The 57,423-nt window shown below is 65.7% G+C and carries 52 protein-coding genes and 1 tRNA gene (2 of these 53 running past the window's edge); 39 read left to right on the top strand and 14 right to left on the bottom strand.

Annotated elements, in window-relative coordinates:
* A protein-coding gene (gene der, locus J7I84_RS11470) for a ribosome biogenesis GTPase Der (protein ID WP_214944587.1) crosses the window boundary here: on the top strand, positions 1–1,354 show its 3' portion. 194 nt of this gene lie to the left of the window's left edge; 1,354 of the gene's 1,548 nt are visible here — the last part of the coding sequence; its start codon lies off the left edge, out of view; the stop codon is at positions 1,352–1,354.
* 137 nt (positions 1,355–1,491) lie between these two features.
* A tRNA-Pro gene (locus J7I84_RS11465) sits at positions 1,492–1,568 on the top strand.
* Positions 1,569–1,717: 149 nt separating this feature from the next.
* On the opposite strand, the gene J7I84_RS11460 is transcribed toward J7I84_RS11465, so the two are convergent.
* Positions 1,718–2,587, bottom strand: coding sequence for an Fpg/Nei family DNA glycosylase (locus tag J7I84_RS11460; RefSeq protein WP_214944585.1), 870 nt, complete (start codon positions 2,585–2,587; stop codon positions 1,718–1,720).
* Between the two features lie 167 nt (positions 2,588–2,754).
* On the opposite strand from J7I84_RS11460, the gene gcvH reads away from it, so the two are divergent.
* The 5 genes from gcvH to J7I84_RS11435 all read left to right on the top strand — a co-directional run bounded on the left by gcvH (position 2,755) and on the right by J7I84_RS11435 (position 5,843).
* Positions 2,755–3,141 (top strand): glycine cleavage system protein GcvH, encoded by a 387-nt coding sequence (gene gcvH / locus J7I84_RS11455; protein WP_214944583.1) that lies wholly within the window; start codon positions 2,755–2,757, stop codon positions 3,139–3,141.
* A 157-nt stretch (positions 3,142–3,298) separates the two neighbouring features.
* Complete coding sequence (locus J7I84_RS11450) at positions 3,299–3,775, top strand: FHA domain-containing protein (RefSeq protein ID WP_214944581.1); 477 nt, start codon at positions 3,299–3,301, stop codon at positions 3,773–3,775.
* Between the two features lie 23 nt (positions 3,776–3,798).
* A complete protein-coding gene (locus tag J7I84_RS11445) occupies positions 3,799–4,515 on the top strand; it encodes a MerR family transcriptional regulator (protein ID WP_214944579.1) in 717 nt (238 codons plus the stop codon).
* Positions 4,515–5,018, top strand: coding sequence for a bifunctional nuclease family protein (locus J7I84_RS11440; protein ID WP_056331728.1), 504 nt, complete (start codon positions 4,515–4,517; stop codon positions 5,016–5,018). The genes J7I84_RS11445 and J7I84_RS11440 overlap by 1 nt, the downstream gene beginning before the upstream one ends.
* 231 nt (positions 5,019–5,249) lie before the next feature.
* The gene (locus J7I84_RS11435) at positions 5,250–5,843 is read left to right on the top strand and encodes a MerR family transcriptional regulator (RefSeq protein ID WP_018763528.1); all 594 of its coding nucleotides are present in this window, start codon (positions 5,250–5,252) and stop codon (positions 5,841–5,843) included.
* 103 nt (positions 5,844–5,946) lie between these two features.
* Here the strand turns inward: J7I84_RS11435 and J7I84_RS11430 are convergent, their stop codons facing one another.
* Entirely contained in the window at positions 5,947–6,765 is an 819-nt protein-coding gene (locus J7I84_RS11430) for a ParA family protein (RefSeq protein WP_214944577.1), read from the bottom strand.
* A 301-nt stretch (positions 6,766–7,066) separates the two neighbouring features.
* On the opposite strand from J7I84_RS11430, the gene J7I84_RS11425 reads away from it, so the two are divergent.
* Positions 7,067–10,465 (top strand): pyruvate carboxylase, encoded by a 3,399-nt coding sequence (locus J7I84_RS11425; RefSeq protein WP_214944575.1) that lies wholly within the window; start codon positions 7,067–7,069, stop codon positions 10,463–10,465.
* Positions 10,466–10,528: 63 nt separating this feature from the next.
* On the opposite strand, the gene J7I84_RS11420 is transcribed toward J7I84_RS11425, so the two are convergent.
* Entirely contained in the window at positions 10,529–12,337 is a 1,809-nt protein-coding gene (locus tag J7I84_RS11420; protein ID WP_214944573.1) for a long-chain fatty acid--CoA ligase, read from the bottom strand.
* Between the two features lie 170 nt (positions 12,338–12,507).
* Here J7I84_RS11420 and J7I84_RS11415 point away from each other — a divergent pair, with 170 nt between their 5' ends.
* Positions 12,508–13,596, top strand: coding sequence for an ROK family glucokinase (locus J7I84_RS11415; RefSeq protein WP_251046482.1), 1,089 nt, complete (start codon positions 12,508–12,510; stop codon positions 13,594–13,596).
* Between the two features lie 31 nt (positions 13,597–13,627).
* Here J7I84_RS11415 and J7I84_RS11410 read toward each other — a convergent pair whose 3' ends face one another.
* The 3 genes from J7I84_RS11410 to J7I84_RS11400 are packed head-to-tail and all read right to left on the bottom strand — an operon-like array spanning position 13,628 to position 15,787.
* Positions 13,628–14,191, bottom strand: coding sequence for a hypothetical protein (locus J7I84_RS11410; protein ID WP_214944571.1), 564 nt, complete (start codon positions 14,189–14,191; stop codon positions 13,628–13,630).
* The gene (locus J7I84_RS11405; protein WP_214944569.1) at positions 14,178–15,002 is read right to left on the bottom strand and encodes a carboxylesterase; all 825 of its coding nucleotides are present in this window, start codon (positions 15,000–15,002) and stop codon (positions 14,178–14,180) included. The genes J7I84_RS11410 and J7I84_RS11405 overlap by 14 nt, the downstream gene beginning before the upstream one ends.
* Positions 14,999–15,787, bottom strand: a complete 789-nt coding sequence (locus J7I84_RS11400; protein ID WP_214944566.1) for a carboxylesterase — start codon at positions 15,785–15,787, stop codon at positions 14,999–15,001. Before J7I84_RS11400 ends, J7I84_RS11405 begins: the two co-directional genes overlap by 4 nt.
* A 110-nt stretch (positions 15,788–15,897) precedes the next feature.
* Here J7I84_RS11400 and J7I84_RS11395 point away from each other — a divergent pair, with 110 nt between their 5' ends.
* Both J7I84_RS11395 and J7I84_RS11390 read left to right on the top strand, forming a co-directional pair.
* A complete protein-coding gene (locus J7I84_RS11395; protein ID WP_311381134.1) occupies positions 15,898–16,719 on the top strand; it encodes a lysophospholipid acyltransferase family protein in 822 nt (273 codons plus the stop codon).
* Positions 16,720–16,817: 98 nt separating this feature from the next.
* Complete coding sequence (locus J7I84_RS11390) at positions 16,818–18,209, top strand: class II 3-deoxy-7-phosphoheptulonate synthase (protein WP_214944562.1); 1,392 nt, start codon at positions 16,818–16,820, stop codon at positions 18,207–18,209.
* Between the two features lie 64 nt (positions 18,210–18,273).
* On the opposite strand, the gene J7I84_RS11385 is transcribed toward J7I84_RS11390, so the two are convergent.
* Positions 18,274–20,409, bottom strand: a complete 2,136-nt coding sequence (locus J7I84_RS11385) for a Stk1 family PASTA domain-containing Ser/Thr kinase (RefSeq protein ID WP_214944560.1) — start codon at positions 20,407–20,409, stop codon at positions 18,274–18,276.
* A gap of 101 nt (positions 20,410–20,510) precedes the next feature.
* Positions 20,511–21,902, bottom strand: a complete 1,392-nt coding sequence (locus J7I84_RS11380) for a LysM peptidoglycan-binding domain-containing protein (protein WP_214944557.1) — start codon at positions 21,900–21,902, stop codon at positions 20,511–20,513.
* Positions 21,903–22,151: 249 nt separating this feature from the next.
* Between J7I84_RS11380 and J7I84_RS11375 the strand changes: the two genes are divergently transcribed.
* The gene (locus tag J7I84_RS11375; protein ID WP_214944555.1) at positions 22,152–22,505 is read left to right on the top strand and encodes an Rv2175c family DNA-binding protein; all 354 of its coding nucleotides are present in this window, start codon (positions 22,152–22,154) and stop codon (positions 22,503–22,505) included.
* A gap of 9 nt (positions 22,506–22,514) precedes the next feature.
* Here the strand turns inward: J7I84_RS11375 and J7I84_RS11370 are convergent, their stop codons facing one another.
* Together J7I84_RS11370 and J7I84_RS11365 are read right to left on the bottom strand one after the other, a co-directional pair.
* Complete coding sequence (locus J7I84_RS11370; protein ID WP_214944553.1) at positions 22,515–23,609, bottom strand: polyprenyl synthetase family protein; 1,095 nt, start codon at positions 23,607–23,609, stop codon at positions 22,515–22,517.
* Positions 23,606–24,130, bottom strand: a complete 525-nt coding sequence (locus tag J7I84_RS11365; RefSeq protein WP_214944551.1) for a hypothetical protein — start codon at positions 24,128–24,130, stop codon at positions 23,606–23,608. Before J7I84_RS11365 ends, J7I84_RS11370 begins: the two co-directional genes overlap by 4 nt.
* Before the next feature lie 175 nt (positions 24,131–24,305).
* On the opposite strand from J7I84_RS11365, the gene dinB reads away from it, so the two are divergent.
* The 23 genes from dinB to dnaE all read left to right on the top strand — a co-directional run bounded on the left by dinB (position 24,306) and on the right by dnaE (position 51,177).
* On the top strand, positions 24,306–25,487 hold the full coding sequence (gene dinB, locus J7I84_RS11360) for a DNA polymerase IV (protein ID WP_214944630.1): 1,182 nt from the start codon (positions 24,306–24,308) through the stop codon (positions 25,485–25,487).
* A gap of 251 nt (positions 25,488–25,738) precedes the next feature.
* Complete coding sequence (locus tag J7I84_RS11355) at positions 25,739–26,110, top strand: DUF3040 domain-containing protein (RefSeq protein WP_214944549.1); 372 nt, start codon at positions 25,739–25,741, stop codon at positions 26,108–26,110.
* A 364-nt stretch (positions 26,111–26,474) separates the two neighbouring features.
* Positions 26,475–26,903, top strand: coding sequence for a division/cell wall cluster transcriptional repressor MraZ (gene mraZ / locus J7I84_RS11350; RefSeq protein WP_018763545.1), 429 nt, complete (start codon positions 26,475–26,477; stop codon positions 26,901–26,903).
* Between the two features lie 167 nt (positions 26,904–27,070).
* Positions 27,071–28,063 (top strand): 16S rRNA (cytosine(1402)-N(4))-methyltransferase RsmH, encoded by a 993-nt coding sequence (gene rsmH, locus J7I84_RS11345; protein ID WP_214944547.1) that lies wholly within the window; start codon positions 27,071–27,073, stop codon positions 28,061–28,063.
* The gene (locus J7I84_RS11340) at positions 28,060–28,782 is read left to right on the top strand and encodes a hypothetical protein (protein WP_214944545.1); all 723 of its coding nucleotides are present in this window, start codon (positions 28,060–28,062) and stop codon (positions 28,780–28,782) included. Before rsmH ends, J7I84_RS11340 begins: the two co-directional genes overlap by 4 nt.
* A gap of 48 nt (positions 28,783–28,830) precedes the next feature.
* A complete protein-coding gene (locus J7I84_RS11335) occupies positions 28,831–30,633 on the top strand; it encodes a penicillin-binding protein 2 (protein ID WP_214944543.1) in 1,803 nt (600 codons plus the stop codon).
* 97 nt (positions 30,634–30,730) lie between these two features.
* The gene (locus J7I84_RS11330) at positions 30,731–32,362 is read left to right on the top strand and encodes a UDP-N-acetylmuramoyl-L-alanyl-D-glutamate--2,6-diaminopimelate ligase (protein ID WP_214944541.1); all 1,632 of its coding nucleotides are present in this window, start codon (positions 30,731–30,733) and stop codon (positions 32,360–32,362) included.
* A gap of 6 nt (positions 32,363–32,368) precedes the next feature.
* The gene (gene murF / locus J7I84_RS11325) at positions 32,369–33,832 is read left to right on the top strand and encodes a UDP-N-acetylmuramoyl-tripeptide--D-alanyl-D-alanine ligase (RefSeq protein WP_214944539.1); all 1,464 of its coding nucleotides are present in this window, start codon (positions 32,369–32,371) and stop codon (positions 33,830–33,832) included.
* Positions 33,829–34,938 (top strand): phospho-N-acetylmuramoyl-pentapeptide-transferase, encoded by a 1,110-nt coding sequence (gene mraY / locus J7I84_RS11320; RefSeq protein ID WP_214944537.1) that lies wholly within the window; start codon positions 33,829–33,831, stop codon positions 34,936–34,938. The genes murF and mraY overlap by 4 nt, the downstream gene beginning before the upstream one ends.
* Positions 34,920–36,497 (top strand): UDP-N-acetylmuramoyl-L-alanine--D-glutamate ligase, encoded by a 1,578-nt coding sequence (gene murD, locus J7I84_RS11315; RefSeq protein WP_214944535.1) that lies wholly within the window; start codon positions 34,920–34,922, stop codon positions 36,495–36,497. The genes mraY and murD overlap by 19 nt, the downstream gene beginning before the upstream one ends.
* Before the next feature lie 2 nt (positions 36,498–36,499).
* On the top strand, positions 36,500–37,834 hold the full coding sequence (ftsW, locus tag J7I84_RS11310; protein ID WP_214944533.1) for a putative lipid II flippase FtsW: 1,335 nt from the start codon (positions 36,500–36,502) through the stop codon (positions 37,832–37,834).
* Between the two features lie 6 nt (positions 37,835–37,840).
* Positions 37,841–38,941 (top strand): undecaprenyldiphospho-muramoylpentapeptide beta-N-acetylglucosaminyltransferase, encoded by a 1,101-nt coding sequence (gene murG, locus J7I84_RS11305; RefSeq protein WP_214944532.1) that lies wholly within the window; start codon positions 37,841–37,843, stop codon positions 38,939–38,941.
* Positions 38,938–40,314, top strand: coding sequence for a UDP-N-acetylmuramate--L-alanine ligase (murC, locus tag J7I84_RS11300; RefSeq protein WP_214944530.1), 1,377 nt, complete (start codon positions 38,938–38,940; stop codon positions 40,312–40,314). The genes murG and murC overlap by 4 nt, the downstream gene beginning before the upstream one ends.
* Positions 40,307–41,230 carry an FtsQ-type POTRA domain-containing protein gene (locus tag J7I84_RS11295; RefSeq protein ID WP_311381129.1) on the top strand — a complete coding sequence of 308 codons (924 nt, stop codon included), beginning with the start codon at positions 40,307–40,309 and terminating at the stop codon, positions 41,228–41,230. Before murC ends, J7I84_RS11295 begins: the two co-directional genes overlap by 8 nt.
* 184 nt (positions 41,231–41,414) lie before the next feature.
* Positions 41,415–42,650, top strand: coding sequence for a cell division protein FtsZ (gene ftsZ / locus J7I84_RS11290; protein ID WP_214944528.1), 1,236 nt, complete (start codon positions 41,415–41,417; stop codon positions 42,648–42,650).
* An 8-nt stretch (positions 42,651–42,658) separates the two neighbouring features.
* Positions 42,659–43,348, top strand: a complete 690-nt coding sequence (locus J7I84_RS11285; protein ID WP_214944526.1) for a polyphenol oxidase family protein — start codon at positions 42,659–42,661, stop codon at positions 43,346–43,348.
* Complete coding sequence (locus J7I84_RS11280) at positions 43,341–44,093, top strand: YggS family pyridoxal phosphate-dependent enzyme (RefSeq protein ID WP_214944524.1); 753 nt, start codon at positions 43,341–43,343, stop codon at positions 44,091–44,093. The genes J7I84_RS11285 and J7I84_RS11280 overlap by 8 nt, the downstream gene beginning before the upstream one ends.
* A gap of 89 nt (positions 44,094–44,182) precedes the next feature.
* Positions 44,183–44,713, top strand: a complete 531-nt coding sequence (locus J7I84_RS11275; RefSeq protein ID WP_142121297.1) for a cell division protein SepF — start codon at positions 44,183–44,185, stop codon at positions 44,711–44,713.
* A gap of 135 nt (positions 44,714–44,848) precedes the next feature.
* Complete coding sequence (locus J7I84_RS11270; protein ID WP_043453045.1) at positions 44,849–45,136, top strand: YggT family protein; 288 nt, start codon at positions 44,849–44,851, stop codon at positions 45,134–45,136.
* Between the two features lie 175 nt (positions 45,137–45,311).
* Positions 45,312–45,986, top strand: a complete 675-nt coding sequence (locus tag J7I84_RS11265; RefSeq protein ID WP_214944522.1) for a DivIVA domain-containing protein — start codon at positions 45,312–45,314, stop codon at positions 45,984–45,986.
* Positions 45,987–46,078: 92 nt separating this feature from the next.
* On the top strand, positions 46,079–46,651 hold the full coding sequence (lspA, locus tag J7I84_RS11260) for a signal peptidase II (protein ID WP_214944520.1): 573 nt from the start codon (positions 46,079–46,081) through the stop codon (positions 46,649–46,651).
* Positions 46,644–47,570: an RluA family pseudouridine synthase gene (locus J7I84_RS11255; protein WP_214944518.1), complete on the top strand. Its 927-nt coding sequence runs from the start codon at positions 46,644–46,646 to the stop codon at positions 47,568–47,570. Before lspA ends, J7I84_RS11255 begins: the two co-directional genes overlap by 8 nt.
* A 49-nt stretch (positions 47,571–47,619) precedes the next feature.
* Entirely contained in the window at positions 47,620–51,177 is a 3,558-nt protein-coding gene (gene dnaE, locus J7I84_RS11250) for a DNA polymerase III subunit alpha (protein ID WP_214944516.1), read from the top strand.
* 89 nt (positions 51,178–51,266) lie between these two features.
* Here dnaE and J7I84_RS11245 read toward each other — a convergent pair whose 3' ends face one another.
* Positions 51,267–51,767, bottom strand: coding sequence for a flavin reductase family protein (locus J7I84_RS11245; protein ID WP_311381128.1), 501 nt, complete (start codon positions 51,765–51,767; stop codon positions 51,267–51,269).
* 127 nt (positions 51,768–51,894) lie between these two features.
* Here J7I84_RS11245 and J7I84_RS11240 point away from each other — a divergent pair, with 127 nt between their 5' ends.
* The 3 genes from J7I84_RS11240 to nrdR all read left to right on the top strand — a co-directional run bounded on the left by J7I84_RS11240 (position 51,895) and on the right by nrdR (position 54,445).
* Entirely contained in the window at positions 51,895–52,410 is a 516-nt protein-coding gene (locus tag J7I84_RS11240; RefSeq protein WP_214944514.1) for a hypothetical protein, read from the top strand.
* 21 nt (positions 52,411–52,431) lie between these two features.
* Complete coding sequence (gene hisD / locus J7I84_RS11235; RefSeq protein ID WP_214944512.1) at positions 52,432–53,805, top strand: histidinol dehydrogenase; 1,374 nt, start codon at positions 52,432–52,434, stop codon at positions 53,803–53,805.
* Between the two features lie 136 nt (positions 53,806–53,941).
* Positions 53,942–54,445 (top strand): transcriptional regulator NrdR, encoded by a 504-nt coding sequence (nrdR, locus tag J7I84_RS11230; RefSeq protein ID WP_214944510.1) that lies wholly within the window; start codon positions 53,942–53,944, stop codon positions 54,443–54,445.
* Between the two features lie 52 nt (positions 54,446–54,497).
* Here the strand turns inward: nrdR and ppgK are convergent, their stop codons facing one another.
* Both ppgK and map read right to left on the bottom strand, forming a co-directional pair.
* Complete coding sequence (gene ppgK, locus J7I84_RS11225) at positions 54,498–55,301, bottom strand: polyphosphate--glucose phosphotransferase (protein ID WP_214944508.1); 804 nt, start codon at positions 55,299–55,301, stop codon at positions 54,498–54,500.
* 108 nt (positions 55,302–55,409) lie between these two features.
* A complete protein-coding gene (map, locus tag J7I84_RS11220; RefSeq protein WP_214944506.1) occupies positions 55,410–56,288 on the bottom strand; it encodes a type I methionyl aminopeptidase in 879 nt (292 codons plus the stop codon).
* A 121-nt stretch (positions 56,289–56,409) separates the two neighbouring features.
* Between map and J7I84_RS11215 the strand changes: the two genes are divergently transcribed.
* Positions 56,410–56,574, top strand: coding sequence for an SPOR domain-containing protein (locus tag J7I84_RS11215; protein ID WP_214944504.1), 165 nt, complete (start codon positions 56,410–56,412; stop codon positions 56,572–56,574).
* Positions 56,575–56,614: 40 nt separating this feature from the next.
* Here J7I84_RS11215 and panB read toward each other — a convergent pair whose 3' ends face one another.
* Positions 56,615–57,423 carry the 3' portion of a 3-methyl-2-oxobutanoate hydroxymethyltransferase gene (gene panB / locus J7I84_RS11210; protein ID WP_214944502.1) on the bottom strand. The gene runs 82 nt beyond the window's last position, so 809 of the gene's 891 nt are visible here — the last part of the coding sequence; the start codon falls outside the window, past its right edge; its stop codon occupies positions 56,615–56,617.

The following is a 57,423-nucleotide window of genomic DNA, read 5'->3' as shown; positions in this document are numbered from 1 at the left end:
CGGCGACGAAGACCTTGAAGGACCCCTCAAGCTGGACCCGGTCCTGGCCATCATCGGGCGCCCGAACGTGGGCAAGTCAACCCTGGTGAACCGCATCCTGGGCCGCCGCGAAGCGGTGGTGGAGGACACCCCCGGCGTCACCCGCGACCGCGTCATGTATTCGGCGAACTGGAACGGCCGGAACTTCACCCTGGTGGACACCGGAGGATGGGAACACGACGCCCGCGGCATCCACGCCAGGGTTGCCGAGCAGGCGGAGATGGCAGTGGAACTTGCTGACGCCGTCCTCTTCGTGGTGGACTCCGCCGTCGGCGCAACCGCCACGGATGAGGGCGTCATGAGGATGCTGCGCCGCAGCAAGAAGCCGGTCATCATGGTCGCCAACAAAGTGGACGACTTTGCCCAGGAAGCCGACAGTGCAGCTTTGTGGGGCCTTGGTTTCGGCGAGCCCTACCCGGTGTCCGCCCTGCATGGCCGCGGCGTGGCCGACCTCCTGGACCACGTCATGGACATCCTGCCCGAGTTCTCCACCGTCGAAGGAGTGGAACGCTCCGGCGGTCCGCGCCGCATAGCCCTGATCGGCCGGCCGAACGTGGGCAAGTCCTCGCTGCTTAACAAGCTCGCGGGATCCGAACGGGTGGTGGTGGACAACACCGCCGGCACCACCCGTGATCCCGTGGACGAATTCATCGAACTCGGCGGCCGCACCTGGCGTTTCGTTGACACGGCCGGCATCCGCCGCCGGCAGCACATGGCGCAGGGCGCGGACTACTACGCCTCACTCCGGACGCAGGCCGCGCTCGAAAAGGCGGAGGTCGCCGTCGTGCTCCTCGCCGTGGACGAGGTCCTCAGCGAACAGGATGTCCGCATCCTGCAGTTGGCCATCGAATCCGGCCGCGCCCTGGTCCTGGCCTTCAACAAATGGGACCTGCTCGATGACGAACGCCGCCGTTACCTCGAACGCGAGATCGAACAGGACCTGGCCCACGTCGAATGGGCGCCCAGGGTCAACATCTCGGCAAAGACCGGCTGGCACAAGGACCGGCTGGTCCCGGCCCTGGACCTGGCCCTGGAGAACTGGGACCGGCGGATCCCCACCGGGCGCCTGAACGCCTTCCTGGGCGAGCTCGTAGCCGCCCACCCGCACCCGGTCCGCGGCGGCAAGCAGCCCCGCATCCTCTTCGGAACCCAGGCTTCCAGCCGCCCGCCGAAGTTTGTCCTGTTCACCACAGGGTTCCTGGACCCGGGGTACCGCCGGTTCATTACGCGGCGCCTGCGCGAAACCTTCGGATTTGAAGGCACGCCAATCGAGGTCAGCATGCGCGTCCGTGAGAAGCGTGGCCGGAAGCGTTAATTGCGACACACGGCAGGGCTGAACACCGGAAAGTGTCACTGGCACCCCTCCGGATCGTGTAAGCTCTTCTAGGTGGTTCGGCCGGACTGCTGATGAAAACCTTCGGGTTTGAGTTCAGCGGAGAACGGCGGAACCAGCGGGCTGTAGCGCAGCTTGGTAGCGCACTTGACTGGGGGTCAAGGGGTCGCAGGTTCAAATCCTGTCAGCCCGACCAAAAGCGGAAAGCGCCGGAGAAATTCTCCGGCGCTTTCCGCTTTTTCGGGCTTGTGTTCATTCCTGGCCGCGCACCCTCTTTCCGACATAACACCCTGGGGTTCGCGGGTGAATCGTCCCGGCGCCGGTGTCCTTTGTGGGACGCGGCATTTACTTAAGGAATTTCGACGTCCTCCGGTCAGCCAGGATCTTGCCTTTGGTCTGGCACGTTGGGCAGTACTGCAGCGCCGTGTCCGCAAACGACACCTCGCGGACAGTGTCACCGCAGACCGGGCACGGCTGGCCAGTCCGGGCGTGAACCCGCATGTGGCTGCGTTTGACGTCCTTGAGGTCTTTGGGCGGCTTGCCGGCTGCCTCCGCCAGCGCTTCGCCCAGAACGCTGTGGATGGCGTCGAACAGCACCTGCACGGTCTCCCGGTCCAGGCTCTTCGCGATGGCGAACGGCGAGATCCGGGCGGCATGCAGGATCTCGTCGCTGTAGGCATTGCCGATGCCCGCAATGACGCTCTGGCTGCGCAGGAGGCCCTTGATCTGCTGCGGACTGCCAGCCAGGATCTCAGCCAGCATGGCGGCGTCGAACGTCTCCGTGAAGGGATCCGGGCCCAGCGTGGCTATGCCCGGCACCTCCTTCGGATCGTCCACCACATAGACAGCCAGGCTCTTCTTGGTGCCGGCTTCCGTCAGGTCCAGCCCGCGCGGCCCGTTGGGGCCGGAGAAGGCGCACCGGACCGCAATGAGGCCCTTGCCCATGCGGAGCTGGCTGTCGGCGGGGGAGTCCGTGAAGCGCACCCAGCCAGCACGTGCCAGGTGGAACACCAGGGAGATGCCGTCAGTATCGATGCTGATGAACTTCCCGAACCGCCGGACGCCGGACACCGTGCGGCCCTCCAGGGCGCTATAGGGAGGGTCGGCGGTCTTGAGCACGGCGAAGGAGACAACCTGCAGTTTGCTGACCACGCAGCCCCGCAGCTGTTCGTCAAGGAACGCGGCGAGGCCGGCGACTTCCGGCAGTTCCGGCATGGCCTACCTGCCCTCTCCCGAGGATGCTGCACCGGTGCTTGCATTCATGGGTTCCATCTTGTCAGAAAGGCCGGTGCCGGCTCCGGCACTTGTGCCTATACTTTCAGCGGCGGCCCTCTTTCCGGGCCCCTTTTGACATTGGCGCGTACCCCGATGAAAGGCCCCCCATGAGCAACATTCCCGAAGACCTGTCCTACACCGCCGAACACGAATGGGTCACCGCCCCGAATGCCGACGGCGTGGTCCGCGTGGGAATCACGGATTTTGCCCAGGACGCCCTTGGAGATGTCGTTTACGCCCAGATGCCCGAGATCGGCACGAAGATTACGGCAAACGAAGTCGTGGGCGAGGTTGAGTCCACCAAAAGCGTGAGCGACATCTACGCGCCGGTTTCCGGTGAAGTCGTGGCCAAAAATGACTCCTTGGACAGCGATTCCGCCCTGATCAACACCGATCCGTACGGTGACGGCTGGCTCATCGAGATCAAACTGGCCGAACCCGACGCCGTTGAGTCCTTGCTCAGTGCATCCGAGTACGAACAACAGGTAGGCTAAAGCTAACCGGTCTTTCCGGTCCGGCTCCGCGTCGCGGGCATGGCGTCTCCGCACGTCAGAGCCCGGATCGGGAGCCGGCGCCGGACCTGCCGGGCAGGGCCGGAGAGTAAACGTTGGTTGCGGGTTCCATGCCTGCAACGTCTAAGAGGAGGAATCCATGGCTGGCCACAGACACAACCCTGCCGATGGGGATTACGGCACGGGTGCGGCTAGGGCGTCGGAGACCACCTCGATCCATCTCACGCCCGTCACCGACGAACCCATCATCGCCCCCAAGCTGTCCTCCGAAGAGCGCAATTGGGTGGAGGCCCTGCCCGCAGGCTCGGCGCTGCTCGTTGCCCACAGCGGCCCCAATGCCGGTGCCCGGTTCCTGTTGGATTCGGATGTAACCACCGCGGGCCGCCACCCGGACGCGGACATCTTCCTGGACGACGTTACGGTGTCGCGGCGCCACGTCGAGTTCCGGCGCACCGCCCGCAGCTTCGAGGTGGTGGACAAGAACAGCCTCAACGGCACCTACGTCAACCATGACAGGGTGGACAGCGTTGAACTCAAGTCCGGCAGCGAAGTCCAAATCGGCAAGTTCCGCCTCACTTTCTACCTGAGCCCTGCCACGGCGGCAGGCCGCAGCTGAACCGGGGACCGCTGCCTGTGGCAATGGCACAACCGGAACGCCGGGGCCCCCAGGTCCTGAACATTGGGGAAGTCCTCGCTCAGCTGAGCGCGGACTTCCCGGGCATGACGGCATCGAAAATCCGGTTCCTTGAGGAAAAGGGACTGATCAATCCGCGGCGCACCCCTGCCGGCTACCGGCAGTATTCCGACGGTGACGTTGAGCGGCTGCGCTTCGTGCTGGCCCTGCAGCGGGACCAGTACCTGCCCCTGAAAGTCATCAAGGACTACCTTGACGCCATCGACAGGGGAGAGCGTCCCGAGAACCTGCCGCCCGGCGTCGTGGTTTCCCCCCGCATCGTCTCCGATGAGCTGGCCGCCGAGCTGCAGAACCGTGGCCGCAAACTAAGCGAGGAGCAGCTCCGCACCGAGTCCGGCGCCAGCGTACCCCTGCTGCAGTCGCTCCTGAGCTTCGGCCTCATCAGCCACGCCAACGGCCAGTTCGACGAGCACGCGCTCACGGTTGCCCGTGCCTGCGTCCAGCTGGAAAGCCACGGCCTGGAACCGCGGCACCTGAGGCCCTTCCAGGCAGCGGCCGAGCGGGAATTCGGCCTGGTGGAACGTGCTGTCGCGCCCCTTGCCTCCCGCAGGGACTCGGCATCACAGGCACGCGCGGCGGAGGCGGCGCGCGAGATCAGCGATCTTTGCCTCACCCTGCACCGTGCCCTGGTGCAGGACCACATCTCACGCATGGACATCTGATGATCGAAGTCGAGATTGTTGGCGTTCGCATCGAACTGCCTTCCAACCAGCCGCTGGTCCTGCTCAAGGAGATGCACGGCGAACGCCACGTTCCCATTTGGATCGGCACCCCGGAAGCCAGCGCCATCGCCCTGGCCCAGCAGGGCGTGGTCCCGCCGCGGCCCATGACCCACGATCTCCTTGTGGACGTGGTGGAGTCGCTGGGCCACTCCGTGGTCAGCGTCAACATTGTTGCCGTGGAGGACAACATCTTCTACGGGCAGCTGCAGTTCGAAAACGGAACCACGGTGAGCTCCCGGGCCTCGGACGCGCTAGCTGTCGCGCTGCGCGCCAAGTGCCGGATCTGGTGCGCCGATTCCGTGATGGACGAGGCCGGAGTGCGCATCACTGAACACGATGAGGGGGAGGACGCCGAGCCGGGCCCCACCGTCGACGAGGAGCGCGAACTGCGGCGCTTCCGGGAATTCCTCGATGACGTGGAACCAGAGGATTTCGACGGCTAAGGTCACGTTAAGGTTATAGTTAAGGCTTAAAGTTTCGACACGCCCCTTCCAAGCCCCAAGGTCTTTGACCTCGGGACCCGCCGGGCCTAACGTCGAAGTATCAAGTTCCCTTGCTTACGGCAGCCGCGCAAGTCACACTGGAAAGTGCGCCCCGCGGAGAAATTACACCCATGGCCTTCATGCCACGGCTGCTGATCAAATCTGGGGGAGCGTACGACAAGGAGGATCCAGGTGAGTCCCAAAGGCGAAGCAGGCGGGCTAAAACAGCCCACGGCTGGTGTTGCTGTGCCCGTGAGCGGTGCCCAGGGCCTCCTGTTCACCGAAGACCTGCCGGTACTTGACGAGGACGCCGGCTACCGGGGCCCCACTGCCTGCAAGGCCGCAGGCATCACCTACCGCCAGCTCGATTACTGGGCCCGCACAGGCCTGGTGGAGCCGGCCGTCCGCGGCGCTGCCGGATCAGGCTCGCAGCGGCTCTACGGATTCCGCGACATCCTGGTGCTCAAGGTGGTCAAGCGCCTTCTGGACACCGGGGTTTCCCTCCAGCAGATCCGCACCGCCGTGGAACACCTGCGGGAACGCGGCGTGGAGGACCTGGCCCAAATCACGCTCATGAGCGACGGCGCCAGTGTCTACGAGTGCACGTCCGCGGATGAGGTCATTGACCTGGTGCAGGGCGGCCAGGGCGTATTTGGCATTGCGGTGGGCCGCGTATGGCGGGAAGTCGAAGGCAGCCTCGCATCGCTGCCCAGCGAGCACGCCGCGGAGCAGTCCTTTCCGGACGACGAACTGAGCAAGCGGCGGGCAGCGCGAAAGATCAGCTGACACGCACAGACCATTACGAAAACAGGGGCCGCCCTCCAGCTGGAGGGCGGCCCCTGTTTTCGTCTATGCGCGCTGTTTCCCGTGGCCGGGTGGAACGTACTGTTCAGCGGGCGCGGCTGCGCAGGCCGCTGCCGGCAGCCATCAGGTTGGACAGCAGGTCGTCAAACAAGCCGGCCGCGGACTTGGCCGAATCCCCGGGCCAATGATGGACGGGGTGGGCTGCGCCCTGGATCTGCTGCCAGTTGGCTTGTTCGGGAATGCGCGGACTCAGGAGGAGCCCGCCGAACATGGACTCCATTTCCGCTAGCCGGTAGGTGTGTTCGGAGGAGCCGCTCCGCACCCGGTTGGCCACGATTCCCGCCGGTGAAAGATTCGGCGCGAACTCCTGCTTGAACAGCTGGATGGCCCGCATGGTGCGCTCGGTACCGGCAACCGAGAACAGGCCGGGTTCGGCAACCAGGGCAACTTTGTCACTCGCTGCCCAGGCCATGCGCGTCAGGCCGTTGAGTGAAGGAGGGCAGTCGACCAGGACCAGCTGGTAACCGCCGGCGCCGGCGAGTACGGCGGAAAGCCGGCGGAGATCGCGGCGGCCAAGGTCCGGACGATCGTAGATTCCGGTGTAGGCAGAGCCGACGGTGACATCAAGGACGGCGGGCCCGGAGCCGTTGGTTGGGGCGCGGTCGGCCCAGCTGCTCCGCACCACGTTCTCGGCAAGTTTCGCCTTGCGGGGGCTCTTCAGCATCCTGCCGATGTCCAGCTGGTCACCCGGCTGCACGCCCAGGGCGGTAGTGGCGTCGGCATGGGGATCCAGGTCCACCACCAGCGTGCGGACTCCTGCGGCCAGCGCCGCAGACGCCAATCCTGTGGTGACGGAAGTCTTGCCGACTCCACCCTTGAGGCTGCTGATGCTGAGTACTTGCACTTGAGAGACCAAAACCTAACGCCGGACGCCGTGTTGGGGGTAGTGTTTGCCTCGGCAGAGCCGAAGCCGGACGGTCCTGCCGCCCCACTCATCATATGTTGATGCGTCGGCGAATCCTGCCTTATCGGACGTCGGCATGGCACCGACTGTGCTGCCGGGGCGGTTTCCGCCAGCCAGGCTGAAAGCGTTCGGGAGATGACGGGAAAATCTGTGACCGTGGCCACAAAGATTTGTGTTTGGCCTTGCAGGTCCTAGACACTGTGACCACTCATCGATCCACCCGCAATGATGCAGGAGAAGTATGTTTTCCAAAGTTCTGGTGGCCAACCGCGGTGAAATCGCGATCAGGGCCTTCCGCGCCGGCTACGAGCTGGGCGCCAAGACCGTTGCCGTTTTTCCCCAAGAGGACCGTAACTCGATCCACCGCCAGAAAGCGGACGAGGCTTACCTGATTGGCGAGGAGGGTCATCCCGTCCGGGCATACCTGGATGTGGCGGAGGTGGTGCGTGTCGCCAAGGAATCCGGCGCAGACGCCATCTACCCCGGTTACGGCTTCCTCTCGGAAAACCCGGAACTGGCGCGTGCGGCAAAGGAAGCAGGCATCACCTTTGTGGGTCCGCCCGCCGAAGTGCTGGAGCTTGCCGGCAACAAGGTGGCGGCACTGAAGGCCGCCCGCGCGGCCGGCGTACCGGTCCTGAAGTCCAGCGAGCCGTCCAAGGATTTGGACGAGCTCCTGGCTGCGGCCGATGAGATTGGATTTCCCATCTTCGCCAAGGCTGTGGCCGGCGGCGGTGGCCGCGGCATGCGGCGGGTGGACACCCGCGAGGCACTGCCGGAAGCCTTGAAGGCCGCCATGCGCGAGGCCGATGCGGCGTTCGGTGACCCCACCATGTTCCTTGAGCAGGCGGTCCTCCGGCCACGGCACATCGAAGTGCAGATCCTCGCCGACGCCGAGGGCAACGTCATGCACCTTTTCGAGCGTGACTGTTCCATCCAGCGGCGGCACCAGAAGGTAATCGAGATCGCTCCTGCCCCCAACCTGGACGAAAACATCCGCCAGGCGCTGTACCGGGACGCCGTTAAGTTCGCGCAGGCGCTGAATTACGTCAACGCCGGTACGGTCGAGTTCCTCGTTGACACCGAGGGCGAGCGGGCAGGCCAGCACGTCTTCATCGAAATGAACCCGCGCATCCAGGTGGAGCACACGGTCACCGAGGAAGTCACGGACGTGGACCTGGTCCAGGCACAGATGCGGATCGCCGCCGGCGAGACCCTCGCAGACCTTGGCCTCTCCCAGGACACGGTCAAGCTGCGCGGCGCCGCACTCCAAAGCCGCATCACCACCGAGGATCCCGCCAACGGGTTCCGTCCCGACGTCGGAAAGATCACCGGGTACCGTTCGGCCGGCGGCGCCGGTGTCCGCCTGGACGGCGGCACGGTGTACTCCGGAGCCGAGATCAGCCCCCACTTCGACTCCATGCTGGTCAAGCTCACCTGCCGTGGCAGGGATTACCCCACAGCGGTTGCCCGAGCCCGCCGCGCATTGGCGGAGTTCCGCATCCGCGGTGTTTCCACGAACATTCCCTTCCTCCAGGCTGTGCTTGATGACCCCGACTTCATCGCCGGGGACGTGGCCACGAACTTCATTGACCAGCGCCCGGAGCTGCTCAAGGCCCGGGTCTCGGCCGACCGCGGCACCAAGCTTCTGACCTGGCTGGCCGACGTCACCGTCAACAAGCCCAACGGCGAGCTGACCGTGCACTCGGACCCCGCCCACAAGCTGCCCGACGTCAAGGACAAGCAGGGAGTACCGGGTTCACGCCAGAAGCTCCTTGAGCTGGGCCCGGAAGGCTTCGCGAAGGCACTGCGTGAGCAGAATGCCGTCGCCGTCACCGACACCACCTTCCGCGATGCGCACCAGTCCCTGCTGGCCACGCGTGTCCGCACCCGCGACCTTGTAGCAGCCGGCCCCGCCGTCACGGCCCTCATGCCGCAGCTGCTGTCCGTCGAAGCCTGGGGCGGCGCCACCTACGATGTGGCACTGCGCTTCCTGGGCGAGGACCCCTGGGACCGGCTCGCCGCCCTGCGCAAGGCGATGCCCAACGTCTGCATCCAGATGCTGCTGCGCGGCCGCAACACCGTGGGCTACACGCCCTACCCGGAAGAAGTCACCGAAGCCTTCGTCAACGAGGCTGCCGCTACGGGCATCGACATCTTCCGCATCTTCGACGCCCTGAACGACGTCAACCAGATGGCTCCCGCCATCCGCGCCGTCCGGGCCACAGGCACCGCCGTTGCGGAAGTGGCTCTCTGCTACACCGGGGACATGCTGGACCCGGCAGAGAAGCTCTACACCCTGGACTACTACCTGGGCCTGGCGCAGAAGATCGTCGACGCCGGAGCCCACATCCTGGCCATCAAGGACATGGCCGGGCTGCTGCGGCCGGCTGCCGCCGCCAAGCTTGTGGCCGCGCTGCGGGAGCGTTTCGACCTGCCCGTCCACCTGCACACCCACGACACCGCGGGTGGCCAGCTGGCCACCCTGCTGGCAGCTGTCGATGCCGGCGTGGACGCCGTGGATGTTGCCTCCGCATCGCTGGCCGGCACCACCAGCCAGCCCTCGGCGTCGGCCCTTGTTGCTGCCCTGGCCCACACGCCGCGGGATACGGGGATCAGCCTGGAAGCTGTCAGCTCCCTTGAGCCGTACTGGGAAGCCGTCCGCCGCGTTTACGCGCCGTTTGAGTCGGGCCTGCCAGGGCCCACGGGCCGGGTGTACAAGCACGAGATCCCCGGTGGCCAGCTGTCCAACCTCCGCCAGCAGGCCATGGCCCTGGGCCTGGGGGAGCGGTTCGAGGCGATCGAGGACATGTACACCGCAGCGGACCGTATCCTTGGCCACCTCGTGAAGGTGACGCCATCCTCCAAGGTGGTGGGCGACCTTGCACTGCACCTGGTGGGGCTCAATGCGGATCCCGCCGACTTCGAAGCCAACCCGCAGAACTACGACATCCCCGACTCCGTCATCGGCTTCCTGTCCGGCGAGCTCGGCGATCCTCCCGGGGGCTGGCCGGAGCCGTTCCGCACCAAGGCCCTGCAGGGCAGGAGCGTAAAGGTCCGCGACGTGGAGCTCAGCGCCGAGGACAGCGCCGCCCTCAAATCCGATTCGAAGACGCGCCAGCACACGCTGAACCGGTTGCTCTTCGACGGTCCCACCAAGGACTACCTGAAGAGCGTGGAGACGTACGGCAACATCTCTGTCCTGGATACCCGCGACTACCTTTATGGTCTCCAGCGCGGCACTGAGCACGAAATCCAGCTGGAGCGTGGCGTGCGGTTGATCGCCTCCCTGGAGGCGGTGTCGGAGCCGGACGAGAAGGGCATGCGTACCGTCATGTGCACCCTCAACGGCCAGTCCCGGCCCGTGGTGGTACGCGACCGTTCCGTGGTGAGCAACGTCAAGGCCGCAGAGAAAGCCGATCCGGCCCAGCCCGGCCAGGTGGCCGCTCCCTTTGCCGGGGCCGTCACCGTCACGGTCAAGCCGGGGGAGACGGTCAAGGCAGGAGACACCGTGGCAACGATTGAGGCCATGAAGATGGAAGCATCAATCACGACGCCGGTGGCCGGCAAGGTGTCCCGCCTCGCCATCTCCGCCGTGGAGCAGGTCCAGGGCGGAGACCTGCTGCTGGTGATCGAGCAGTAAGCAGCGCCGAAGACGGCGAAAGGGTCCTCCCGTGGCGGGAGGACCCTTTCGTTGTTATCGGCTTCAGGAACGCGGGGCCGAGTACATTTCTTCGATGACGGTTTCGAAGTCCTTCATGACTTGTGCCCGCTTGACCTTCATGGACGGGGTCAGGTGGCCGGAGGCTTCCGTGAAGTCGTCCGGGACGATGCGGAAGGACTTGATGGCCTCGGCCTGGGAGACCGACGTATTGGCTGCCGTAATCAGGTCCTGGACTGCGGCCTTGACCACTGGGTTGGACGCTGCCTGCTCCAGGGTGGTGTCGGCCGGGAGGCCGTGGCGCTGGAGCCAGCCCGGCAGGGCTTCCTGGTCGAGGGTTACCAGGGCCCCGATGAAGGGCCTGTTGTCACCAACCACCAGCACCTGCGAGACGAGCGCGTCGGCGCGGATCTGGTCTTCGAGCAGGGCAGGGATGACGTTCTTTCCGCCGGCGGTGACAATGATTTCCTTCTTGCGGCCAGTGATCCAGACGAAACCCTCTTCATCCAGCCGTCCGATGTCCCCGGTGTGGAACCAGCCATCCGTGAAGGCCTCGGTGGTGAGGTCTTCCCGCCTGTAGTAGCCGCGCATGACGCAGACCCCCTTGGCCAGGATCTCGCCGTCGTCGGCAATCTTCACGGCGTTGCCCGGCAGCGGCTTCCCCACAGAGCCAATCTTGATCCTGGACGGCGTGTTGACCGTGATGGGCGCGGTGGTTTCGGTGAGGCCGTATCCCTCGAGCACCTGCAGGCCGATTCCCTGGAAGAAATGCCCCAGCCGCTCGCCCAGGGGCCCACCGCCTGACACGGCGTGTGCCACGTGTCCACCCATGGCGGCGCGCAGCTTGCCGTAGACCAGCTTGTCGAACAACGCGTGCCGCAGCTTCAGGCCAAGCCCCACCCGTCCGTCCTGCCGGGCCTTGGAGAAGGCGACGGCAGTCTCGGCGGCCCGGTGGAAGATGGCGCCCTTGCCGCTGTCCTCGGCCTTGGTCAGGGCGGAGTTATAGACCTTTTCGAAGACCCTGGGCACCGCCAGGATGAACGTCGGCTCGTAGCTCTGCAGGTCCGCAAGGAGGTTTTTGATGTCAGGGGTGTGGGCCACCGTGGTTCCGGCAGCCATGGCCAGCACCGAAATGAACCGGGCGAACACATGGGCCAGCGGCAGGAACATGATGGTCTTTGCGTTCTGGTGGACGATGTCGCCGATGATCGCGAGGGCGTTGTCCGAGAGTTCCACGAAGTTGCCGTGCGTGAGTTCGCAGCCTTTGGGCCGTCCCGTGGTTCCGGAGGTGTAGATGATGGTGGCCACGTCCTGCAGCCCGGCCGCGCTGCGTCGGGACTCCAGTTCCTCATCGCTGACGCTGCGGCCGGCCTCGCGGAGGCTGTCCAGGCCCTGGCCCTCAAGCTGCCACACGTGCCGTACTTCCGTCAGGCCTTCGGCAGTGACGGCCTGGCGGATGACGTTCTCATGGTGGGCGGACTCGCCGAAGGCGGCAACCGCCCCGGAGTCGCCCAGGTTCCAGGCCACCTGGGACGGGGAAGAGGTTTCATAGATGGGAACCGACACCGCGCCTGCGAACCAGATGGAGAAATCCACCAGTGCCCACTCATAGCGGGTGCGGGACATGATGCCCACGCGGTCACCCGCGCCGACCCCGCTGGCAATGAGTCCCTTGGCCAGGGCCTGAACGTCGGCCAGGAACTCGGTGGCGGGCACGTCGCGCCATGAGCCTGCAGCATCCAGGCGCGAAAACAGGGCCGGGTTGCTGGCCTTGCCCGCCTGCCGCAACACCAGGTCGGTGATGTTGGTTTCGGGTGGGACAACAACCAGGGGCGGAACACTGAATTCGCGCACTATAGCTCCTTTGATATCTGAAGTCCCGCGCAGGGGGTTTGCCTAAAGACTAGTACCCAGGGCAGAACAGTGCAGTACACAAACCTACTGGCGAGTAACTTAGCCGTCAATCGCCTAAGGGTAGGACTGTATGTAAAGACAATCCCGCAGCCCGCCTAGAATGGTGGACTATGTACGGACCGTTGCCCGGCGATCAGGCCGGCCCCCTTGGAAGACCGGCTCCCTGGCGCCGCCGCCCCGCCAACCACCGTGCCGGGCAGCTGCATACGGGTGTTGGCGGGCACCTCCGGCTGGGCCGCAAGGGACTGGCCATCGGAATCGACATTGGGGGAACCAAGGTGGCCGCCGGGGTGGTGGACGCCGAAGGGCGGATCCTCAGTGAGGCCCGCCGCTCAACCCCCGGCACGGATCCGCGGGCTGTGGAGCAGGTCATCGTGGAACTGGTGGAGGAACTCGGCCGGGGACACCGCATCTGGTCAGTGGGCATTGGCGCTGCCGGATGGATGGATCTGGCCGGCGGGACCGTCCTTTTCAGCCCGCACCTGGCCTGGCGTAATGAGCCGTTGCGTGAAAACCTCCAGCGGCTTCTCCGCCGGCCGGTGCTCCTGACCAACGACGCCGATGCAGCAGCGTGGGCCGAGTGGCGCTTCGGTGCCGGTCAAGGGGAGGACCGCTTGGTCTGCATCACCCTGGGCACCGGCATTGGCGGGGCCATGGTGATGGACGGCAGGGTGGAACGCGGCCGGTTTGGCGTAGCAGGGGAGTTCGGCCACCAGATCATCATGCCCGCTGGCCACCGCTGCGAATGCGGGAACCGCGGGTGCTGGGAACAGTATGCTTCCGGCAACGCCCTTGGACGGGAAGCCAGGCTCCTGGCCCGGTCCAACTCACCGGTGGCCCAAGACCTGCTGGCAGCCGTGGGCGGACACCCCGAAGCAATCACCGGAGCCGTTGTGACCGAACTGGCCCTTGCAGGGGACCCCGCATCGCGGGAGCTGATCGAGGAAGTCGGCGAATGGCTCGGGCTCGGGCTGGCCAACCTGGCAGCGGCACTGGACCCGGGCCTGTTCGTTATTGGCGGCGGGCTGTGCTCAGCCGGCGACCTGCTGGTGGAGCCGGCCCGCAAGGCGTTCGCGCGGAACCTGACGGGGCGCGGATTCCGCCCGGCTGCAGGGATCGAGTTGGCGGCCTTGGGCCCCAACGCGGGCCTCATTGGTGCCGCCGACCTTTCCCGCGTCAGCAGCCGCGTCCGCAGTTGACGACGGCGGCAGGTTGGCTTTTCGTCGGGGCCTAGACCCTGGCGCCGTCGTCGTCGCCGTTCTTTTCCTGGGGCAGCTTCATGATCAGGAACACCGTGGCCAGCACGAACACCGCAACGATGCCGACGATGGCCAGCAAGGGTGCTGACCGCCAGAACATGGCCGAGAGCAGCAATGCCACGGGTCCGCCCAGGGCTCCGAGCCAGGCGAGCATTGTCAGGGGGTCGGTGCCGGCCAGGCTGGGCGGCTCCTCCGGCACGAACTCCTCGTCGCCGTCGTCCACGTCATAGTCCCTGGGACCATCGCTGGAGCCCTCCGCGCCATGCCCGGCCGGCGCCTTCGGCGGCCGATCAGCTTCCGACAGTTCGGCAGGTGGCGTCCCGGCCAGTCCCAAGGGATCGAAGTCGCGGAAGGATGGCTGCGCCGGCGTCTCCGGTGCAGCGGCAATGGTGTCCGGGGGCGCGTGTTCCCCGGGCCCCGGGGAATCGGGGCGAATCGCCACGGTATCCGATTCGAGCCTTGCCACCAGGTCCAGCCAAACGGCGTCGTCCTGGTTGGCGCCCTGGTCCGGCTGATCGGAGTCAGGCCTGTTCACTGACGGCCTCCTGTCCGGGGGCCGCCGGGCCGGGCGGGCCCGCCGCGGCGGCCGCTCCGCCCTGGACTACCCGCTGGATGAAGGCCACAGACCCCTCGAAGATGCGGTCGGCGTCGTTATCCAAGGTGGCCACGTGGTAGCTGTTCTCGAGCCTCACCACTTCCAGCGGGGCGTGTGTCAGCCCACGCCGGAGGACGTCCATGCTGGCGTCGGACACCACGTGGTCCACGGTGGAGCGGTACACCTGCACGGGTGCGGTGACCCGGGGAAGGAGCCGGACCGTGTCCCTGAACATCTTGTTCAATTCATGGGCGGCGGCCACGGGCGTACGTGCATACGCGCCCTCATCCACCCCTGGCTTGAGGATGTCACTGCCGATGGACGGGGTGCTCTTCAGCACCAGCTTGAGGATTCCTGCCAGCGGTGCCCGGGGATCGTCAATGACCAGGCCGGGGTTCACCAGGAGCACTCCGGCGGCCGGCCGGGTGGCGGCAATGCGCAGGGCCAGGGCGCCGCCCATGCTCAGGCCGGCGGCGAAGACCTGGTCGCACTCGGCGTCGAGTTCCAGGAAGGCGTCATCCAGGGCTCCGTGCCACTGCTGCCAGCGGGTGCGGGCAAGATCCTGCCACGTGGTCCCGTGGCCCGGCAGCAGCGGCATCCGGACGGCGAAACCGGCGGCGGCGAATGCCGTGGCCCAGGCGCGCAGGCCATGGGGGCTTCCGGTGAAGCCGTGGGACAGGACAACCCCCGTGCGGGGCCCTTCGCCGCTGAAGGCGCTGGCGAACGGGCTGTGGTCCGGACCGGAGGTCATGGCGTCTCCAAGGTACTGGTGCGGTGGGCGTGGGCGGCGACGAACTCTCCCGACCTGGCGAAGATTACTGGCGCGTCAACGTCCAGAGTAGCCACATGTCCGCTGCTGGCCAGGTCCAGCACTTCCGTGAGGTTTCCGCCCAGCCCCTTTCGCAGCAGGGCCAGTGACGTGGGCGGGACCACGGCATCGGTGCGCGACTTGAAGACCTGGACAGGGGCGCCCACGCGGGGCAAGGCGCGGACGGTGGAACTGAACAGTTTCTTGAGCTCGTGCACTGCAGCCAGCGGTGTCAGCGCATAATCGCCATCGTTCGTGGCCGCCGCCGTGGGCTGGTCCTCCTGGATGGGGACTGTGGTCCGCTGAAAGTATTTGAGGAGGCCGATGATGCGCACCCGGCGGTCGTAAAAGCTCAGGCCAGGGTTGACCACGCTGACCCCTGCGACCTGGTGGCGTGATGCTGCGAGCAGTGCAATGGCACCGCCCATTGACAGGCCGGCGGTGAAACAGGAATCCGTCCGCCCTGCCAGGTCGAGGAGGGCCCTTTCGTAGCTGCGGTACCAGTCCTTCCAGCCGGTCACTGCGAGCTCGCGCCAGTCTGTTCCGTGCCCCGGCAGCAGGGGGACGGATACGGCGTACCCCAAGTCCGCCAGGTGCTGTGCCCACGGCATGACACTCAGGGGACTGCCTGTGAAGCCGTGGCAAATGGCCACGCCGGTCCGGGCATTGGCGCCGTGGCCGGGATAACTGAAAGCGGCCGGACGGGACGGTGTGCTGCTTTCGGTCATGACTCCATCGTGTCACTGTTCCAGCCAAATCTCACTAGAGTAGGGTTGCATTGAATCGCTGGCCAGGCCCGATGCAGGGACTGGGGCTGCCTTCCGGAGAGGTTCACCACGTGTTCTATTGGGTCATGAAACGGATCTTCCTCGGTCCAGTGATCAAGCTGCTCTTCAGGCCCTGGGTCAAGGGCCTGGACAACATTCCCGCGCAGGGGGCCGCCATCATCGCCTCCAACCACCTGTCGTTCTCCGATTCCATTTTCATGCCGCTCATGGTGCGGCGGCCCGTGGTCTTCCTCGCCAAAGCCGAGTACTTCACAGGAACGGGCATCAAGGGCAGGCTCACCGCCGCGTTCTTCCGCCTCACCAACCAGTTGCCCATGGACCGCTCCGGAGGGGCTGCGTCCGCTGCATCCTTGAACGCCGGGATGGAAGTGCTGAACGCAGGCGGGCTGCTGGGCATCTATCCGGAAGGTACGCGGAGCCCGGACGGACGGTTGTACCGCGGCAAGGTCGGCGTGGCCAGGCTGGCGCTTGAGGCAGGCGTCCCCGTGATCCCGGTCGCCATGATCGGCACTGACAAGGTCCAGCCCATCGGAAAGCGGCTGCCAAACATCCGCAGGATCGGCATGATCTTCGGCGAACCGCTGGACTTCAGCCAGTATCGGGAGCAGGCCGGGGACCGGACGGTGCAGCGCAAGGTCACGGACCAGATCATGTCCCGGCTGCTGCGGCTCTCGGGCCAGGAGTACGTGGACGAATACGCCGCCGTTGTGAAGCTGCGGCTCGCCGGCAAGCCAGAGGAACCCCGGGCCGCAGCCGAGCCCCTTGCCGGTCCGGCCGCCTTCGGGGGTGGGTTCGAACAGGACGCCGGTTCCGGCCGGGCTTCCGCGCACCCCGGCGCGGAGGACGACGCCGGCACCCCTGCCACGGGATAGCGGAACCTTCCGGTGGGCGAACATCAGTTGTGACGGCGACAGCGGGCAGCGTGACGGCCCGGTGCCTGCCGCTGCCGCCCTGCCGCTAGTCTTAGAGGGTGACTGAGCTATCTGCAAAACCCGCCTTTTCGCTGTCCAGCACCGCCCAGAGCGGAGCGGCCAACTATCCCGGACTCGACAACTGGCGGGACCTTCCCATCTCCCAGCAACCCAGCTGGCAGGACCGGGACGTTTTTGAAGCTTCCGTGAAGGAATTGTCCGCCCTTCCGCCGTTGGTATTCGCAGGCGAAGTGGATGTGCTCCGCGATCGGCTCGCCGCTGCAGCCCAGGGCAAGGCGTTCCTGCTGCAGGGCGGCGACTGTGCCGAAACTTTCGAGGCCGCCACGGCGGACAAGATCAGCGCCCGCGTCAAGACAATCCTGCAGATGGCCGTGGTGCTCACCTACGGCGCGGCAACGCCGGTCATCAAAATGGGCCGCATGGCAGGCCAGTTCGCCAAGCCCCGTTCCTCCAACGACGAAACCCGTGACGGCGTTACCCTGCCCGCCTACCGCGGCGACATCGTCAACGGGTACGACTTCACCCCCGAGTCCCGCGGCCACGATGCTGCGCGGATGCTCCGCGCCTACCACACGTCGGCCTCCACCCTGAACCTCATCCGTGCCTTTACCCAGGGCGGCTTCGCGGACCTGCGTTCCGTGCACCAGTGGAACAAGGGGTTTACCGAAAACCCGGCCCACGCCCGCTACGAATCACTGGCCCGCGACATCGACCGGGCCATCAAGTTCATGGAGTCCTGCGGCGCCGACTTCGAAGCCCTAAAGCGGGTGGAGTTCTTCGCGAGCCACGAGGCGCTGCTGCTGGATTACGAACGCGCGCTGACCCGCATCGACTCCCGCACCGGCTTCCCCTACGACACCTCTGCCCACTTCCTGTGGATCGGGGAGCGCACCCGGGAGCTGGACCACGCCCACGTCGACTTCCTCTCGCGGGTACGCAACCCCATCGGTGTGAAGCTGGGCCCGTCCACCACTGGTGATGACGCACTGCGCCTGATCGACAGGCTCGACCCGGACCGCGAGCCCGGCCGCCTCACTTTCATCACCCGCATGGGCGCAGGCAACATCCGCGAAAAGCTGCCGGCCGTCGTGGAGAAGGTCACCGCCTCCGGGGCGAAGGTCCTGTGGGTCACCGACCCCATGCACGGCAACACGGTCACCTCGCCCAACGGGTACAAGACGCGCAACTTCGACGACGTTATCGATGAAGTGCGCGGCTTCTTCGAGGTGCACCACGGCCTGGGGACGGTACCGGGTGGCCTGCACGTGGAGATGACAGGCGACGATGTGGCCGAGTGCCTGGGTGGCGCGGATCCGATCGACCAGGATGCGTTCCTGGACCGCTACGAGTCCGTGTGCGATCCCCGCCTGAACCACATGCAGTCCCTCGAAATGGCTTTCCTGGTGGCCGGCGCCCTCGCCAAGCACTAGGACCGAACTCCGGCACCTGCTTCAGCCATTGGGAACCGGGGTGGCCCGCGGCGCGCCGCCCCGGTTACACCACGGTAATGGTGACCACAGAGCCTTCCGGAACCTCCCGGTTGACCGGTGACTGGTCCCGCACCGTGCCGAAGAAACCGCCCAGGATGTTGTTCACCCGGACCTGGAAGCCCAGTGCCTCGAGTGCCTTGCGTGCCTCGGACGCCTGCTTGCCGATGAAGCTGGGAACGGCCACCATCCGGGGGCCCTTGGAGATTGTCAGGGTGACCGTTCCACCCTTGGCCAGCGTCCCGTTGGCAGGGGATTGGCTGACGACGGCGCCCTCCGGAACGTTCCTGTCGAACACCTGGTCAGGGGCTACTTCGGCAGTGAGGCCTGCTGCCTCAACCGCAGCCACGGCATCGTCCTCAGCCTTTCCCACCACTGACGGTACGGGAATGGGCTGTGGGCCTTTGGAAACTCCGATACCTACGGGAGTACCGTGGCGGGCAGGGGTGCCGGCAGGTGGATCCTGGGACAGGACGGTTCCGGCGGCTGCTGTGTCATCGAACTTTTCGGTGACCGTCCCCAGCGCCATCTCCGCCGCGTTGAGGGCCCTCTTCGCTTCGTCCAGGCTTCCGCCGGTGAGTTCCGGCAATGGGAAAAGCTGGGGACCCTTGGACACCAGCAAAGAAACGGGCTGGAACTTCCGTATTTCCGTCCCCGCCGCAGGCTCGCTGCCCACCACCAGGCCCGTGGGCACGTCGTCGTCGAAGACGTCGCTGGTGGTGGAATGGAAGCCCACTCCGTTGAGCAGCTGCTGGGCCTGGGCAACTGTCTTGTTGGCTACGGCGGGGACCGCAGCGGCGGCACCGGGACCCATTCCGAAAAACCACCCGGCGCCCGTCGCCAGCAGGGCCGCGAGGATGAGGACCACCACCCATATGAGGCCCCGGCGGCGGGGATTTCCCGCTCGAAGGGTATGTACCGGTGTGGCAGCGGCCACGGCGCGGAGCTTCTCGCTTTCCCTGTCCGCTTTCCGCTGCGCCCTCTTGCCCAGCCGCGGCGGCGGGGGAGACCAGCCGCTGTCGGCGTCGTCGTCGGGCAGTGCAAGTCCGGGCCGCTGGTGGTAGGCCGCCTGCCCCGGCGGAGCTGCCCCTGCCGCCCCGCCCCGCACCCCGGGGTACTGTGCTTTCGAGTATTGGGCTTTCGAGTACTGCGCTTCCGGGTATTGACCGGGCGGGTAGGCGGGGGCGGCGGGCCGGGCGGGCGGCATCAGGGTTGTTGGATTGCTGGCGCGGCCCAGGATCTCGGTCTGGTGCTGGGCGGCAGCCGCGGCTGCGGCCGGTGGCTGCAGGTCCAGCTCCGCGTCGCTGAGGTTGGTGCGGATGTGGCGCAGTTCCTGGAGCAGCGCGTTGCCGTCCACCGGCCGGTTCTCGGGATCATTGGCGGTACACCACTGCACCAGTTCATCCACTTCGCCGGCCAGGCGGGGGACCAGGTCCGATGGTGCCCCCACCGTACCGTTGACATGCTGGTAGGCCACCTGGATGGGCACTTCGCCCTCGAAGGGCTGCCGGCCCGTCAGCATTTCGTACAGCATGATGCCCACGGAATAGACGTCGCTGCGTGGGTCTGCAGGCCTGCCAAGGACCAGCTCCGGGGAGATGTAGGCCACTGTTCCGATCAAGGCCCCGGTGCTCGTTGAGCTGGTGACGGCGCGGGCCAGTCCAAAGTCGCCGATCTTGATCCGGCCGTCGTCGGCAATCAGGACGTTTTCGGGCTTGACGTCGCGGTGGATGAAGCCGGCGGCGTGCGCCGCGCCCAACCCTTCCACCACGGGATCGATCAGTGCCAGCGCAAGCCGGGGCGGGAGCGCACCCCTGTCCCGGAGGACGTCCCTCAGCGTGTGGCCCTTGATGTATTCCATGACGAGGTAGGCGGTGTTGCCGTCGTTGCCCTGGTCCAACACACCTACCACGTGCGGGTGGGACAGGCGGGCGGCGGCCTTGGCTTCACGGCCCAGCCTGCCCAGGAAGTTTTCGTCGGCCGCGAGGTGGGGGTGCAGCACCTTCAGTGCCACCTCGCGGTCCAGCCTTTGGTCCACTGCCAGGTAGACAGTGGACATCCCGCCACGGGCAAGCCTGGAGGTGACTGCATAGCGGTTGTCCACCAGCGTCCCTACAACTGGGTCTGACACGTGTTCCTGCACCCTACGATCCTAATCCCGCAGCAAAACGCGTCCGAAATGAATACGGGTCCGAACCGGTAACGGTTCGGACCCGCAAACATGTATTGGTCAGTGGCCGGAGCTCAGCTGAAGTTCTTCTGGTGCGCCTTGATGGCCGCCAGGTATGCCTTGGTGTCGTCGTACATGCCGTACTTGCTCACCGAGTATTGGCCCTGGTAGTAACTCGCGATAGCGGTGTCCTGGTCCTTGCTGGTGGCCAGCAGCTGCCGGATGATGGCAACACCGGCTGTGGCGTTGTCATACGGGTCCAGCAGGTTCAGTTTCCGGCCGACGAGGTCCGATGCCCACTGCCCGGAGCTGGGAACGACCTGCATCGTGCCGATTGCGTTGGCCGGTGACACGGACCGCTGGTTGAAGCCGGATTCCTGGAAGGCGAAAGCCAGGGCCAGGGAAGGATCCACGCCCATGCGGCGTGCCGTGTCGGCAACGATGTTCTTCATTTCATCCCGTGAGGGAACGGGCGAGGCGTTCAGCAGGGCCTTGTTGTCATTCGCGGAGCTGACAACAGCGGCCGGGTAGCTGAACCCAAGGAAGGAACTGGGCACCAGGGGAGCGGCAGCCGGCTGGGGCGCCGCTGGTGCAGGCTGTGCGCCCACCGGTCCTGAGCCGCCGGGGATGACCAGCTTGCTGCCCGGGTAGATGACAGTGGTCATACCCAGCTTGTTCGCGGCGAGCAGGTCCGACAGCTTGACGCCGTGGCGGGACGCGATGGCCGAAAGCGTATCGCCGGCCTTGATGGTGTAGGAGCCTGTTGCCGGAGCCGAGGTGTTTGCCAGCGGTGCGGGTGCAGGTGCAGGCGCGGCCGGGGCTGCGGGGGCAGGTGCGGGGTCGCCGCCGCCTACCTTGACCTTTTGTCCCGGATAGATAATCGAGCGCATGGAGAGGTTGTTCCAGGCGAAGACGTCCGAGAGGGAGACATTGTGCTTGGCGGCGATGGCACCAAGGGTGTCACCGGGCTTCACCGTGTAGGTTGCCCCGCCTGAGGGGGTCGGGGCCGCGGGGGCTGCCGGGGCGGCGGGTGCAGGAGCCGCGGGCTCCGCCGAGCCGGACAGCTTGAGTTTCTGGCCGGGGTAGATGATGGTGTTGGCCTGCAGGTTGTTCAGCTTCAGGATGTCCCCGGTGTTGAGGCCGAAGCGGCCGGCGATCCCGCTGACGGTATCACCGCGGACGATGGTGTACTCCGCGGGTGCCGCCGGCTGTGCGGGCTGGAAGGCCGCGGGAATGGTGGTGGAGACAACGGCGGCAGGAATTACGGTGCCGGCTGCTGTCGCTGCGGCCTGGGCCTTCATGGCTGCTGCAAGGCTGCTGGGAATGGTCCGTGCGGGCTGCTGGGCAGTGGCCGGCTGGGCGAGGGCCAAGGATGACAATACGACCGCTGGCAGCGCCGCGGTGGTGGCGGCAATCATCGGCAGACTCGGTTTGGGGGGCTGCTTGCGCGATCGGGACATCGTCATCGGAAAGAATCCTCTTCTCAACTGCGGGTGCGGACGCGGACGGGGATGCCGCTATCAATCTTGATACTACTGTGACTCAAGTTATTCGTGTTACAAATGTGATAAAAGTGAATCTCTCATGAATCTGCGAATAGCACAAGAATTTTAGGAATCCGGGTATTGGCCTCTTCTTGGGAGTGTCCGCAGGCCAGAGGCGGAATGAGGTGCCCCGACTAGGCGCCAGGGCACGCGGCGTGGCAACCTTGATCCGTGAGTAATGTAGAAAACCTGGTGGGCGAATGGTTGCCGCTGCCCGACGTCGCCCGTTTATTGGATATTTCAATCACCCGCGTGCACAGCCTGATCGACGAGCGCTCCCTGGCGGCCTTGCGCGTTGGCGACCGGAAAATCCGGTCCGTCCCCGCGGAGTTCATCCAGGACGGCCAGGTGGTGGACAGCCTCAAGGGAACCATCGTGGTGCTGGCTGACGCCGGCTACTCCGACGAGGACCTAATTGTGTGGCTGTTCACGGAAGACGAATCACTGCGCGGCCGGCCCATCGATGCCCTGCGCGAAGGCCGCAAGACGGAAATCAGGCGCAGGGCCCAGACCCTGGCCTGGTAGCAGTCCGCGTCAGGAGGCGCGGCTGACGGTGGCCTCAGCCAGCCTCCGCAGGGCCGTTTTGGGCAACTCTTCCAAGTCAAGCCCATCAAGCGCATGGAAAGCTGCAGCGCCGAATTCGTTGATGAGGACTTCGGTGGCCTGCAGCGCTCCGGAATCCTCGATGATCCGCCTGATCTCCAGGATGTCGGCGTCCGATAGATCCGGGCTGCCAAGGCTGGCATCGATGAATGCCGACTCCTCCGGCGAAGCCTGGTCCAGGGCGAGGGCCACCAAAACGGTCCGCTTTCCTTCGCGCAGGTCATCCCCGGCCGGCTTGCCGGTGGTTAACGGATCGCCGAACACGCCCAGGACGTCATCGCGGAGCTGGAAGGCCTCGCCCAGCGGAAGGGCAAAGGCGGAGTAGCCCCGGAGCAACTCATTGGAGGCTCCAGCCAAGGCTCCTCCCAGCGCCAAAGGATGTTCCGTTGAGTACTTGGCGCTCTTGAACCGGATGATCGACTGCGCCCTGCCCACCGCTCCGGCCCGGTCCCGGACCGGACCTGCCACTTCTTCCAGGATGTCCAGGTACTGGCCGGCCATGACCTCTGCCCGCATGAGGTTGAAGATCAGCCTGGCCCGGCTTCCGGAGGCAGCACGCTCGCCGATGTCTGTGAACGCCTCCTCGCTGAAGGACAGGCAAAGGTCACCCGCAAGGATGGCAGCAGCCTGGCCAAACCGTTCGCTGTCCAGCGCCCAGCCCTGCGAGGTGTGCAGCTGGCTGAAGCGGCGGTGCACGCTGGGGCCGCCCCGCCTGGTATCCGAACGGTCGATGATGTCGTCGTGGATCAGGGCGGCCGCCTGGAACAGCTCAAGCGCAGCGCCGGCCGTGACCACCTGGCTGGCCCCGGCCTCGCCACCTGCACCCCGCCAGCCCCAGTAGCACATCAGGGCGCGGAGTCGCTTTCCGCCGGTAACCAAATTGGATATTGAACCCATGATGGGTTCGATGTCCGGGGAAATGCCGGACATCACGGACTGCCGTGCGGTCAGGAAACCCGTGAGCTCTCCGGCCACCCCTGCTACGAAGCCGGCCTGTTCATTCCTCAGCTGTTCGGCGGCCGTCACTTTGCTGACTCAGCTGCCACATTGGCACCGATGGTGAAGGTGGAAACGCCGGCGGCTTCAACTACCGAGAGGTTAACAGTCTCGTTATCACCGCGAACGAAATCCTTGGAGGCCACTCCGCCCACATTGTCGCCGGGAACGGCCTTGAAACCCTGGCCTTCCAGGGCCTTGCTGTAAAAGTCGATGACGGAGGCGGTGGGTGCCGTGACGGTTCCCACGAGCGCTGCAGTGGAAGGCGTGGAGGCCTTATCAAAGCTGCTGGAGACCACTGTTGCCCCGGTCATCAGAGGGAGGAGTTGCTTCGGAAAGCCTTCCACCATGGCGCCCACGGTTGCGGAGGTATTGGGCGACGCCGACGGGCTGGGTGAAGCCGTCAGGGTGGAGTGGGTGGCGGCAACGGTAGCAGGCTGGGATGGCTCGGCTTGTCCGGACGGGGTCTGGCTACAGGCAGCCAGGACCAGCGCCCCAACGGCGGCAAGCGCGGCCAGGCCAGCTGGCTTGAAGTATCCAATAGCCGTCACGAAGACTTTCCTCCTGGTGTTGTTGGCGGAACCAGCCTTTAGTTTAGCCAGCCTGCAATGCTCCCCGGACAAACCGGCGCTGTCGGCACAAACCGATAGGATTGCAGCCGTGGGGCCCGCAGGTAAGAACCAGGCATCCGCCGCGCCCCTTCCGGGCCGGCGGCGCACGTGCATCATGCACGTGGACATGGATGCCTTCTTTGTATCGGTGGAGCTGCGCACCCGCCCCGAACTTCGCGGCAAGCCCGTGATCGTCGGCTTCCCGGGGGAGCGCTCAGTGGTCCTTTCGGGGTCCTACGAGGCCCGCGCCTTCGGCGTCAAATCCGCGATGCCCATGGCCGTGGCAATGCGGATGTGTCCGCAGGCAGTGGTGATCGAACCGCGGCACAAGCTCTACTACGAGGTGTCCGGGCAGCTGATGGCCATCTTTGAATCCATCACGGGACTCGTCGAGCCGCTTAGCGTCGACGAGGCCTTCCTGGACGTCACAGGCGCACTGCGGCGGCTTGGACCGCCCAGGGGGATCGGTGAGCTTATCCGCCACCGTGTCGCTGCGGAACTTGGCATCACCGCCTCGGTGGGCATTGCGGAGACCAAGTTCGTCGCCAAGATCGCGTCCACGCGGTGCAAGCCGGACGGGCTGCTGCTCATAGGGCCGGACCAGACCGTGCCTTATTTGCACAGTTTGCCGGTGGGTGCTCTTTGGGGTGTGGGCGCCAAGACCAAAGAGGTGCTGGCAAAGATGGGAATCAGGACCGTGGCGGACGTGGCGGCAACCCCGGTGTCGTCGTTGAAGAAGGTCCTGGGCGCAACGGGCGAGCACGTGCACCAGCTCGCATGGGGCATCGATCCCCGTCCCGTGACCCCGGTGCGGTTGGAAAAGAGCATCGGAGCGGAAGAGACCTTCGCCGTGGATACCGACGACGATGCCCTCCTTCGCCGGGAACTGCTGCGGCTATCCCACCGCACCGCTGGACGCCTTCGGAGCTCCGGAATGCTGGCCCGGACCGTGGCGCTGAAACTGCGGTTCGCCGACTTTTCCACCATCACCAGGAGCAGGACAGTCCAGACTCCGGTGGACAGCGCCCAGCTGATCTACGCGGTGGCACTTCAACTCCTGGAGTCCGTGGGGACAAGGGCCATGGCCGTGCGGCTGGTGGGCGTCAGGGCTGAGCAACTTGAGGAAGCAGCCCGGACCTCGCTCCAGCTGAGCATTGACCGCAGGGATGACAACTGGCGCGCGGCCGAGCAGGTACTGGATGAGGTGGCACGGAAATTCGGCAACAAATCGGTCCTTCCCGCTCGCCTGATGGAGCCGGAAAACCGGCCGGGCGACAGCACGCAACGGCCCGCCTGACAGGCTCCGGCGAAGTCATTGCCGTCTTTCAGATCGGCCCTCAACAATCTATCCTTAGAGATACATAGTTTCGAGTGAATGGACTTACTGCCGGACCCTCTTGGACATGCTCCCGCTCCCGCGAACGCATGCTGGGTTCCCGCTTTGGCCAAGGCTGGCCGGCGGGAACTTTCCAGCAACAGCAGGCGTTCTACGGGGTAGTAGTAGTGGCTGGGATCAGCCCGGACGTTGGCCTACAAAAGGAGGTCGTGATGCCGCTGTCGGAGCACGAACAGAAGCTGCTTGAGCAGCTTGAGAAGCAGCTTCACGAGGACGACCCCAAATTTGCGAACTCAATGGGTTCGGATCCGGGGCGGTCATGGTCTACCAGGCATGTGGTCATTGGGGTCCTGTGCGCGTTGGCCGGCGTCTTCCTGTTGCTGGTCGGGGTAACCCTCCAGAGCATATTTGTGGGCGTGCTGGGCTTCGTGGTCATGGGCGGCGGGGTTTACTTCGCCACTTTGCGCAGTTCCCAAGGCAAAGCCCGCTCCAAGGCCAGCGGGGGAAAGCCTGGCAAGCAGCGGAGTTCGTTTATGAGCAGCCTCGAGGAGCGGTGGGACGAGCGCCGCAGGGGTGAACCGTAAGCCGCCCCGGAAGGCCGGCCGCGGCCACCGCTCCCGGCTCCTCCATTTCGCTCCCCTGACACCAAGGGACTGCAGGAAAAGACCCGCCCCGGCGGGTCTTTTCGCATTTAAAGGCCCATTGCCCTCGAATGCCGTCCATCCCGCGGGCTGATGGAATTCACAAGGCCCCGCCGCGCGACATTCCCTCCACTTCCCACAACCGTGTCCATTCCGCGGCATTTCAAGGAACTATTCCCACGTTCTGGCGGGCCCCGAGGCCGTTTTGCGTTGACTGTGGTGGAAAGTGGAGTAATGTGGAGGACATAAGAGGGTGGTTGCAACATAGGGGATGGGCAATTCCTGACGGCGGACAGGCGGTGGGCCAGTGTTTCTGGGCACTCACTCGCCGCGTCTGGATGAAAAGGGACGGATCATTCTCCCCGCTAAGTTCCGTGAGGAGCTTGCCAGCGGGCTGGTTCTCACAAGGGGCCAGGAGCGTTGCATCTACGTCTTCAGCGAGAAGGAATTTGCGCGGGTGCACGAGCAGATGCGGGAGGCTCCAATCTCCTCCAAGCAGGCACGTGACTATATCCGCGTATTTCTCTCTGGAGCCTCGGACGAGGTACCTGACAAGCAGGGGCGCGTGACCATTCCACCGGCGCTCCGGGAGTATGCGGGACTCGGAAGGGAACTTGCCGTTATCGGCGCCGGTACCCGCGCCGAGATCTGGGACGCCCAGGCTTGGAATGAATACCTCGCGGAGAAGGAGACGGCCTTTTCCGAAACTGACGATCCCATTCCGGGCATTCTCTGAATTCCGGAGCGGGGTGGCAGCTGGTTTCTTGGATGAGATCTCCAGCCGGCCCATCGGCTGCCAACCTGGCTCACCTTCCCCGGAGCCAGGCGGGCAGGACGATAGGCGCGGATGGGGATCTGGTTCCAGAAGCAGCAGGGGACAACGACGGCGCGAAAGGACCAGGCATGACCGATCAACCCAAGCCCACGTCCGAACGCCACGTACCGGTCCTTCGCGACCGGTGCATCAATTTGTTGGCACCAGGATTTGAAGCGGCAAGACTGCGCGGTGAGACACCCATTGCCGTCGACGCAACCCTTGGCATGGGCGGGCACTCCGAGGCCATGCTCCAGCGGTTTCCCGACCTTCACCTCATCGGCATCGACCGGGACGAGGAAGCACTGGCACTCGCGGGGGAGCGGCTTGCGCCCTTTGCCGCCCGGACTGACCTGGTTCACGCGGTGTACGACGAAATCGAGGACGTCCTGGCCGACCTCGGCGTTGCCGAAGTGCACGGAATCCTCATGGACCTGGGTGTCTCATCCCTGCAGCTGGACGAGCGTGAGCGCGGTTTCGCCTACTCATTCGATGCGCCGCTGGACATGCGCATGGATACCAGCCGGGGCCAGACCGCCGCTGACGTGGTCAATACCTACAGCGAAGAGGACCTGGTCCGGATCATCCGCAAGTGGGGCGAGGAGAAGTTCGCCGGACGGATTGCCAACAGGATTGTGGCAGCGCGGGCGGTCAAGGAATTCACCACCACCGGCGAACTCGTCGAGCAGATCCGCTCGGTTGTTCCCGGCTCCGCCGCGAAGTCCGGTGGACATCCCGCCAAGCGGACCTTCCAGGCTTTGCGGATCGAGGTCAACGAAGAACTCGACGTCCTGGAACGGGCGGTTCCCGCCGCTGTCGAATCCCTGGCCCTCGGCGGCCGCATCGTGGTCATGTCCTACCACTCGCTGGAGGACAAGATCGTCAAAGGCGTTTTCCAGTCCCGCTCCAAGTCTTCGGCTCCCCTTGGTTTCCCGGTGGAACTGGAAGAACACAAGCCCGAACTCAAGACCCTGACCAAAGGCACTGAGGTGCCCACCGCCGTCGAAATCGCCGAAAACCCGCGCGCTGCCTCCGCCAGGCTCCGCGCGGCAGAACGTATCCGAGCCAGGAGAGCTGCATGAGCACCGCCGCCGTCAAGAACTTTCCCGTTGTTTCCGGCAGCTCGGCGCCCGACACCAGGCCGGGGGGCAAACCCGGCGGGGGACAGCGAACCCGCACACCGCTCTCCGTGGTCCGCTCGGCCCCGCGGAAGCGGCGTGCCCCTTTCGTCGTGCTGTGCTTTGCCATGCTTGCCGTAGCACTGGTGGCGGTGCTGGTCCTGAACATCTCGGTGTCCACGGCGCAGTACCAGCTGGTGGAGTTGCGGGCCAAGCAGAACACGCTGACCAAGACCAACCAGGATCTTACCCAGCAGGTGCAGAACTTCGAGGCCCCGCAGAACCTCGCGGCCAAGGCCACCGAACTGGGCATGGTGGCATCCACGGTCAAAGGCCAGATTGACCTGTCCACACTGTCGGTAACCGGAAAAGCCACCCCCGCAGTCAAGGGCGCGGCAACAGGAGCAGTGATCCCATCGCCCGCCGTAGCTGGCCAGCTCATTGTGCCGCCGGCGTCCAAGGCCACGGATTCCAAGGGTCCAGCCGCTGACAAAGCCAACACGCCCGAAGCCGCCAAGGCTGCCGCCGCGGCTCCCACCTCCGACGCAGCCCAGAGCGCTGCAGCCCAGGCCGCTGCTGCCCAGGCGGCTGCGCAGGCCGCAGCTGCAGCGGCGGCAACTCCGGCCCCCGAACTTCACGGCGGCTCTGTTCCGGCACCGCAGCAGAAGGCCCCCGGACAGTAGGCCAGCAGGCAGGTCAGGCAGCAGCGTCGAGCAGCAAGGAAATTCACGGTGGCGAAGACGACCGGCAAAGCAGGAAAAAGCAAGGTACCCAACGCCACGCGGCGGCTGCGCCTGGGACTGGGCATCATGCTCACTCTCCTGTTGGTGGTGGGCGGGAAGCTCTTCCTGGTGCAGGGGCTGGACGTGGGCGGCATGGCGGAAGCTGCACTCAACAGCCGGATGACGTCAGCCATCCTGCCGGCCGAACGGGGCAGCATCCTGGACTCGCGCGGCACGGTGCTGGCCAACAGCGTGATCCGCTACAACATCGTGGTCGACCAGCGCGTCAACACCAAAACAGACTCCTACAAGCGGCTGGAGCAAACGGACGGCCACGAAAAGCTGGTGGACGTCAGCCGCGACCAGGCCATCTCCGAACTTGCCTCTGCCCTCGGCATGGACACCAACGCTGTCAGGGATGCCGTCACCGGCCAGCAGCCGTACTACATTGTGGCCAAGGACGTGAAGCCGGACGTTGAGGACCGCATCTCCAAGCTCCAGGTTCCGGGCATCGTTGCCGAAGGCGTCAGCAAACGCGTCTACCCGAACGGTGCCGTTGCAGGGGGAGTGGTGGGGTTCCTCCAGGACGGCGCCACGGGCCTGGCCGGCATCGAACAGACGCAGGACGACCAGCTGAAGGGTACGGACGGCAAGCGCCTGTTCGAGATCGGCGCCGACGGCCTTCGCATCCCCGTGGGCCTTGACGAGTTGACCCCGCCGCAGAACGGCAAGGACGTCAAACTCACCCTCAACTCGGACCTCCAGTACTTCGCGCAGCAGGCCATCCAGAGCCAGACGGACAAACTCAGCGCCGAATGGGGCACCATCATAGTGATGGATGCCAAGACCGGTAACCTTCTTGCCTTGGCGGACACCAACGCACCGGATCCCAACAACCCGGGCCTGGTGGCGGCGAAGGACCGTGGCACGCGCTCCGTGACCGCAGCCTACGAGCCTGGCTCTGTCGAAAAGATGATCACGGCTGCCGCTGTTATCGACGAGGGCCTTGCCAGTCCGCTGGATAAGTTCACTATTCCCCCCACCTACACAGTGGATGGCCAGACGTTCAGCGATGCGTTCACGCACGGGACGGAGGAGCGGACGCTGGCGGGCATCATCGGGTATTCCATGAACACCGGAACCGTGATGGCCGGCCAGCGGCTCAGCAAGGAACAGCGCTACGACTGGCTGAAGAAGTTTGGCATTGGCGAGGCGCCGGACATCGGGCTGCCGGCGACTGCATCGGGCATCCTTTCACCCCCGGACCAGTGGGACGGGCGCCAGCAATACACCGTCCTGTTCGGGCAGGGCGTTTCCCAGTCCACGCTGCAGACGGTCCGGGCGTACCAGAGCATTGCCAACAACGGTGTCATGCTCCAGCCGCGGCTGATCGACTCGTATATTTCGCCCGATGGCAAGGAGCAGAAGGTGCCGGCCCAGCCCTCCCGCCAGGTGGTCTCGGGTGGCACTGCCCAGCAGGTCAAGGACATCCTTGAAAGCGCAGTTACCGAGGGTGAAATCAAGGACGCCGGCATCGACGGGTACCGGGTTGGGGCTAAGACCGGCACGTCCGAGTCGCCGTGCGACGACGGCAAGCCCGGGTACTGCGGCTACACCGCCTCCATCGTGGGAATGGCGCCGATGGATGATCCGCGGTTTATTGTGGAGGTGGTGCTCCAGCGGCCGAAGGGCAGCATTTACGGCATCACCAACGGTCCGGTGTTCCGGTCCGTCATGAGCCAGACGCTGCGGACCTACAACGTCCAGCCTTCAACCGGCGAGCCGGCCAGGATGCCCCAGTACGCCAAATAACTGGCGCTTCACGCCGGGAGTACCAGCAGCATCCAGCGCAACACAGTGCCCGGGGCCGAACCATGCCGGGCACGCACTAGCACCATCGGAGATCCCCTTGTCAGAGTTCACCACGCCCGGCAGCGACGCTGCCCGGGATGAAAGTCCAGGCCGTTTCCGGCCCGCAGCCGTGGCGGCCGTCCCGCTGGCCGCCGTCGGGCAAGCCCTCGGTGTAGCGGTCCCCGCCCCAGCCGCCGACGTGGAGATCACAGGCATATCCCTCAACTCCCGCACCGTGGAGCCCGGCGACCTGTACATGGCGCTGCCGGGAGCCAGCAGGCATGGCGCCGACTTTGCCACGGACGCCATCGCTGCCGGGGCGGCCGCCGTCGTGACGGACGACGCCGGCGCGCGCCTCCTTGCCCTGTCCGCGGACACGTCCGTGCCCGTGCTCGTCGTTGACAAGCCCCGTAACGTGGTGGGGCCGCTCTCTGCCATGATTTACCGGAGCCAGCCTGCAGACGGCCGGCCGCTGCAGCTTTTCGGGGTCACCGGTACCAACGGGAAGACCACCACCACCTACTTCATCACTTCGCTGCTCCGGGCGTTGGGACTGCAGCCCGGGCTGATCGGGACCATCGAGATCCTGGCAGGCGGGGAGTCGATCCCCAGCCTCCTCACCACGCCGGAGTCGCCCGAGGTCCACGGCCTCATTGCCCTCATGCGCGAACGCGGGCTCGCCGCCGCAGCCATGGAAGTGTCTTCGCATGCCATCTCGTACCAGCGGGTGGACGGACTCCTCTTCGACGTGGCGGGATTCACCAACCTCACCCAGGACCACCTGGACCTGCACAACACCATGGAGGAGTACTTCGCCACCAAGGCAGAGCTTTTCACTCCCGCCCGCGCCCGGCGGGCCGTAGTAACGGTCGATGACGAGTGGGGCCGGCAGCTCGCAGGGAGCGCCGTGGTGCCTGTCACCACCCTCAGCACCAGCGGCGTGGCCCCGGCGGACTGGACTGTTACCGCGACCTCGCCGCGGGCCCTTGGGACCGATTTCACCCTTGCGGGCCCTGAAGGCGCCGTCCTGAAGGTCCACACCGGGTTGCCCGGCAGCTTCAACGTCGCCAATGCAGCCTTGGCGACGATCATGGTGCTGGCGTCCGGCGTCGCCGCGGCTGACCTGCAGGCGGCCCTGGACAAAGCTGACCCGTTCACCGTTGCCGTGCCCGGACGCATGCAGCTCATCTCCGATCGCCCTGCGGCCGTGGTGGACTTTGCCCACAACACCGACGCCCTGGCGCGGGCCCTGGAAGCAGTGCGATCGCCGGAACCGGGCTCCCGCCTGATCGTCGTTTTCGGTGCCACCGGACAACGGGACCAAGGCAAACGCCCGGCAATGGGTGCCATCGCGGCGCGCCTCGCCGACACAGTGATCATCACCGACGACGACCCGCACGACGAGGACGCGGCAGCGATCCGTGCCGATGTGCTGGCCGGGGCCCGCGACGTCCTTGAAAGCGAGTCCCTGGGCACCGCACTGCTGGAGGTCTTCCCGCGTGACGAAGCCATTCGGCATGCTGTTGCGCTGGCACGTCCCCAGGACACCATCCTCGTCGCGGGCCGCGGCCACGAGGTATGGCAGGAAGTGAAGGGCGTCAATCTCGCCTTGGACGACAGGGTGGAACTGCGCACCGCCTTGACAGCCAGGGGATTCAACGTTCTCCACGCCGACCGGATAGAGTCCTAGACCGAGATGATTGCACTTACTGCGGCGGAAATCGCCGAAATCACCAGCGGGCGCCTGGACGCCGATCCCGGAATCATGCCCCTCTCGGTGGTGACGGATTCACGCGAAGCCATCCAGGGTTCGCTGTACGTCGCGAAGCCGGGCGAGCACGCCGACGGCCACGATTTCATTGACGCGGCTTTCGCCGCCGGCGCGGTCCTGGCACTTGTTGAGCGCCCCGTTGCCCGCACCGACGGCACCGCCTACCCATCCATCGTGGTTCCCGACGCCGTCCTGGCGATGGGAGCCCTCGCTGCTGAAGCCGTCCGCCGCATCCGTGCGGCACGCGCACAAGCCGGCAGCCAGCTGACAGTCGTGGGCATTACCGGTTCCGCCGGCAAGACCACCACCAAGGACCTGCTGGCCGGAATCCTGGCCACGGAGGGCAACACCGTGGCGCCGCAGGGCTCCTACAACGGCGAGGTGGGCGTCCCGCTCACCGTCTTCCGTGCGGGCACCGATACCCGGTACCTGGTCATCGAGATGGGGGCGACCGGCATCGGCCACATCCGCTACCTGGCTGACATGGTCAAGCCGGACATTGGGGTGGTCCTGGCAGTAGGCACGGCGCACGCCGGTGAGTTCGGGGGAGTGGAGAACATCGCGCTGGCCAAGGGCGAGATGGTTGAAGGCCTTGCCGCCTCGGGAACCGCCATCATCAACCTCGACGACGAACGCGTCGCAGCCATGCGCAGCCGAACCCCTGCCGCGGTCCTCGGCTTTTCCGCTGAAGGACGTCCGGAGGCACAGGTCCAGGCGCTCAACGCCGATACCAATGCCGGGGGCAGCCCCGAATTCGACCTCCAGCTTCCCGATGGGGTCGTTCCCCGGCATGTGAGGAGCCGGCTCATCGGCGCACACCACATGGGAAACCTGCTGGCAGCCGCCGCGGCCGCATGGGCCGCCGGAGTGCCGGGGGACCACATTGCAGATTCATTGAGCAACCAGGCCGCCGCCAGCCGCTGGCGCATGGAACGGACGGAACGCGCGGACGGCGTCACAATCATCAACGATGCCTACAACGCCAACCCGGAATCAATGCGGGCGGCCCTCCGCACCCTGGCCGATCTTGGCCGGGGACGCCGCACCTGGGCGGTGCTGGGGGCAATGCTGGAACTGGGCGAGGACACCATCCGCGAGCACACTGCCGTAGGCACCCAGGTGGTCCGCCTCAACATCTCCCGGCTGCTGGTGGTGGGCCGGGAAGCGCGTGCCCTCTACGTCTCCGCGGTGCAGGAGGGATCCTGGGGCGACGAATGCCTCTTTGCGGAGACAGTGGATGAGGCCTATGACGTGCTGGACGCAGAACTGCAGCCGGGTGACCTGGTGCTGTTCAAGTCCTCCAACAGCGTGGGGCTTCGCCATTTGGGCGATCGGATAGCATTACCCCCAGCCCCGACCCCTGCCGACGAAAGGAGCACTCTGCTGTGATTGCTCTATTGATCGGCGCAGGCCTGGCCCTGCTCTGTGCCCTGGTGGGCACTCCACTGTTCATCCGCCTGCTGGTGCGCCGCGGCTACGGCCAGTTCATCCGTGACGACGGCCCCACATCCCACCACACCAAGCGCGGAACACCCACCATGGGCGGGACCGTGGTGGTGGCCGCAGTACTGCTGAGTTACGGGCTCACCCACCTCATCATGCTGATGATGAACCCGGACTCGCCCGGGCCCTCCGCCTCAGCCCTCATCCTGCTGTTCCTCATGGTGGGCATGGGCCTGGTGGGCTTCCTGGACGATTTCATCAAGATCTCCCGGCAGCGGAGCCTGGGCCTGAACGCCAAGGCCAAGCTCATCCTCCAGGCCGCCGTCGGCATCATCTTCGCCATCCTGGCCTTGAACTTCCCCAACAACACCGGGCTGACCCCGGCGTCAACGAAGATCTCCCTGGTCCGCGACCTTCCCTGGCTGGACCTCGCCTTTGGCGGGACCGTCCTCGGCGCGGTCCTGTTCGTCATCTGGTCCAACCTGATCGTCACTGCCGCCACCAACGGCGTGAACCTTACCGACGGACTGGACGGCCTTGCTGCCGGAGCGTCCATCATGGTCTTCGGCGCCTACACGCTCATGGGGATATGGCAGAGCAACCAGGCCTGCGGTTCCCCCCGGGAAGCCGGCAGCGGCTGCTACTCCGTCAGGGACCCGCTGGACCTGGCGCTCCTCGCCGCCATCCTCAGCGCCGCACTGGTGGGCTTCCTTTGGTGGAACACTTCACCGGCCAAGATCTTCATGGGCGACACCGGATCGCTGGCCATTGGCGGAGCCGTGGCCGGGTTCGCCATCCTCTCCCGCACGGAACTGCTGCTGGGCATCGTGGGCGGCCTCTTTGTGCTGATCACCCTGTCCGTCATCATCCAGGTGGGCTACTTCAAGGCAACCGGCGGAAAACGTGTGTTCAAGATGGCACCGTTGCAGCACCACTTCGAATTGAAGGGGTGGGCCGAGGTGACCGTCGTGGTCCGGTTCTGGATCCTGGGCGGACTCTTCGTCGCCGTGGGGCTGGGCATCTTCTACGCTGAATGGGTTGTACTGCTGTGACCGTTTCCCCCCGCCTGGCAAACCTCGTCTCCTGGGACTCCGACTGGGCCGGCCTGCGTGTCGCCGTGACAGGCATCGGCGTCTCCGGTTTCGCCGCCGCGGACACCCTGATTGAGCTCGGCGCCCGCGTGGTGGTGGTGGATGCCGCCACCAGCGACACTGCACGCGCGCATGCCGACACTTTGAAAATCGTGGGTGCCGCGGACGTGCTGCTGGGCCCGGACGCGGTGACCCACCTCCCGCGGATCGACGGCGAACTGCCGGAACTGATCGTGACTTCGCCCGGATGGCGTCCGGACCAGGCGCTGCTGGCAGCAGCGGCAAGGGCGCACATCCCGGTGTGGGGCGACGTCGAACTCGCCTGGCGCGTCCGGGTCAGGGAAGGCCGGAAGACGGCGGACTGGCTGGCCATCACGGGCACCAACGGCAAGACCACCACGGTGGGCCTCACGGAGTCGATGCTGAGGGCCGCAGGCCTCAAGGCTATTGCCGTGGGCAATGTGGGCACCCCCATCCTTGACGCCCTTCGGGACCCGGTGGAGTACGACGTCTTCGCGGTGGAACTTTCCAGCTTCCAGCTGCACTGGGCGGAATCAGTCTCGCCCGTAGCCAGCGTTTGCCTCAACGTAGCCGAAGACCACGTCGACTGGCACGGCTCCTACGATTCCTACCTGGCAGACAAGGCGAAGGTCTACGAGCGGACCCAGAAAGCCTGCATCTATAACGCCGAGCAGGTGGAAACCGAACGCATGGTGGAGAACGCGGACGTCGTGGAAGGCTGCCGCGCCGTTGGCTTCACCACCCTGACGCCGGCCATCAGCATGCTCGGCGTGGTGGAAGGGCTGCTGGTGGACCGGGCGTTCACTGAAGAACGCAGGAACAGCGCAGCGGAGCTTGCCTCCATGGCCGACCTTGGACCCCTTGCCCCGCGCCACATGGTGGCCAACGCCCTTGCCGCTGCCGGCCTGGTGCGGGCATACGGCGTGGAGGCCAAGGCTGTCCGCCAAGGCATCCTCGACTACGTGCCCGGCGACCACCGCATCCAACCCGTGGCCCGCCTGGATGGTGTCCTGTGGGTCAATGACTCGAAAGCCACCAACCCCCATGCGGCGTCAGCATCCCTGGCAGCGTTCAGCAAGGTGGTCTGGATTGCCGGTGGCCTGTCAAAGGGCGTGAGCTATGACGACCTGGTGCGGGACCACGCGGCACGGCTCAAGGCCGTTGTCCTGATTGGAACGGACACTTCGCACCTCCGGCAAGCCCTCCAGCGACACGCGCCGGATGTCCCGGTGATCGAACCGGGGGCAGGTGACACTGAAGGAGTGGAGACTGCTTCGGCGCCCGTCAGCACCACTGCCGGTTCCCCCGGAAATGGAGAACAGGTGATGTCCTGGGCCGTTGCGTCAGCAGCCCGGCTCGCCGAATCCGGCGACACCGTGCTCATGGCTCCGGCAGCTGCTTCCATGGATCAGTTCTCTTCCTACGCTCACCGTGGTGGTGCTTTCATCGACGCTGTCCGCGAGCTGGTGGAAGGGCAGGCCCAAACCGGCGAGGAGTAACAATGGCCAGCACGCCCACCCGGCAGCAGGGTGGCAAGCCAAAGGGTGGCACCGTGCGCCCCGGCTCCACCGCCATCCGGCAGCCTGCCGACGCCGGCGCGAAACTGCGCACCTTGTACCGCCGGTTCTGGTCAGCGCTGGAAGGCACCGGCAAGTCCCGCAACGGCTCCACCTACTACCTCATCCTTGGTGCCACCCTGGCCTTGACGGCCATTGGAATCATGATGGTGCTCTCGGCCTCCAGCGTTGAATCGATCGCCGCCGGCAAGTCGCCTTACGGCGATGCGCTGAAGCAGGGAGTCTTCGCCGCGATCGGCATCTTCACCATGTTCGTGCTTTCGCGCATCAACGTCGTTTGGCTGAAGCGGCTCGCCTGGCCTGCCGTGGGGGTCGCCGTGCTGCTTTTGGGCCTGGTCCAGGTAGTGGGGGACGAAATCAACGGCAACCGGAACTGGATCGACTTGGGCGGAGTGACCTTCCAGCCATCCGAGGCAGCCAAACTGGCACTCGCCCTGTGGCTGGCCACGGTCCTGGCCAGGAAGGGCAAGCTGCTGAGCCAGTGGCAGCATGTGCTGGTACCGGCCGTGCCCATGGCGGCCATCGTCATCGTGCTGATCCTGGTGGGCAACGACCTGGGCACGGCCATGATCATCATGATGATCGTGGCGGCGGCCCTGTTCTTCGCGGGCGTTCCGCTCTATCTCTTTGGCATCGCAGGCCTGGTTGCCGCCGCCGGCACGGCAGCGATGGCCGTGACCAGTTCCAACCGCATGTGCCGGATCACCTCCTGGTGGACCGGCCAGTCCTGCGCCGACGGCATTGACGCCAACTACCAGGCCACCAACGGCATGTACGGCCTTGCATCGGGAGGCTGGCTGGGGGTGGGCCTGGGGCAGAGCCGGCAAAAGTACAGCTGGATCCCCGAAGCCCACAACGACTTCATCTTCGCCATCATCGGCGAGGAGCTCGGCCTGGTGGGAACCGTCGTCGTCCTGGTCCTCTTCGCCATCCTTGGCGCTGCGATCTACCGGGTTGTGGTGGCACAGGAGGACATGTTCCACCGGGTACTGGCCGGCACCATCATGGTCTGGCTGCTCGGCCAGGCCACCGTGAACATGTCCGTGGTCACTGGCCTGATGCCCGTCATCGGCGTTCCGCTGCCGTTCATTTCCTACGGCGGCTCGGCCCTGCTGATGTCACTGTGTGCGGTGGGGGTGGTCCTCTCCCTGGCCCGGGAGCAGATGGCTCCTGCCATGCGCCCCAAGCGAATGCTGAAGTTCAAGCTCCGGCCGGGGCAGGACAAGAACCAACCCAAGAATTCCAGAAAGCGTGCCTGACTCCAGATGACTCCGACACAACCTTCCATCGTCCTGGCCGGCGGCGGAACAGCCGGCCATATCAGCCCGTTGCTCGCAATCGCCGCGGCCCTCCGCAGCGAAGCCCCGGAGGCCTCAATCCTGGCCGTCGGGACGCCTTCCGGAATGGAAACCCGGCTGGTTCCCGCCGCCGGCGTCCAGCTGGCCACGATCGACCGGGTGCCGTTTCCGCGCAGGCCCTCCGCTGACCTGTTCCGTCTGCCGGCCCGGCTCGCGGGAGCAGTCCGTCAGGCCGGCGCCATCCTGGACCGGGCGCAGGCCGATGTGCTGGTGGGCGTAGGCGGCTACGTGTGCACCCCCATGTACCTGGCGGCGCGGAAGCGTGGCATTCCCCTGGTGATCCATGAGGCGAACGCCCGCCCGGGACTGGCCAACCGTGTGGGGGCCTTCCTCAAAGGACGGGTTGCCGTGGCTTTCGAGGGCACCCCGCTTCGCAACGCCGTGCACGTGGGCATGCCCATGCGCCAGGAGATCTCCCGCCTGGACCGGAAGAGTGCGCGCACCGCCGCCCGCGAGGCCCTTGGACTGGATCCCCACCAGCCCACCCTGATCGTCACCGGCGGTTCCTCCGGTGCGCAGAGCATCAACCGGACAATCGCCGCGTCCGTGGCCCTACTTGCCGACGCCGGAATCCAGACCCTCCACGTCACCGGCCGCGGAAAGACCGTCCTGGACCAGGCCGGCCAACCGCTCGCCGCGGAGGGCTACCGGCAGGTGGAGTACATCGACGGCATGGAACTTGCCTACGCGGCGGCGGACCTGCTGCTGGCGAGGTCGGGGGCAGCCACGGTATGCGAGGTTGCCGCCGTCGGCGTGCCGGCAGTCCTGGTTCCCCTTCCCATCGGAAATGGGGAGCAGGCACTGAATGCCGCGGGCCTGGTTGCGGCAGGCGGCGCAGTGCTGGTGGCCGACCGCGATTTCACCCCGGATTGGGTTGCTCGCGGGCTGGTCCCGTTGATCACCGATAAAGCCCGGCTCGCCGCCATGGAAGCGAAGTCCTACCGGCTTGGAATCCGAAACGCCGACCAGCGCATGGCTGGTCTTGTCCTGGAAGCGGTATCTGCATGAACCCCCACAACACACCCCGCCTGGAAGCCCTCGGCAAGGTGCATTTCATCGGCATTGGGGGAGTGGGCATGTCCGCCGTGGCCCGCATCATGGTGGCGCGCGGCGTCCCGGTCAGCGGCTCCGACGCCAAGGACCTGCCCGTGATGGCGGACCTTGCCGCGGCCGGTGCCCGCATCGCCGTCGGTTACGCAGCAGGCAACCTGGCTGATGCGCAGACAGTGGTTGCGGGTTCGGCGATCCGGGAGGACAACCCCGAACTGGCGGCAGCGCGGCAGGCAGGGCTGCCGGTGCTGCACCGGTCCCAGGCTCTGGCGGCCACCATGGGCGATGACACCGTGGTCACGGTGGCGGGGACACATGGCAAGTCAACCACCACGTCCATGGTCACGGTGCTGCTGCGGGCGGCGGGCCTGGATCCGTCCTTTGCGGTCGGCGCCAACATCCCCGCGCTTGGCGTCAACGCCGCGCACGGCACGTCCGGGATCTTCGTGGCCGAGGCGGACGAATCCGACGGGTCCTTCCTGAACTACCGGCCCCGCATCGCCGTCGTCACCAACGTGGAGCCCGACCACCTTGACTACTACGGCACGGCCGAAGCCGTGTACGAATCCTTTGACCGCTTCACGGCGTTGCTCCCCGCGGACGGCCTCCTGGTGGCCTGCGCGGACGACGCCGGGGCGCTGGCCCTGGCGGAGCGGACCAGGACCAGGGGCAACACCCGGGTGGTCCTGTACGGCACGAATGATGCGGCGGACGTCCGGCTGTACGACGATGGCCCCGGCCATGTTGCAGTGTCGGCAGGCGGAGCAAGGTACGGGTTGTCGCTGCAGGTTCCCGGACGCCACAATGCACTGAACGCCGCAGCCGCCTTCGCCGTGGCCCTCGAACTCGGTGTGGATGCCGCCAGCGCCGCCGCTGGCCTGGCCCATTTCGGGGGGGCATCGCGCCGCTTCGAACTGAAAGGCTCGGCGCGGGGCGTCAGGGTCTTTGACGACTATGCCCACCACCCCACGGAGGTCCGTGCCGCCCTCACCGCGGCCCGTTCCGTGGCGGGCGGCCATAAGGTCCATGTCCTGTTCCAGCCGCACCTGTTTTCCCGCACCCGTGAGTTTGCCGCGCAATTCGCGGACGCCCTCAACCTTGCCGACACAGCCCTGGTCCTGGACATCTACCCCGCCAGGGAGGATCCCATTCCAGGGGTCACCAGCCAACTCATCGCCGACCATCTGAAAGAAGGCGGACGGCTGGCAGGCGCCGCCGACGCCGTCGAAACCCTGGCAAAAGCCGCCGAGGACGGGGACGTTGTGCTCACGGTCGGCGCGGGCGACGTCACGGCCTACGGCCCGCAAATTGTGGAGGCGCTGCGTGCCTAGCTCCCGCCGTCCCACCTACGCCCCGCCCAAGCGGAACAGCCGCCCTGACACAGCGCCTGCGAAAAGCGCGGAGCCAGGGGCGCGATCGTCCGGAACGCCAGGCGCTGCCGCCGGCGGCGACGTGATCACGGCTTCCCGCAGCATCCCTGACCTGGCGCCGCAAAAGCAGGCGAACGCGGAGAAACCTTCCGGGGCAACAGTCCTGGCGTTTCCGGAGCCCAAAGGCAGGCGCCGCAGGAAGAAAGTCCTGCTCGCTGTTGGAACAGTGCTTGCGCTGGTGGTGGGGCTGCTGGCAGCAGCCATCTATTCACCGGTCCTCGCCCTGCAGACCATCTCGGTCACGGGTACCCGGTTGGCCACGCCTGCCCAGGTGCAGGCCGCGCTGGAACCCCTGCGCGGGAAGCCGCTGCCCCAGATCAGCGACGACGACGTACGGGGACTCCTCGGATCGCTGGTCCAGGTCAAATCCGTTTCCGTCGAGGCGCGGCCGCCGTCCACGCTCGCCGTGGCCGTGCATGAGCGGGTGCCGGTGGCCCTGGTCAAGCAGGGGGAGCAGTATCTGCTGGTGGACGTCGACGGCGTCCAGCTGGCAACCACCGACGATCCGGCGTCGGCGTCGCTGCCGGTCATCGACGGCGGTGCTGGCGCGATCGGGCAGGACCTGTTCCGTGCCACTGCGGCAGTGCTCGGTGCGCTGCCTGCAGACGTCCTGGCGAAGCTGTCCAACGCGTCCGCGCAGTCCGTGGACGCCGTGGAGCTCAAGCTCGTGGACGGCCAGACGATCGTGTGGGGCAACGCCTCGGAGAAGGAACTCAAGGCCAAGGTCCTGGCCGCCCTCCTCAAGGCTCCGGCGGATCCCAAGAACCCGGTCAGGGTCTACGATGTCAGTGTGCCCCGGCACCCCGTGACGCGCTGAGCGCTTTCTTTCCCGGTATTAATCCGACACGCGGACCCGGTTATTGAATGTGTCCGTCAGAGGAAATACCGTCACAGACAAGAGTTACTTGACATAACTATAACCTTCAACTCGAAGGTTAAGCTTTCAGGCTTCAAGCTCTCCACCAGTTTTCGCAATAAGACACGAACAAGGGACACGTAACGTGGCAGCTCCGCAGAATTACTTGGCCGTCATCAAAGTCGTCGGCATCGGCGGCGGTGGCGTGAACGCAGTCAACCGCATGATCGAGGTCGGCCTCAGGGGCGTTGAATTCATCGCCATCAACACAGATGCCCAGGCCCTGCTGATGAGCGACGCCGACGTGAAGCTCGACGTCGGACGCGAGCTGACCCGTGGCCTGGGTGCCGGCGCCAACCCCGAGGTGGGCAAGCAGGCTGCCGAGGACCACGCGGACGAGATTGAGGAAGTCCTCCGTGGCGCGGACATGGTCTTCGTCACCGCCGGTGAAGGCGGCGGCACGGGCACCGGCGGCGCGCCCGTCGTCGCCCGGATCGCACGCTCGCTCGGTGCCCTGACCATTGGCGTGGTCACCCGCCCCTTCACCTTCGAAGGCCGCCGCCGTGCCGGTTCCGCCGAGGCCGGCATCGACGCATTGCGCGACGAAGTTGACACCCTGATCGTGATCCCCAACGACCGCCTGCTGTCCATCAGCGACCGGAATGTGTCCGTCCTTGACGCGTTCCGCTCCGCGGACCAGGTCCTGCTGTCCGGCGTCCAGGGCATCACCGACCTCATCACCACCCCGGGCCTGATCAACCTGGACTTCGCCGACGTGAAGTCAGTCATGCAGGGTGCAGGTTCAGCCCTCATGGGCATCGGTTCGGCCCGCGGTGAAGACCGCGCCGTCAAGGCCGCCGAGCTGGCCATTGCCTCGCCGTTGCTGGAGGCGTCCATCGATGGCGCCCACGGCGTACTGCTGTCCATCCAGGGCGGCTCGGACCTCGGCCTGTTCGAGATCAACGAGGCTGCACGGCTGGTCCAGGAAGTTGCCCACCCCGAGGCGAACATCATCTTCGGTGCCGTCATTGACGACGCCCTCGGCGATGAAGCGCGTGTCACTGTCATCGCGGCCGGCTTCGACGACGTCAAGGCAACCTCGCCCTCCATGGACCAGTCCCAGCCGCAGACCGCCCCGCAGCGGCCCGCCGCCCCTGCCGCTGCGCCAGCCTCGGCGCACACCCAGAACGGCAACCACCAGCAGAACGTCCAGCCGATTCACGCCGGTGTCGGTGCTGCCGGGCTCAGCAACTGGGGACAGCAGCGTCCGCAGGCCGTTCCGGCTGACTCCGGTTTCGACGTCGACCTCCCTTCCGTGGTGGAGCCGGACCTCACCGGCACCCACCCGGATGACCTGGATGTTCCCGACTTCCTGAAGTAGGCGGCGGCTTGTTCCATTGGCGCGCCGACATCCTTCCCGGGGTGTCGGCCGCATTCACCGATGCGGGTGCGGGAAACCTGGCCCTGCACGTTGGAGACGATCCCGCCGCGGTCCAGGAGCGCCGGTTCCGCCTTGAAGAGTCCATCGCCGCGGCGCCCGGTTCCCTGCGCTTCATGAATCAGGTCCACGGCAACACCGTGGCCGTGATGAGCACCGGCTCACCTGCCCCGGAAGCAGATGCCATGGTGTCCCGTGGCCTGCCGCTGGCGGTCATGGTGGCGGACTGCATTCCGGTGCTGCTGGCGGGGGAGTCCGGCAACGGGCCGGTCCTGGCGGCCGTGCATGCCGGCCGCCCCGGTATCGCAAACAATGTCCTCCCGGCTGCCGTGGAGAGCATGAAGTCCCTCGGCGCCTCCGGGATCCGTGCCTGGCTGGGCCCGTCGATCTGCGGAGCCTGCTACGAAGTCCCCGCCGCCATGCGCGACGAGGTGTCGGCACTGGTCCCGGCGACGCGGAGCGTCACGAGTTGGGGAACGCCCGCCCTGGACCTACCCGCCGGCGCCCGGGCGCAGCTGGAGGCTGCAGGGGTGCGGGTGGAACACTCCGGTCCCTGCACCTTTGAGACGGAAACGCTCTATTCGTACCGCCGGGACCGGAATACGGGCCGCTTCGCCGGGCTGGTCTGGTGCCATGACTGAACGGACCGATGGCGGGGAGGGGCAGCGAAATGATCCCCGCAGCGCAGAACTCGCCGAACGGCTGGCGGCGGTGCGGAAGCGCATTGCCGCCGCGGCCGAAAGCGCCGGCCGCGGTGATCGACTGCCCTCGCTGATCGTGGTCACCAAGTTCCACGCGGCAGAGGACATCAGGCGCCTGGCCGCCCTCGGCATTACCGATGTAGGCGAGAACCGGGATCAAGAGGCTGCCGCCAAGGCGCTGGAGCTGGCGGATCTCGCCCTGACCTGGCACTTTGTTGGCCAGCTGCAGACAAAGAAGGCCAAGTCCGTAGCCCGCTACGCCGCCGCCGTCCATTCCGTGGACAGGCCGCAGCTTGTCGATGCCCTGGCAAAGGCGGCACGGAACGGCATGGACGCCACCGGCCGGGCGCCGCTGGACTGCTTCATCCAGGTCAGCCTTGAGGACGACGGTGGCACGCACCGTGGCGGGGCAGCCCCCGCCGACGTGCCCCTCCTGGCAGAGCGGATCGCCGCCGCCGATGGCCTGAACCTTGCCGGCGTCATGGCCGTTGCGCCGCTGGGAGCGCCGCCTGGGCCGGCGTTCGAAAAGCTGGCCGGGGTTTCCGCCCGGCTGGTGGCAGATTACCCCGGCGCCTCGGGCATCTCGGCGGGCATGAGCCAGGACCTGGAGGCCGCCATCATGTTCGGGGCGACACACCTGCGAATCGGTTCCGATATTCTCGGTTCCCGTCCTGCCGTGGGGTAGCGTCGGACCTATTGGAAGTGATGGGCGGGGGACTCCAGTGCTGTCAAATCATTGGGCGGCCCGCTTACGGACACGATTAGGAGTCGACCATGGCCGGCGCTCTGCGCAAGACAATGATCTATCTTGGGCTCGCCGACGGCGATGAGCATTACGAGTCCGAGCAACAGACCACACGTAAGGATGAGGACGAACCGATGGAAGTTGACCGCGAGGAACGCCGTGCTCCGGCGCCGGTCCGCGAAGTCAGCCGCGAGGCGTCCTACGCCCCTGAAGAGGAATACCGCGCACCTGTGACCCCCATAAAGCGTGCGGCCTCAAGCCGCGAAGAGAACACTGGTCTGCGCCAGATCACCACCATCCACCCGCGCTCCTACAATGATGCAAAGCTCATCGGCGAGAGCTTCCGGGACGGCATCCCGGTGATCATGAACGTCACGGACATGGGCGAGGCTGATGCCAAGCGCCTGGTGGACTTCTCGGCCGGGCTCGTCTTTGGCCTGCGGGGGAGCATCGAGAGGGTCACCAACAAGGTGTTCCTGCTCTCACCGTCCTATGTCGAAGTGATCGGTGACGACAAGAAGGCCAGCGACACACAGGCCAGCTTCTTCAACCAAAGCTAAGCACCACAGACTGTACGGGGATGCCAGGCAGGGACACCTGTCTGGCATCTGTGCTGAAATAGACAAGACACCAGCAGTACAACAGCGGCCGCCGCACTGGACAGGCTGCACGAATATGGAGATATGAAATAAGTCATGGGAATTGTTTTCGGACTTCTCTATCTCGCCCTGCTGCTGTTTTTCGTGGCCCTCATCATCCGCCTGGTGTTCGACTGGGTACAGATGTTTGCGAGGGAATGGCGGCCCCGGGGCGCGGCCCTGGTGGTGGCACACGCCGTCTACTCCATCACGGATCCGCCATTGAAGGGACTGCGGCGCCTGATTCCGCCGCTCCGGCTCGGCGGCGTCTCCCTGGACCTTGGCTTCCTGATCCTGTTCATCGGCGTCAGTATTGCGATGAGCGTCACCAGGGGACTGGCCTGATTTTCCCGCCAGCCCCCGCAATGCAGTGGGATCCTTCCCGGAACAGCTACTGTAAAGCGAAGAAACCTCCCGTTTGACACCGCAGTGTTGAATTAGAGTAAGCAGACCAAATTTAGGTACCTTAGTTTTGACGGCCGGAAGGCCTACTGACTAACCAGACCAGTGAGGTGACCAGATGGCTTTGACGCCAGAAGACGTTGTCAACAAGCGCTTTCAGCCCACCAAGTTCCGCGAGGGCTATGACCAGGACGAAGTTGACGACTTCCTGGACGAAATCGTCGTTGAACTCCGCCGCCTGAACCAGGAAAACGACGAGCTCCGCAAGAAGCTCGCCGAAGCAGGGTCCAGCGTTCCGGCGAGCTCCGCCGCAGCCCCCGTGGTGGAGAAGGTCCCCGCGCCGGTCAAGGCCGACAAGGACGAGGCCCGCGAGAAGGCAGAGGCCGAGGCAAAGGCTGCCGAAGCCAACAAGAAGAAGGACGTCCAGCCGGCGGCCGCCGCACCGGCTGCGCCCGCCGCTGCCACTGCTTCCGCTGAGTCCGCCGCCGGCCTGCTGGCCATGGCACAGCAGATGCACGACCGCCACGTCGCCGACGGCCAGGCACAGAAGGACAAGATCATCGCCGAGGCGCAGATCGAAGCCAGCAGCCTCGTCAACGACGCCCAGGAGAAGTCCCGCAAGATCCTGGGCGCCCTGGAACAGCAGCGTTCCGTCCTGGAACGCAAGGTGGAGCAGCTCCGCGGCTTCGAACGCGATTACCGTTCACGCCTGAAGGCCTACATCGAGGGCCAGCTCCGCGACCTGGATGCCCGCGGCTCCGTGGCGACCCCGGAAGTCAGCGAAGCCAACTAACCCTGGCACCACGTATTCTGAAAGCCGGTGGCTGAGGATTCCTCGGCCACCGGCTTTTGGCATTGACACCAGTTCCACGAATTGAAAGCACCATGACTGACGAACTTGCCGCCGACGCGGCACGCCCTGTCCCACCCTCACCGCGCCCGCGCCGGGCAGTGCTGCTGTCCCTGTTTGCGGGGTTTGCGGTCTTCGCCTACGTCCTGGACCAGCTGACAAAACTGTGGGTCACTTCCACCATGGTGGAAGGGGAACGGATCCCTGTGCTGCCGCCCCTGCTGCACTGGTACTTCATCCGGAACTCCGGCGCTGCGTTTTCCATCGGCGAGAACGTCACCTGGGTGTTTTCCATCATCATGGCCGGGGTGGCCGTCGCCATCCTGTTCCAGGTCCGCAGGCTGGGCTCTGCCTGGTGGTCCCTTGCCCTGGGCCTGCTGCTCGGCGGGGCGCTGGGCAACCTCACCGACCGGCTCTTCCGTGAGCCGTCCTTCGGCATGGGACACGTGGTGGATTTCATCCAGCTTCCCAACTTCGCCATCTTCAACATTGCCGACTCCGCCGTGGTCTCCGCCGTCTCGATCATCTGCATCCTGACCATCCGCGGGATCGCACTGGACGGAACGCGGCTGGGGAGCCCACACAAGGACAAGTCCGCCCATGACTGACCGCATCGTGGTGGCCGAGGAGTACGCCGGAGCGCGCGCGGACGCCGGTCTGGCCGGCATCCTCGGTGTGTCCCGGTCCGCCGCTGCCGCACTTCTCGCAGACGGCCACGTCACTGCCCGGGGCAAGGCCTTGGGCAAGTCGGCAAAACTCGTGGCCGGAGACACCCTCGAGGTCACCGTCCCGGAACGGCGGGACCCGCTTGAAGTCGTGGAGGAAGTTGTGGAAGGCCTGAATATCCTGCTCGACGATGACGATTTCGTCGTCGTCGACAAACCCGTTGGCGTGGCAGCCCATCCCTCACCAGGCTGGGTGGGGCCCACCGTGGTGGGCGGCCTTGCCGCCGCCGGTTACCGGATCTCCACTTCCGGCGCCCCTGAGCGGGCAGGTATCGTCCACCGGCTCGACGTCGGCACCTCCGGCGTGATGGTGGTGGCCAAATCCGAGCGCGCCTACACGGCGCTCAAGCGCGCCTTCAAGGAGCGCACGGTGGACAAGGTGTATCACGCGGTAATCCAGGGCCTTCCCGATCCCTTGACGGGAACCATCGACGCCCCCATCGGCCGGCACCCCGGGCACGACTGGCGTTTCGCCGTCATTGAGGACGGGCGTCCGTCCGTAACCCATTACGAGGTCCTGGAGGCGTTCGGGAAGGCCAGCCTGGTGGAAGTCCACCTTGAAACCGGCCGCACGCACCAGATCCGGGTCCACTTCTCCGCGCTCCGACACCCCTGCGCGGGTGACCTGACCTACGGCGCCGATCCCCGCCTGGCCGCCACCCTGGGGCTCACGAGGCAGTGGCTGCACGCCCGTCAACTGGCGTTTGACCACCCCGTGACGGGGGAACGTGTCACGGTCACCAGCCAGTACCCGCAGGACCTTTCCTACGCGCTGGAAGTGCTGGAATCCGGCCAGGCCTGACACGCCCCACCTGGCAGGACTGCCACGGGGCAGCGCTTAGAATGGTGCGGTGAGTTCCAGCAATGATTCGTTTGTCCACCTGCACACCCACACCGAATATTCCATGCTGGATGGAGCTGCCCGCCTGGGGGAGCTGTTCGATGAAACAGAGCGCCTGGGCATGCCGGCCCTCGCCACCACAGACCACGGCTACCTGTTCGGCGCATTCGACTTCTGGCGCAAAGCTACGGACAAGGGCATCAAGCCAATCATCGGCGTCGAAGCCTATGTAACTCCCGGCACTGCCAGGACGGACAAGGAACGCGTGCGCTGGGGCGAAGAATCCCAGCGCAAGGACGACGTCTCCGGCGGCGGGTCCTACACCCACATGACGCTCCTGAGCTACAACAACGTGGGCATGCGGAACCTCTTCCGGGCCTCGTCCATCGCCTCCCTGGATTCGGTCTTCGGCAAGTGGCCCCGCCTGGACAGGGAACTGCTCAACACCTACTCCGAAGGGCTCATCGCCACCACAGGCTGCCCCTCCGGTGAGGTCCAGACCCGGCTCCGGCTGGGCCAGTACCGTGAAGCACTCGAGGCCGCGGCCGAGTTCCGGGACATCTTCGGCGCGGAAAACTACTTTTGCGAACTGATGGACCATGGACTGGACATCGAACGGCGGGTCACCGGCGACCTGCTGCGGCTCGCCAAGGACCTGAACCTGCCGCTGGTGGCCACCAATGACCTCCACTACACGCACGAGCATGACGCCAAGGCCCACGAAGCCCTGCTGGCCATCCAGTCCGGCTCCACGCTGCTGGAACCCACCTACGACAACGGCGGCTCGCGGTTCGCGTTCTCCGGCAGCGGCTACTACCTGAAATCCCCCCATGAAATGCGGGAACTCTTCCGCGACCACCCGGACGCCTGCGACAACACCCTGCTGATTGCCGAACGCTGCGAGGTGTCCTTCAACACGGACGCCAACTTCATGCCGCGGTTCCCCTGCCCGCCCGGCGAGGACGAGACCTCCTGGCTGGTCAAGGAAGTGGACAAGGGCCTGCAGTACCGTTACCCGGGCGGCATTCCGGACGAGGTCCGCAAGCAGGCTGATTACGAGCTTGGCGTCATCACCTCCATGGGCTTCCCCGGCTACTTCCTGGTGGTTGCCGACTTCATCAACTGGGCCAAGAACAACGGCATCCGGGTGGGTCCCGGACGTGGTTCGGGTGCCGGTTCCATGGTGGCTTATGCCATGCGCATCACCGATCTCGACCCCCTGCGCCACGGGCTGATCTTTGAACGGTTCCTCAACCCGGACCGCGTCTCCATGCCCGACTTCGACGTCGACTTCGATGACCGGCGCCGCTCGGAGGTCATCGACTATGTGACCCGCAAGTACGGCGACGAGCGCGTGGCGATGATCGTCACCTACGGCACCATCAAGACCAAGCAGGCCCTCAAGGACTCCTCGCGCGTCCTTGGCTACCCCTTCAGCATGGGCGAACAGCTGACCAAGGCCCTGCCGCCCGCGGTGATGGCCAAGGACATTCCCTTGGCGGATATCCAGAACCCGGAGGCCAAACGCTACAGCGAGGCAGGGGACTTCAGACAGCTGATCGCCACCGACCCGGAGGCCGCCAAGGTCTTCGAAACGGCCCTGGGCATCGAGGGCCTGAAGCGCCAGTGGGGCGTGCACGCCGCGGGCGTCATCATGTCCTCCGATCCCATCATCGATGTCATCCCGGTCATGCGCCGCTTCCAGGACGGCCAGGTGATCACGCAGTTCGATTACCCCACGTCCGAGGGCCTTGGCCTGATCAAGATGGACTTCCTGGGCCTGCGGAACCTGACGATCATTTCCGATGCCCTGGAAAACATCAAGATGAACCGCGGCATCGACCTGGACCTGGAAAACCTCGAGCTGGACGACGCCGCGTCCTACGAGCTCCTGGCCCGCGGGGACACCCTGGGCGTGTTCCAGCTCGACGGCGGTCCCATGCGGTCGCTGCTCAAGCTCATGAAGCCTGACAACTTCGAAGACATTTCGGCCGTGCTGGCCCTCTACCGGCCGGGCCCCATGGGCGCCAACGCCCACACCGACTATGCCCTCCGCAAGAACGGCATCCAAGAGGTCATCCCCATCCACCCCGAGCTGGAGGAACCCCTCAGGGAGATCCTTGGCGGGACGTACGGCCTGATCGTGTACCAGGAGCAGGTCATGGCAGTGGCGCAGAAGCTGGCCGGCTACTCGCTGGGCCAGGCAGACATCCTCCGCCGCGCCATGGGCAAGAAAAAGAAATCGGAACTGGACAAGCAGTTCGCCGGCTTCTCCCAGGGCATGCAGGACAACGGCTACTCCATGGAGGCCGTCAAAACCCTTTGGGACATCCTGCTGCCCTTCTCGGACTACGCCTTCAACAAGGCCCACTCGGCCGCCTACGGTGTCATCTCCTACTGGACCGCGTACCTCAAGGCGCACTACGCGCCCGAATACATGGCCGCACTGCTGACCTCCGTAGGCGATGACAAGGACAAGTCGGCCATCTACCTCAATGAGTGCCGGCGCATGGGCATCACGGTGCTGCCGCCGGACGTCAACGAGTCGGCCCTTAACTTCACCCCAGTGGGCAACGACATCCGCTTCGGCATGGGTGCGATCCGCAACGTTGGTGTCAACGCAGTTGAAGCCATGGTGACCACCCGGGAAACCGAGGGCGCGTATACGTCCTTCAAGGACTACCTCATGAAGGTCCCGGCGGTGGTCTGCAACAAGCGGACCATCGAATCGCTGATCAAGTCCGGCGCTTTCGACTCACTGGGCCACCACCGCCGTGCCCTCGCCATGATCCACGAAGAGGCCATCGACTCCGTCATCACACTGAAGCGCAACGAGGCCATTGGCCAGTTCGACCTCTTCGCGGGTTTCGAGGAAGCCGAGTCGGAGGCTTCCCTCAGCATCGAGATCCCGGACCTGCCCGAGTGGGAGAAAAAGGACAAGCTCTCCTTCGAACGGGACATGCTGGGCCTGTACGTGTCGGACCATCCGCTGCAGGGCCTCGAAGGCCTGCTGAGCCAGCACGCGGAAATGAGCATCACCACCATCCTTGGCGAGGACGGGCCGCAGGACGGCGCCATCATCACCATCGCCGGCATGATCACCTCGCTGAGCCGCCGCATCGCCAAAGCCAGCGGCAACGCGTATGCGCGGGCAGAGGTGGAGGACCTGGGCGGTTCGATCGAGGTCATGTTCTTCGGCCAGGTCTATGGGCCCATCGCCTCCGTCCTTGCGGAGGACCTGATCGTAGTGGTCAAGGGCCGGCTGCAGAAGCGCGACGACGGCGCCATCACGCTGAACTGCATGGAGTTGTCCGTCCCGGATCTCAGCGAAGGGCTGCATGGACCCCTGGTGATCACCATGCCCACCTACAAGGCCACAGAGGCCGTTGTGACGGAGCTTGGTGATGTGTTGCGCACCCACCGGGGCAACTCGGAGGTTCGGCTGCACCTGCAGGGTGACACCCGGACGGAAATCATGGGCCTGCCAGTCCACCTCAGGGTGAACCCCAGCCCGTCGCTGTTCGGCGACCTGAAGGTCCTGCTGGGCCCGGCCTGCCTGGACGCCTAGGAAGACGCGGACGACGCCGGGAAGCACCTCCCGGCGTCGTCCGTGTCTTTGTGCCGCGCAGGCCTGCGAGGCGTCGGAACCAGCCGGGACTAAATTTCGTAGTCCAGCGGGATCGGCTGCCCGTAGGCGCCGCCGTGGTAGAGCAAGGGCGACCCGTCGCCGCCCACCTGCCCGTCCACGACCTGGACCACCACCACGGCGTTGTTCTCGAACGAAAGCCGCATCTGGATCTCGCCGACCAGCCACCCGGCCACGTCCTTGAGGATGGGCACCCCGTGCGGACCTATTTCCCAATGGTTGCCTTCGAAACGGTTGCCGGGGCGGGCAAAGCGGGCGGCCAACTCCTGGTTGTCCAGGCCCAGCATGTGCACCCCCAGGTACTGGGTGTTGGCCACCGCCGGCCAGGACCTGGAACTGCGCGCCATGTTGAACGTGAAGCGCGGCGGCTTCGCGGACAGGGACGCAACGGAGGTGGCGGTAAAGCCGTAGGGCTCATCCTGGTAATTCACCGTGATGATGGCCACGCCAGCGGCGTGCCGGCGGAACATCTCCCTGAAGGTCTGCTCGAAGGGCTCGCTGTTGTCGGTCACCGGAACTCCTGGACTAAGTGGCGTAGGTCTTTCCCCAAGCGTATTGGCCCGCGGTCAACGCCGGAAAACAGCTCATGGCAGCATCACGCCGGATGACCTTGGAGGAACCTTTGTTAAGGTGTGTTTCATGACGCACTTCGCCCGCCCCGCCGGACGCCCGCTGCCATGGTCCCTGCTGCTGGTCCCGGCCGCGGCGGGAGTTCCCGCCGGCCTGCTGTGGTGGCTCCTGGCGCCGGGCGGATTAAACCTGATCACGCGTGACCCCGCCCTGGCCTCCGGCACCGTTCCCATGGTCTGGCTGCCGCGGGATCTGACCCTCGCCGGACTTTTGGTATTGGCTGGCTGCCTGCTGGCCGTGTTCCTCGCTGACGGCAAGCGCCCGTACCCGCAGGCCGCACTGTTGGCCGGCCTTGCGGGGGCCCTGGCCGGGAGTGTTGTGGCATGGGGCACAGGAATCCTTGCGGCCCGGCTCTGGGGTCCGGCCGTCGACGCTTCCGCCAACGCCAGCATTGCCTTCTCGCTGCGTGCGTGGCCGGTGCTGCTGCTCTGGCCCGCCGCCACGGCCGTGTCGGTCTTCATCCTGGAGCTGCTGGGCGCCGCAGGCGGAAAGCCCGGCGCCGCGGCGCGGGAACGGCAGGCGTGAACAGCCCCGTAAAATAGAGCGGTGACCACACCCCCGGAGTTTCCCGCCCCCGTGACAGCCGCCGTCCACTTCCGCACCATTGACCTTCGGGGCCGCAACCTGACCCTCGCGGCCCTGCGCGCCGCGGTGCCCCGTGCCAAGGGCCAGACCGTGGCGGACGCCGAGGAGAATGTCCTGCAGATCATCGCCGCCGTCCGGCAGCAGGGATTCACGGCACTGGCTGAGCTGGCCGAACGGTTCGACGGCGTCACACAGCAGCATCCGCTGGTCTCCCGCGAGGCAATCGCCGCAGCCCTGGACCAGTTGGATCCGGACGTGCGCGCTGCCTTGGAAGAATCCATCAGCCGCGCACGGAAGTTCGCGGACGGGCAGAGGCCCCGCAACGTCGACGTCGAACTGGGCGACGGCGCCATGGTCAGCCAGAACTGGGTGCCCGTGGCCCGGGTGGGACTGTATGTTCCCGGTGGCCTTGCCGTGTACCCGTCGTCGGTGATCATGAACGTGGTGCCCGCACTTGCTGCGGGCGTGCAATCCATTGCCCTGGCCTCGCCGCCCCAGAAGGAATTCGGCGGGCTGCCGCACCCCACCATCCTCGCGGCGGCCGCGCTGCTGGGCATCACGGAGGTCTACGCCATCGGCGGGGCCCAGGCCATCGCCGCCTTCGCCTATGGCATCGAAGCAACGGAGGCGGGGCCGGCACTGGAACCCGTGGACGTGGTGACCGGGCCCGGCAACATCTTCGTCGCCACGGCCAAGCGACTGGTCAAGGGCGTCGTCGGCATTGACTCCGAGGCAGGAACCACGGAGATCGCCATCCTCGCGGACGACTCCGCCCAGCCCGCGCTGGTTGCTGCCGACCTGCTCAGCCAGGCCGAACACGATCCCAAGGCGGCATCGGTCCTCATTACCGACTCCGAGGACCTTGCCACAGCGGTGCATGCGGAACTCGCCCTGCAGGCTGCCGCGACCAAGCACGCTGCCAGGGTGCAGGAAGCGCTCTCCGGTCCGCAGTCCGGCGTCGTGCTGGTGGAGGGCCTGGAGCAGGGCATCGCTGCCTGTGACGCCTACGCCGCCGAACACCTTGAAATCATGACCCGTGACGCTGCCGCCGTGGCCGCTCGGATCCGGAACGCGGGCGCCATTTTCGTGGGCGACTACAGCCCGGTCAGCCTGGGCGACTACTGTGCCGGCTCCAACCACGTGCTGCCTACCAGCGGGACGGCCGCTTTTTCGTCCGGCCTGAACGTGACCACTTTCCTGCGCGCCATCCAGGTGGTCAACTACAGCAGGGAAGCCCTGGCCGAGGTCAGCGGACACATTGTGAGCCTGTCCCGGGCCGAGGACCTCCCGGCCCACGGGGACGCCGTCACGGCCCGGTTCCCTGGCGACCGCTGAAACCACTACATGTAGTAATTACAGGATTGTTATTCCCCCAGATCTGCCCGTAAACTGGGAGATGCCACGGCATCGCCCCCCGGCGGTGCTGATGGCTTCAAACGTCGCTGCACCATAAACGAAAAGGGGGAACGCCATGTACTGCCCGTTCTGCCGCAACCCCGATTCGCGCGTAGTGGACAGCCGGATGACGGACGACGGCTCGGCCATCCGCAGGCGGCGGCAATGCCCTGAATGCGGCCGCCGGTTCACCACGGTGGAAACCACCAGCCTGTCCGTGATCAAGCGTTCCGGCGTCGGGGAACCCTTCAGCCGCAGCAAGGTGATCAACGGCGTACGCAAGGCCTGCCAAGGCCGTCCCGTGAGCGAAGACGACCTCGCCATGCTGGCCCAGGAAGTCGAAGAGCAGATCCGGGCTTCAGGGGCCGCTGAAATCGAGGCCCACGAGGTAGGCCTGGTCATCCTTGGGCCGCTGCAGAAACTCGACGAGGTTGCCTACCTGCGCTTCGCCAGCGTGTACCAGGCCTTTGAGTCGCTCGAGGACTTCGAGACCGCCATAGCACTGCTCCGCCGCGAGGCCGAGGAAGGCGCCAAGGGCGGACCGCGCGCAGCCAAGAGCTCGGAGAAGAGCCCCCTCTAAGACTCCGGTGGCGGCAGCGGAGGGGAAGCCGCTGCCGCCACCGGCACCACGCCTACTTGGCCAGCTTGTGCTGGAGGGCGATTTCCAGCGCTGCCCCCACAATGCCTGCCTCATTCCGAAGGACGGCAGGAACAATCCGCGTGCGCAGCTTGAGGTTGGGAAGATATTCGTCGGCGCGCTTCGAGATTCCGCCGCCCACAATGAACAGTTCCGGCGAGAACAGGAATTCCACATGCGAGAAGTAGCGCTGCAGGAGCACGCTGTACTCGTCCCATGAGAGTCCGTCCCGTTCGCGGGCCACAGCGGACGCCTTCGATTCGGCATCGAAACCGTCAACTTCCAGGTGCCCCAGTTCTGCGTTGGGGACCAGCTTTCCGTCGAAGATGAAGGCGGAGCCGATTCCGGTGCCCAGGGTGATCACCAGGACGGTGCCGGAGACGCCGGCGCCGGCACCGAACCGTGCTTCTGCCAGGCCTGCGGCGTCGGCGTCGTTGATGACCTCCACGGGGCGGCCCAGCCGGGCGGTGAGGAGCGCATCAATGTCGGTATCAAGCCAGCTCTTGTCCACGTTGGCAGCGGAGTGGACCACGCCGTGCTGGATAATCCCCGGGAAGGTCACGCCCACGGGGGAGCCGGCCTCCGGGGCTTCGGGGCGTGCCGAGAGCTCGGCCACCACAAGCGCCACGGCCTCCGCCACGGCCTCGGGGGTGGCAGGCTGCGGGGTGGGCACCCGGAAGCGTTCGCCCAGCAGCTTGCCCTTCTTCAGGTCGACAATGCCGCCCTTGATGCCCGTACCACCGATGTCGATGCCGATCAGCGGTGCGTTCTTGTGCGACTTCTCGTCCTTCTTGGCCAATGGGATTCCGTTCTTGACAGGGGCGGGCAGGAAAAGGGGGCGGCTTGGGGCGGCCCATGACAGGTGTCCGGTCTGCACCGGCAGCATGCCCTGCGGGCATGGGACAGGCTACGGCAGGGTAAGGATTTCGGCGCCGGTCTCGGTGACCAGCAGGGTGTGCTCGAACTGGGCGGTGCGCTTGTGGTCCCGCGTGACCACGGTCCAGTCGTCGCTCCACATATCCCACTCCACCGTGCCCAGCGTAAGCATCGGCTCGATGGTGAACACCATTCCGGCCTCGATCACTGTGTTGTAGGCAGGGGCGGCGTCGTAGTGCGGGATGATGAGTCCGGTGTGGAAGGCCTCCCCGACGCCGTGGCCGGTGAAGTCGCGGACCACGCCATAGCCAAAGCGCTTGGCATAGGACTGGATGGTGCGGCCAATGACGTTGATTTCACGTCCCGGCGCCACGGCCTTGATGGCCCGGTTCAGCGACTCCTGGGTGCGCTCCACCAGCAGCCTGGATTCCTCGTCCACATCGCCCACCAGGAACGTGTAGTTGGTGTCTCCGTGGACGCCGTTAAGGTAGGCGGTGATGTCGATGTTCAGGATGTCGCCGTCCTGGACCACGGTGCTGTCCGGGATGCCGTGGCAAATAACCTCGTTCAACGAGGAACACAGCGATTTGGGGAATCCGCGGTAACCGAGCGTGGATGGGTAGGCATGGTGGTCCAGCAGGAATTCGTGGCCCACCTTGTCCAGTTCGTCGGTGGTGACACCCGGCTGGATGTGCTTGCCAACTTCCACGATGGCCTGCGCCGCGATCTTCCCGGCAATCCTGATCTTCTCGATGGTCTCCGCGGATTTGACCTCGGAGCCGGTGAATTTGGCAGGGGCCGGCTTGCCGACGTACTCCGGACGGGGGATGGACGCCGGGACGGGACGCTGCGGACTCAGGGTACCCGGGGTGAGGGTGCCAATGGGTGCAGTGGAGGCAAGGGAAGGCATAGATTGATCATATAAGGCACCACAGAAGGCCTAACAACCGACAAGCTGGGGAAGGGCGCGTAAGTGTTTGTGTTACGTGGATCACCCCCTGGACTTACTGTCGCCGGAACGAGGAGCAACGATGACTGAGTACTGGTTCAACATCAAGACCCACGAGGTGGAAGAGGACCGGCTGTCGGACTGGAGCCAGCTCATTGGGCCGTACAAGACCCGGGCTGAAGCGGAGCATGCCATGGAGAAGGTCCAGGCGCGCAACGAGGCCTGGGACAAGGGCGACGACGACTGAACAGCTGGGTGCCACGACGGGCACCCTCTGGGGGCCCGGCCTAGAACGAGTGTTCCGGGCCGGGGAACTCACCTGACCGGACGTCGTTGCCATAGGCGGTGGCGGCGTCGTGCAGCGTGCTGCGCAAGTCCGCGTACTGCTTGACGAACTTGGCCATCCGCCCGCCCCGAAGCCCTGCCATGTCCTGCCACACAAGGACCTGGCCCGTGGTTGCCTTCCCCGCACCGATGCCCACCGTGGGGACGGCCACTGCGGCGTCCACGGCAGCTGCCGTCTCCGCCGGCACCATTTCCATCAGCACGCAGAACGCGCCGGCCTCTTCGAGCGCCAGGGCGTCGTCAATCAGCCGCTGGGCGTCGTCGCCACGGCCCTGGACGCGGTACCCGCCCAGTGCATGTTCACTTTGGGGTGTGAAGCCGATGTGCGCCATCACCGGAATGCCTGCCTGCACCATGGCCCGGACCGTGGGTGCGTAGTACTTCCCGCCCTCGATCTTCACCGCGTGCGCCAACCCTTCCTTCAGGAACCTGACTCCGGCGGCCACGGCCTGTTCGGCACTTACCTCGTAGCTGCCGAACGGCAGGTCAGCCACCACCAAGGCGCGCCTGGCGGACCTGGCCACCGCCCGGCAGAGGGGGAGCAACTCGTCCACGGTCACGGGAAGGCTGGTCTCATTGCCAAAAACATTGTTGGACGCGGAATCACCCACCAGGAGCACCTCGATGCCGGCGGCGTCGAAAATTTCGGCCGTGTACTGCTCGTACGCCGTGAGCATGGCGAACTTGGTGCCGTCACGCTTTGCCTGCTGCAGGTGGTGGATGCGGACCCTGGCGGGTTTCCGTTCGGCCG

The organism is Arthrobacter sp. ISL-85, assembly GCF_018613675.1.
In the GTDB taxonomy this organism is placed as follows: Bacteria; Actinomycetota; Actinomycetes; order Actinomycetales; family Micrococcaceae; genus Arthrobacter.
Note: the sequence above shows the minus strand (reverse complement) of the source record. Positions and strands in the feature narration are given on the sequence as shown.

Excerpts from the sequence above, each read along its gene's own strand:
- J7I84_RS11460 (WP_214944585.1), bottom strand. The coding sequence starts at position 2,587 with ATGCCGGAACTGCCGGAAGTCGCCGGCCTCGCCGCGTTCCTTGACGAA.
- gcvH (WP_214944583.1), top strand. The coding sequence starts at position 2,755 with ATGAGCAACATTCCCGAAGACCTGTCCTACACCGCCGAACACGAATGG.
- J7I84_RS11450 (WP_214944581.1), top strand. The coding sequence starts at position 3,299 with ATGGCTGGCCACAGACACAACCCTGCCGATGGGGATTACGGCACGGGT.
- J7I84_RS11445 (WP_214944579.1), top strand. The coding sequence starts at position 3,799 with ATGGCACAACCGGAACGCCGGGGCCCCCAGGTCCTGAACATTGGGGAA.
- J7I84_RS11440 (WP_056331728.1), top strand. The coding sequence starts at position 4,515 with ATGATCGAAGTCGAGATTGTTGGCGTTCGCATCGAACTGCCTTCCAAC.
- J7I84_RS11425 (WP_214944575.1), top strand. The coding sequence starts at position 7,067 with ATGTTTTCCAAAGTTCTGGTGGCCAACCGCGGTGAAATCGCGATCAGG.
- J7I84_RS11415 (WP_251046482.1), top strand. The coding sequence starts at position 12,508 with ATGTACGGACCGTTGCCCGGCGATCAGGCCGGCCCCCTTGGAAGACCG.
- J7I84_RS11405 (WP_214944569.1), bottom strand. The coding sequence starts at position 15,002 with ATGACCTCCGGTCCGGACCACAGCCCGTTCGCCAGCGCCTTCAGCGGC.
- J7I84_RS11400 (WP_214944566.1), bottom strand. The coding sequence starts at position 15,787 with ATGACCGAAAGCAGCACACCGTCCCGTCCGGCCGCTTTCAGTTATCCC.
- J7I84_RS11380 (WP_214944557.1), bottom strand. The coding sequence starts at position 21,902 with ATGACGATGTCCCGATCGCGCAAGCAGCCCCCCAAACCGAGTCTGCCG.
- dinB (WP_214944630.1), top strand. The coding sequence starts at position 24,306 with ATGCACGTGGACATGGATGCCTTCTTTGTATCGGTGGAGCTGCGCACC.
- J7I84_RS11355 (WP_214944549.1), top strand. The coding sequence starts at position 25,739 with ATGCCGCTGTCGGAGCACGAACAGAAGCTGCTTGAGCAGCTTGAGAAG.
- rsmH (WP_214944547.1), top strand. The coding sequence starts at position 27,071 with ATGACCGATCAACCCAAGCCCACGTCCGAACGCCACGTACCGGTCCTT.
- J7I84_RS11340 (WP_214944545.1), top strand. The coding sequence starts at position 28,060 with ATGAGCACCGCCGCCGTCAAGAACTTTCCCGTTGTTTCCGGCAGCTCG.
- murF (WP_214944539.1), top strand. The coding sequence starts at position 32,369 with ATGATTGCACTTACTGCGGCGGAAATCGCCGAAATCACCAGCGGGCGC.
- murD (WP_214944535.1), top strand. The coding sequence starts at position 34,920 with ATGGGTTGTACTGCTGTGACCGTTTCCCCCCGCCTGGCAAACCTCGTC.
- ftsW (WP_214944533.1), top strand. The coding sequence starts at position 36,500 with ATGGCCAGCACGCCCACCCGGCAGCAGGGTGGCAAGCCAAAGGGTGGC.
- murG (WP_214944532.1), top strand. The coding sequence starts at position 37,841 with ATGACTCCGACACAACCTTCCATCGTCCTGGCCGGCGGCGGAACAGCC.
- murC (WP_214944530.1), top strand. The coding sequence starts at position 38,938 with ATGAACCCCCACAACACACCCCGCCTGGAAGCCCTCGGCAAGGTGCAT.
- J7I84_RS11280 (WP_214944524.1), top strand. The coding sequence starts at position 43,341 with ATGACTGAACGGACCGATGGCGGGGAGGGGCAGCGAAATGATCCCCGC.
- J7I84_RS11275 (WP_142121297.1), top strand. The coding sequence starts at position 44,183 with ATGGCCGGCGCTCTGCGCAAGACAATGATCTATCTTGGGCTCGCCGAC.
- J7I84_RS11270 (WP_043453045.1), top strand. The coding sequence starts at position 44,849 with ATGGGAATTGTTTTCGGACTTCTCTATCTCGCCCTGCTGCTGTTTTTC.
- J7I84_RS11265 (WP_214944522.1), top strand. The coding sequence starts at position 45,312 with ATGGCTTTGACGCCAGAAGACGTTGTCAACAAGCGCTTTCAGCCCACC.
- lspA (WP_214944520.1), top strand. The coding sequence starts at position 46,079 with ATGACTGACGAACTTGCCGCCGACGCGGCACGCCCTGTCCCACCCTCA.
- J7I84_RS11255 (WP_214944518.1), top strand. The coding sequence starts at position 46,644 with ATGACTGACCGCATCGTGGTGGCCGAGGAGTACGCCGGAGCGCGCGCG.
- J7I84_RS11240 (WP_214944514.1), top strand. The coding sequence starts at position 51,895 with ATGACGCACTTCGCCCGCCCCGCCGGACGCCCGCTGCCATGGTCCCTG.
- nrdR (WP_214944510.1), top strand. The coding sequence starts at position 53,942 with ATGTACTGCCCGTTCTGCCGCAACCCCGATTCGCGCGTAGTGGACAGC.
- map (WP_214944506.1), bottom strand. The coding sequence starts at position 56,288 with ATGCCTTCCCTTGCCTCCACTGCACCCATTGGCACCCTCACCCCGGGT.
- J7I84_RS11215 (WP_214944504.1), top strand. The coding sequence starts at position 56,410 with ATGACTGAGTACTGGTTCAACATCAAGACCCACGAGGTGGAAGAGGAC.